The 57,671-nt window shown below is 54.5% G+C and carries 53 protein-coding genes and 1 pseudogene (1 of these 54 running past the window's edge); 16 read left to right on the top strand and 38 right to left on the bottom strand.

Annotated features, from left to right (window positions below):
- Positions 1–369 carry the end of a DeoR/GlpR family transcriptional regulator gene (locus tag E2L00_RS18110; RefSeq protein WP_167614185.1) on the top strand. Its footprint begins 390 nt before the window's first position, so the window shows 369 of its 759 coding nt (coding positions 391–759); its start codon lies off the left edge, out of view; the stop codon is at positions 367–369.
- Positions 370–452: 83 nt separating this feature from the next.
- Here the strand turns inward: E2L00_RS18110 and glgP are convergent, their stop codons facing one another.
- From glgP to asd, 6 genes are all read right to left on the bottom strand, one after another.
- Complete coding sequence (gene glgP, locus E2L00_RS18105) at positions 453–2,900, bottom strand: glycogen phosphorylase (RefSeq protein ID WP_167614183.1); 2,448 nt, start codon at positions 2,898–2,900, stop codon at positions 453–455.
- 19 nt (positions 2,901–2,919) lie between these two features.
- Complete coding sequence (glgA, locus tag E2L00_RS18100; RefSeq protein WP_167614181.1) at positions 2,920–4,353, bottom strand: glycogen synthase GlgA; 1,434 nt, start codon at positions 4,351–4,353, stop codon at positions 2,920–2,922.
- Positions 4,354–4,460: 107 nt separating this feature from the next.
- A complete protein-coding gene (gene glgC, locus E2L00_RS18095) occupies positions 4,461–5,744 on the bottom strand; it encodes a glucose-1-phosphate adenylyltransferase (RefSeq protein WP_167614179.1) in 1,284 nt (427 codons plus the stop codon).
- 14 nt (positions 5,745–5,758) lie between these two features.
- Positions 5,759–7,741 (bottom strand): glycogen debranching protein GlgX, encoded by a 1,983-nt coding sequence (gene glgX / locus E2L00_RS18090; RefSeq protein ID WP_167614177.1) that lies wholly within the window; start codon positions 7,739–7,741, stop codon positions 5,759–5,761.
- Positions 7,738–9,924 carry a 1,4-alpha-glucan branching enzyme gene (glgB, locus tag E2L00_RS18085; RefSeq protein ID WP_167614175.1) on the bottom strand — a complete coding sequence of 729 codons (2,187 nt, stop codon included), beginning with the start codon at positions 9,922–9,924 and terminating at the stop codon, positions 7,738–7,740. Before glgB ends, glgX begins: the two co-directional genes overlap by 4 nt.
- 259 nt (positions 9,925–10,183) lie before the next feature.
- Complete coding sequence (asd, locus tag E2L00_RS18080; RefSeq protein ID WP_167614173.1) at positions 10,184–11,290, bottom strand: aspartate-semialdehyde dehydrogenase; 1,107 nt, start codon at positions 11,288–11,290, stop codon at positions 10,184–10,186.
- Between the two features lie 166 nt (positions 11,291–11,456).
- On the opposite strand from asd, the gene E2L00_RS18075 reads away from it, so the two are divergent.
- A complete protein-coding gene (locus E2L00_RS18075; protein WP_167614171.1) occupies positions 11,457–12,050 on the top strand; it encodes a YhgN family NAAT transporter in 594 nt (197 codons plus the stop codon).
- 41 nt (positions 12,051–12,091) lie between these two features.
- Here the strand turns inward: E2L00_RS18075 and gntU are convergent, their stop codons facing one another.
- The 5 genes from gntU to E2L00_RS18050 form a co-directional block, all read right to left on the bottom strand.
- The gene (gntU, locus tag E2L00_RS18070) at positions 12,092–13,432 is read right to left on the bottom strand and encodes a gluconate transporter (protein WP_167614169.1); all 1,341 of its coding nucleotides are present in this window, start codon (positions 13,430–13,432) and stop codon (positions 12,092–12,094) included.
- Positions 13,429–13,962: a gluconokinase gene (gntK, locus tag E2L00_RS18065; protein WP_167614167.1), complete on the bottom strand. Its 534-nt coding sequence runs from the start codon at positions 13,960–13,962 to the stop codon at positions 13,429–13,431. Before gntK ends, gntU begins: the two co-directional genes overlap by 4 nt.
- A 168-nt stretch (positions 13,963–14,130) precedes the next feature.
- Positions 14,131–15,126 (bottom strand): gluconate operon transcriptional repressor GntR, encoded by a 996-nt coding sequence (gene gntR / locus E2L00_RS18060; protein WP_167614166.1) that lies wholly within the window; start codon positions 15,124–15,126, stop codon positions 14,131–14,133.
- 95 nt (positions 15,127–15,221) lie between these two features.
- Complete coding sequence (locus E2L00_RS18055; RefSeq protein ID WP_167614164.1) at positions 15,222–15,917, bottom strand: pirin family protein; 696 nt, start codon at positions 15,915–15,917, stop codon at positions 15,222–15,224.
- A gap of 123 nt (positions 15,918–16,040) precedes the next feature.
- The gene (locus tag E2L00_RS18050) at positions 16,041–17,078 is read right to left on the bottom strand and encodes an oxidoreductase (RefSeq protein ID WP_167614163.1); all 1,038 of its coding nucleotides are present in this window, start codon (positions 17,076–17,078) and stop codon (positions 16,041–16,043) included.
- Between the two features lie 442 nt (positions 17,079–17,520).
- Here E2L00_RS18050 and yhhY point away from each other — a divergent pair, with 442 nt between their 5' ends.
- A complete protein-coding gene (yhhY, locus tag E2L00_RS18045; protein ID WP_167614161.1) occupies positions 17,521–18,018 on the top strand; it encodes an N-acetyltransferase in 498 nt (165 codons plus the stop codon).
- 29 nt (positions 18,019–18,047) lie between these two features.
- On the opposite strand, the gene ggt is transcribed toward yhhY, so the two are convergent.
- Positions 18,048–19,850 carry a gamma-glutamyltransferase gene (gene ggt / locus E2L00_RS18040; RefSeq protein ID WP_167614159.1) on the bottom strand — a complete coding sequence of 601 codons (1,803 nt, stop codon included), beginning with the start codon at positions 19,848–19,850 and terminating at the stop codon, positions 18,048–18,050.
- A 123-nt stretch (positions 19,851–19,973) separates the two neighbouring features.
- Between ggt and E2L00_RS18035 the strand changes: the two genes are divergently transcribed.
- Positions 19,974–20,420, top strand: coding sequence for a DUF2756 family protein (locus E2L00_RS18035; protein ID WP_167614157.1), 447 nt, complete (start codon positions 19,974–19,976; stop codon positions 20,418–20,420).
- Here E2L00_RS18035 and ugpQ read toward each other — a convergent pair.
- The 12 genes from ugpQ to livK form a co-directional block, all read right to left on the bottom strand.
- On the bottom strand, positions 20,407–21,150 hold the full coding sequence (gene ugpQ, locus E2L00_RS18030) for a glycerophosphodiester phosphodiesterase (protein ID WP_167614155.1): 744 nt from the start codon (positions 21,148–21,150) through the stop codon (positions 20,407–20,409). The two genes, E2L00_RS18035 and ugpQ, sit on opposite strands and share 14 nt — an antisense overlap.
- A complete protein-coding gene (locus E2L00_RS18025) occupies positions 21,147–22,217 on the bottom strand; it encodes a sn-glycerol-3-phosphate import ATP-binding protein UgpC (RefSeq protein ID WP_167614153.1) in 1,071 nt (356 codons plus the stop codon). Before E2L00_RS18025 ends, ugpQ begins: the two co-directional genes overlap by 4 nt.
- A 3-nt stretch (positions 22,218–22,220) precedes the next feature.
- Positions 22,221–23,066 (bottom strand): sn-glycerol-3-phosphate ABC transporter permease UgpE, encoded by an 846-nt coding sequence (gene ugpE / locus E2L00_RS18020; RefSeq protein ID WP_167614152.1) that lies wholly within the window; start codon positions 23,064–23,066, stop codon positions 22,221–22,223.
- On the bottom strand, positions 23,063–23,950 hold the full coding sequence (gene ugpA, locus E2L00_RS18015) for a sn-glycerol-3-phosphate ABC transporter permease UgpA (protein ID WP_167614151.1): 888 nt from the start codon (positions 23,948–23,950) through the stop codon (positions 23,063–23,065). Before ugpA ends, ugpE begins: the two co-directional genes overlap by 4 nt.
- A 141-nt stretch (positions 23,951–24,091) precedes the next feature.
- Positions 24,092–25,423, bottom strand: coding sequence for a sn-glycerol-3-phosphate ABC transporter substrate-binding protein UgpB (gene ugpB / locus E2L00_RS18010; RefSeq protein ID WP_167614149.1), 1,332 nt, complete (start codon positions 25,421–25,423; stop codon positions 24,092–24,094).
- Between the two features lie 140 nt (positions 25,424–25,563).
- Positions 25,564–25,935 (bottom strand): type II toxin-antitoxin system death-on-curing family toxin, encoded by a 372-nt coding sequence (locus E2L00_RS18005; protein ID WP_167614147.1) that lies wholly within the window; start codon positions 25,933–25,935, stop codon positions 25,564–25,566.
- Positions 25,932–26,153, bottom strand: coding sequence for a type II toxin-antitoxin system Phd/YefM family antitoxin (locus E2L00_RS18000; protein ID WP_167614145.1), 222 nt, complete (start codon positions 26,151–26,153; stop codon positions 25,932–25,934). The genes E2L00_RS18005 and E2L00_RS18000 overlap by 4 nt, the downstream gene beginning before the upstream one ends.
- A 102-nt stretch (positions 26,154–26,255) precedes the next feature.
- Entirely contained in the window at positions 26,256–26,969 is a 714-nt protein-coding gene (livF, locus tag E2L00_RS17995) for a high-affinity branched-chain amino acid ABC transporter ATP-binding protein LivF (protein WP_167614143.1), read from the bottom strand.
- Positions 26,970–27,737, bottom strand: coding sequence for a high-affinity branched-chain amino acid ABC transporter ATP-binding protein LivG (gene livG, locus E2L00_RS17990; protein WP_167614141.1), 768 nt, complete (start codon positions 27,735–27,737; stop codon positions 26,970–26,972).
- A complete protein-coding gene (locus E2L00_RS17985; protein WP_167614139.1) occupies positions 27,734–29,020 on the bottom strand; it encodes a high-affinity branched-chain amino acid ABC transporter permease LivM in 1,287 nt (428 codons plus the stop codon). The genes livG and E2L00_RS17985 overlap by 4 nt, the downstream gene beginning before the upstream one ends.
- Complete coding sequence (gene livH, locus E2L00_RS17980) at positions 29,017–29,943, bottom strand: high-affinity branched-chain amino acid ABC transporter permease LivH (protein WP_167614137.1); 927 nt, start codon at positions 29,941–29,943, stop codon at positions 29,017–29,019. Before livH ends, E2L00_RS17985 begins: the two co-directional genes overlap by 4 nt.
- Positions 29,944–30,008: 65 nt before the next feature.
- Complete coding sequence (livK, locus tag E2L00_RS17975) at positions 30,009–31,118, bottom strand: high-affinity branched-chain amino acid ABC transporter substrate-binding protein LivK (protein WP_167614135.1); 1,110 nt, start codon at positions 31,116–31,118, stop codon at positions 30,009–30,011.
- Positions 31,119–31,540: 422 nt separating this feature from the next.
- Here livK and panM point away from each other — a divergent pair, with 422 nt between their 5' ends.
- Positions 31,541–31,921 carry an aspartate 1-decarboxylase autocleavage activator PanM gene (gene panM, locus E2L00_RS17970; RefSeq protein WP_167614133.1) on the top strand — a complete coding sequence of 127 codons (381 nt, stop codon included), beginning with the start codon at positions 31,541–31,543 and terminating at the stop codon, positions 31,919–31,921.
- Between the two features lie 38 nt (positions 31,922–31,959).
- Here panM and E2L00_RS17965 read toward each other — a convergent pair whose 3' ends face one another.
- From E2L00_RS17965 to ftsY, 5 genes are all read right to left on the bottom strand, one after another.
- Positions 31,960–33,063, bottom strand: a complete 1,104-nt coding sequence (locus E2L00_RS17965; RefSeq protein WP_167614131.1) for a branched-chain amino acid ABC transporter substrate-binding protein — start codon at positions 33,061–33,063, stop codon at positions 31,960–31,962.
- A 329-nt stretch (positions 33,064–33,392) separates the two neighbouring features.
- Entirely contained in the window at positions 33,393–34,247 is an 855-nt protein-coding gene (gene rpoH, locus E2L00_RS17960; RefSeq protein ID WP_167614129.1) for an RNA polymerase sigma factor RpoH, read from the bottom strand.
- A gap of 274 nt (positions 34,248–34,521) precedes the next feature.
- Positions 34,522–35,592 carry a permease-like cell division protein FtsX gene (gene ftsX / locus E2L00_RS17955; protein WP_201279486.1) on the bottom strand — a complete coding sequence of 357 codons (1,071 nt, stop codon included), beginning with the start codon at positions 35,590–35,592 and terminating at the stop codon, positions 34,522–34,524.
- A complete protein-coding gene (ftsE, locus tag E2L00_RS17950) occupies positions 35,570–36,238 on the bottom strand; it encodes a cell division ATP-binding protein FtsE (protein ID WP_167614125.1) in 669 nt (222 codons plus the stop codon). Before ftsE ends, ftsX begins: the two co-directional genes overlap by 23 nt.
- A 2-nt stretch (positions 36,239–36,240) precedes the next feature.
- Positions 36,241–37,776 carry a signal recognition particle-docking protein FtsY gene (gene ftsY, locus E2L00_RS17945; protein WP_167614122.1) on the bottom strand — a complete coding sequence of 512 codons (1,536 nt, stop codon included), beginning with the start codon at positions 37,774–37,776 and terminating at the stop codon, positions 36,241–36,243.
- A gap of 194 nt (positions 37,777–37,970) precedes the next feature.
- On the opposite strand from ftsY, the gene rsmD reads away from it, so the two are divergent.
- Positions 37,971–38,546, top strand: coding sequence for a 16S rRNA (guanine(966)-N(2))-methyltransferase (gene rsmD, locus E2L00_RS17940; protein ID WP_167614120.1), 576 nt, complete (start codon positions 37,971–37,973; stop codon positions 38,544–38,546).
- A gap of 11 nt (positions 38,547–38,557) precedes the next feature.
- A complete protein-coding gene (locus tag E2L00_RS17935; RefSeq protein ID WP_167614118.1) occupies positions 38,558–38,827 on the top strand; it encodes a DUF1145 family protein in 270 nt (89 codons plus the stop codon).
- Here the strand turns inward: E2L00_RS17935 and E2L00_RS17930 are convergent.
- The gene (locus tag E2L00_RS17930) at positions 38,821–39,186 is read right to left on the bottom strand and encodes a DUF2500 domain-containing protein (RefSeq protein WP_167614116.1); all 366 of its coding nucleotides are present in this window, start codon (positions 39,184–39,186) and stop codon (positions 38,821–38,823) included. The genes E2L00_RS17935 and E2L00_RS17930 overlap by 7 nt on opposite strands.
- Before the next feature lie 142 nt (positions 39,187–39,328).
- Here E2L00_RS17930 and E2L00_RS17925 point away from each other — a divergent pair, with 142 nt between their 5' ends.
- Positions 39,329–39,955 carry a lysoplasmalogenase gene (locus E2L00_RS17925; RefSeq protein ID WP_167614114.1) on the top strand — a complete coding sequence of 209 codons (627 nt, stop codon included), beginning with the start codon at positions 39,329–39,331 and terminating at the stop codon, positions 39,953–39,955.
- An 83-nt stretch (positions 39,956–40,038) separates the two neighbouring features.
- Positions 40,039–42,240: a Zn(II)/Cd(II)/Pb(II) translocating P-type ATPase ZntA gene (gene zntA / locus E2L00_RS17920; RefSeq protein WP_167614112.1), complete on the top strand. Its 2,202-nt coding sequence runs from the start codon at positions 40,039–40,041 to the stop codon at positions 42,238–42,240.
- Between the two features lie 51 nt (positions 42,241–42,291).
- Here zntA and E2L00_RS17915 read toward each other — a convergent pair whose 3' ends face one another.
- From E2L00_RS17915 to tusA, 4 genes are all read right to left on the bottom strand, one after another.
- Positions 42,292–43,578: a TRAP transporter large permease gene (locus E2L00_RS17915; RefSeq protein ID WP_167614110.1), complete on the bottom strand. Its 1,287-nt coding sequence runs from the start codon at positions 43,576–43,578 to the stop codon at positions 42,292–42,294.
- 18 nt (positions 43,579–43,596) lie between these two features.
- Positions 43,597–44,106 carry a TRAP transporter small permease gene (locus E2L00_RS17910; RefSeq protein ID WP_167614108.1) on the bottom strand — a complete coding sequence of 170 codons (510 nt, stop codon included), beginning with the start codon at positions 44,104–44,106 and terminating at the stop codon, positions 43,597–43,599.
- 31 nt (positions 44,107–44,137) lie between these two features.
- Positions 44,138–45,121 (bottom strand): TRAP transporter substrate-binding protein, encoded by a 984-nt coding sequence (locus tag E2L00_RS17905; RefSeq protein ID WP_167614106.1) that lies wholly within the window; start codon positions 45,119–45,121, stop codon positions 44,138–44,140.
- Positions 45,122–45,316: 195 nt separating this feature from the next.
- A complete protein-coding gene (gene tusA / locus E2L00_RS17900; protein ID WP_167614105.1) occupies positions 45,317–45,562 on the bottom strand; it encodes a sulfurtransferase TusA in 246 nt (81 codons plus the stop codon).
- Between the two features lie 260 nt (positions 45,563–45,822).
- Here tusA and E2L00_RS17895 point away from each other — a divergent pair, with 260 nt between their 5' ends.
- A complete protein-coding gene (locus E2L00_RS17895) occupies positions 45,823–46,488 on the top strand; it encodes a 7-cyano-7-deazaguanine/7-aminomethyl-7-deazaguanine transporter (protein WP_167614104.1) in 666 nt (221 codons plus the stop codon).
- Between the two features lie 72 nt (positions 46,489–46,560).
- Entirely contained in the window at positions 46,561–47,118 is a 558-nt protein-coding gene (locus tag E2L00_RS17890) for a DcrB family lipoprotein (protein ID WP_167614102.1), read from the top strand.
- Positions 47,119–47,154: 36 nt separating this feature from the next.
- Here the strand turns inward: E2L00_RS17890 and E2L00_RS17885 are convergent.
- Positions 47,155–47,375 (bottom strand): annotated as a pseudogene (locus E2L00_RS17885) (MFS transporter); the annotation flags it as partial.
- A 141-nt stretch (positions 47,376–47,516) separates the two neighbouring features.
- On the opposite strand from E2L00_RS17885, the gene E2L00_RS17880 reads away from it, so the two are divergent.
- The 3 genes from E2L00_RS17880 (at position 47,517) to E2L00_RS17870 (ending at position 50,785) form a co-directional block, all read left to right on the top strand.
- A complete protein-coding gene (locus E2L00_RS17880; protein ID WP_167614100.1) occupies positions 47,517–48,566 on the top strand; it encodes an AI-2E family transporter in 1,050 nt (349 codons plus the stop codon).
- A gap of 99 nt (positions 48,567–48,665) precedes the next feature.
- Positions 48,666–50,063, top strand: coding sequence for a M24 family metallopeptidase (locus E2L00_RS17875; RefSeq protein WP_338031944.1), 1,398 nt, complete (start codon positions 48,666–48,668; stop codon positions 50,061–50,063).
- Positions 50,060–50,785, top strand: a complete 726-nt coding sequence (locus E2L00_RS17870) for a substrate-binding domain-containing protein (RefSeq protein ID WP_167614098.1) — start codon at positions 50,060–50,062, stop codon at positions 50,783–50,785. The genes E2L00_RS17875 and E2L00_RS17870 overlap by 4 nt, the downstream gene beginning before the upstream one ends.
- On the opposite strand, the gene E2L00_RS17865 is transcribed toward E2L00_RS17870, so the two are convergent.
- The 3 genes from E2L00_RS17865 to E2L00_RS17855 are packed head-to-tail and all read right to left on the bottom strand — an operon-like array spanning position 50,769 to position 53,564.
- A complete protein-coding gene (locus E2L00_RS17865; protein ID WP_167614096.1) occupies positions 50,769–51,521 on the bottom strand; it encodes an ABC transporter ATP-binding protein in 753 nt (250 codons plus the stop codon). The genes E2L00_RS17870 and E2L00_RS17865 overlap by 17 nt on opposite strands.
- On the bottom strand, positions 51,518–52,522 hold the full coding sequence (locus tag E2L00_RS17860) for a FecCD family ABC transporter permease (RefSeq protein WP_167614094.1): 1,005 nt from the start codon (positions 52,520–52,522) through the stop codon (positions 51,518–51,520). The genes E2L00_RS17865 and E2L00_RS17860 overlap by 4 nt, the downstream gene beginning before the upstream one ends.
- Positions 52,509–53,564 carry an ABC transporter substrate-binding protein gene (locus tag E2L00_RS17855; protein ID WP_167614092.1) on the bottom strand — a complete coding sequence of 352 codons (1,056 nt, stop codon included), beginning with the start codon at positions 53,562–53,564 and terminating at the stop codon, positions 52,509–52,511. Before E2L00_RS17855 ends, E2L00_RS17860 begins: the two co-directional genes overlap by 14 nt.
- Before the next feature lie 416 nt (positions 53,565–53,980).
- On the opposite strand from E2L00_RS17855, the gene E2L00_RS17850 reads away from it, so the two are divergent.
- Both E2L00_RS17850 and E2L00_RS17845 read left to right on the top strand, forming a co-directional pair.
- Positions 53,981–56,413: a membrane-bound PQQ-dependent dehydrogenase, glucose/quinate/shikimate family gene (locus tag E2L00_RS17850; protein WP_236127777.1), complete on the top strand. Its 2,433-nt coding sequence runs from the start codon at positions 53,981–53,983 to the stop codon at positions 56,411–56,413.
- Positions 56,414–57,219: 806 nt separating this feature from the next.
- A partial coding sequence (locus E2L00_RS17845) for a PTS transporter subunit EIIB (protein ID WP_167614088.1) occupies positions 57,220–57,671 on the top strand: 452 nt, incomplete at its 3' end.

Genomic DNA, 57,671 nt, shown 5'->3' with positions numbered 1-57,671 from the left:
GTAAAAGAAGACTTTCGTATCATTCTGGCGGGCGGCGAACTGCGCAGCCGCGACGGCGGAATTATCGGTGAAGCAACGCTCGACTTTATCTCTCAGTTCCGCCTGGATTTCGGCATTCTGGGAATAAGCGGCATCGACGGTGACGGTTCCCTGCTGGAATTTGACTATCACGAGGTGCGTACCAAGCGCGCAATCATTGATAACTCCCGCTGCGTGATGCTGGTCGTCGATCACTCTAAATTTGGCCGCAACGCGATGGTTAATCTGGGCAGTATTAGCCTGGTCGATCAGGTTTACACCGACGTAATGCCGCCTGCGGGCGTGATGCAGGTGATTACGGATAATAACGTGCTGCTGGAACTGTGCTGATTCAGACCCTCTCCCTGGCGGGGAGAGGGGAAGGTTCAACCAGGTTCCCTCTCCCCGTCAGGGAGAGGGTTAAGCCGTAAAACCTACAGCCGCACCGGTTTAATATGCCAAATCTCGTCGGCGTATTCCTGAATCGTCCTGTCGGATGAGAAGTACCCCATATTGGCGATATTGTGCATCGTGCGGATCGTCCACTCTTCCGGCTGGCAGTACAGCTCGTCCACCTTATCCTGGCAATCCACGTAGCTGCGATAATCCGCCAGCACCTGATAATGGTCGCCAAAGTTAATCAGTGAATCCAGCAGGTCCCGGTAGCGGGTTGGCTCACCCGGACTGAACGTGCCGGTTCCGATTTGCGTCAGCACCTGGTGCAGCTCTTCATCTTTCTCGTAATATTCGCGCGGCTTATAGCCGTTGCGCCGCAGCGCTTCAACCTCTTCCGCCGTATTACCAAAGATGAAAATATTATCCGCCCCTACGTGCTCCAGCATTTCGACATTTGCGCCGTCGAGCGTGCCGATGGTCAGCGCACCGTTCAGGCCAAACTTCATGTTACTGGTGCCGGAAGCTTCTGTTCCGGCAAGAGAAATTTGCTCGGAGAGATCCGCCGCCGGAATAATGATCTGCGCAAGGCTCACGCTGTAATTCGGGATAAATACCACCTTCAGCAGATCTTTCACCACCGGGTCGTTGTTAATGACTGCCGCCACATCGTTAATAAGGTGGATGATGTGTTTCGCCATGTAATACGCCGATGCGGCTTTACCGGCGAAGATATTCACGCGCGGCACCCACCCGGCCGTTGGGTCCGCCTTGATGCGGTTATAACGCGTGATGACATGCAGCACGTTCATTAGCTGGCGTTTATATTCATGGATGCGTTTGATCTGCACGTCGAACAGCGCGTTCGGGTTCACCACCACGTTGAGCTGCTGGCCGATATATTCCGCCAGCCTTTTCTTATTGGCGAGCTTCGCTTTACGCACGGCCTGATGCACCGTCGGGTAATCAATGTGCTGCTTCAAATCGTTAAGCTGGCTAAGATCGGTGCGCCAGGTGCGGCCGATATTTTCGTCCAGCACGTCTGAAAGCGGCGGATTCGCCAGCGCCAGCCAACGTCTTGGCGTCACACCGTTGGTTTTGTTACAGAAACGCATCGGGAAGATGGTAGCGAAATCCGCAAACAGCGATTGCACCATCAGATTTGAATGCAGTTCAGAAACGCCGTTCACCTTGTGGCTCACCACCACCGCAAGCCAGGCCATGCGCACGCGGCGTCCGTTTGATTCGTCGATAATTGAAGTGCGTCCCAGCAGGCCCGTATCGCTGGGATACTGCTCCTGAAGCGTTTTCAGAAAGTAGTCGTTAATTTCGAAAATGATTTGCAGATGGCGCGGCAGAATTTTACCGAGCATATCTACCGGCCAGGTTTCCAGCGCTTCGCTCATCAACGTGTGGTTGGTGTACGAGAACACCTGGCAGGTTACCTCAAATGCCCCTTCCCAACTGAATTTATGCTCGTCCATTAACAAACGCATCAGTTCAGGGATAGACAGCACCGGATGGGTGTCATTGAGGTGAATCGCGACTTTATCCGCCAGATTGGCGTAGGTTTTGTGTAGCTGATAGTGACTGTTGAGAATGTCCTGCACCGTCGCCGAGACCAGAAAATATTCCTGGCGCAGACGTAACTCGCGGCCGGAATAGGTAGAGTCATCCGGATAAAGCACGCGCGATACATTTTCTGAATGATTCTTATCTTCTACCGCGGCGAAGTAGTCGCCCTGGTTGAATTTACCGAGGTTGATTTCGTTACTTGCCTGCGCATTCCACAGGCGCAGCGTGTTGGTCGCGTCGGTATCGTAACCGGGGATAATCTGGTCATAGGCAACCGCAAGGATCTCTTCGGTTTCCACCCAGCGGGTTTTCTTGCCCTCCAGCTGAACGCGCCCGCCGAAACGCACTTTATAACGTGTGTTGTGACGTCTGAATTCCCACGGATGGCCGTATTCCAGCCAGTAATCAGGAGATTCTTTCTGACGGCCATCAACGATGTTTTGCTTAAACATGCCGTAGTCGTAGCGGATACCGTAGCCGCGCCCCGGTAAACCGAGCGTTGCCAGTGAATCAAGAAAGCAGGCGGCAAGGCGGCCAAGGCCGCCGTTACCAAGGCCGGGGTCGTTCTCCTCGTCAATCAGCTCTTCAAGATCGAGCCCCATCTCTTCAAGGGCGTTTTGCACATCCTCATAAATGCCCAGCGAAAGCAGAGCATTAGAAAGCGTACGGCCAATCAGAAATTCCATTGACAGGTAGTAAACCTGGCGAACCTCTTGCGAAAGTTGAGCGCGATTAGAACGCAGCCAGCGTTCGACCAGACGGTCACGCACGGCAAACAACGTGGCGTTAAGCCACTCGTGTTTGTTGGCGATGGCAGGGTCTTTCCCCACCGTAAACATCAGCTTATAGGCAATCGAGTGTTTCAACGCCTCGATGCTAAGCGTGGGTGATGCATAGGAAAAGGGTGCGTTCATATGGGTGATTCCTGGATGATTACATCAAGCGTTGATAAAGGTCGCGGTAAGATTGTGCCGCCACCTGCCAGCTAAAATCCATACCCATGGCCTGACGCTGGACAAATCGCCACAGCGACGGGCGGGACCACAACACGAAGGCACGCCGAATCGCTCTTAACAGCGACCAGGCATTGCTGTCTTCAAAGACGAACCCGCTGGCGATACCGTCCGCCAGGTTTTCCAGCGAACTGTCTGAAACGGTATCCGCAAGCCCACCTGTCCGCCGCACCAGCGGTAAGGTGCCGTACTTCAAACCGTACAATTGCGTTAAGCCACAAGGCTCAAACCGGCTGGGCACCAGAATCACGTCCGCCCCGCCCATAATGCGATGAGAAAAGGCTTCGTGATAACCGATCTGTACGCCAACCTGGCCTGGGTGTTCTGCCGCCGCCGCCAGGAAGCCTTCCTGCATAACCGCATCGCCCGCGCCTAACAAGGCCAACTGGCCGCCCTGCTCCAGCAGACCCGGCAGCGCTTCGAGCACCAGATCCAGCCCTTTCTGGCTGGTTAAACGGCTCACCACCGCAAAAAGCGGCGCTTTGTCGTTGACCTTCAGCCCCATCGCAATTTGCAACTGGCGCTTGTTCTCGGCCTTTTCTTCCAGCGTGTCGCGGTTATAGCGCGCGGCAAGCAGCAGGTCGTGGGCCGGGTCCCAGATTTTTTCATCCACGCCGTTCAGTATGCCGGACAGCCGACCTTCACGGTGGCGCTGACGCAGCAGCCCTTCCATGCCGTAGGCAAACTGCGGCTCGGTGATTTCCCGCGCGTAGGTTGGGCTGACCGCCGTTATATGATCGGCATAATAAAGGCCCGCTTTCAAATACGAAATTTGTCCGTTAAATTCCAGCCCGTTCACATCAAAAAACGACCAGGGCAGGCCAATATCATTCATATGATGGGCGTAAAACAGTCCCTGATAGGCCAGGTTATGAACGGTGAACACCGACTTTGCGGGGTTGCCGCGCGCGTGCAAATAGGCTGGCGCAAGGCCCGCATGCCAGTCATGCGCATGCACGATATCCGGATGCCAGAAGGGATCCAGGCCGCAGGCCATCTCGCAGGCAACCCACCCGAGCAGCGCAAAACGCTGCACGTTATCGGGATAGGCGAACTGGTTAGTGTCGTGGTAAGGGCTTCCTGGTCTGTCGTATAAATGAGGAGCGTCGATCAGGTAAATCCCGACGCCGCTGAAATGGCCGTATAACAAAGAGATATGACCCGCAAAGGTATCGCGGTGGGCAACCACCTGCACATCAGCAATACCACGACGGATATCCGGGAAAGCAGGCAGCAAAACGCGTGTCTCCACGCCCCCAGCTATCTGGGCTGCGGGTAGCGCGCCGATAACATCAGCAAGCCCACCAGTTTTTAAGAGTGGGAATATTTCAGAACATACATGTAAGACCTGCATTATCGCTCCCGTATAGCAAGTCGCGGCGCTGTTTTTAGTCAGGTACAGCGCCGAACGATAAAATGACAGCGCGCGGCATGCGCCGCGCGTGGGTCAATCCTTCACTTCTAACCTTGCAGTTTGGCCAGCATGTCCCGGGTTACCAGCACAATGCCTTCTTCCGAGCGGTAGAAACGACGCCCGTCTTCTTCCGCGTTTTCGCCAATCACCATCCCTTCCGGGATGACACACGCCCTGTCGATAACGCAGCGGCGCAGACGGCACGAACGCCCAACTTTCACATCCGGCAGCAGAACTGACGAATCGATATTACAAAACGAGTTAATACGCACTCGCGGGAACAACACCGACTGCACCACCACCGACCCGGAAATAATGCACCCGCCGGAAACCAGCGAGTTCAGCGTCATGCCGTGGCTGCCCGAGCGGTCCTGCACAAATTTCGCCGGCGGCAGAGGTTCCATATGGGTACGGATCGGCCATTCCTGATCGTACATATCCAGCTCCGGCGTCACCGAGGCGAGGTCGAGGTTGGCTTTCCAGTAGGCTTCCAGCGTCCCCACGTCGCGCCAGTACGGCTCTGCGTTCGGATCTGACTGCACGCAGGAAAGCGGGAATGGATGCGCAAACGCCTCGCCGGATTTCATCACGTTGGGAATGATGTCTTTACCAAAGTCGTGGCTGGAACTGTCGTCGACATCGTCGGCTTCAAGCAGCTCGTAGAGGTAATCGGCATCAAAAACATAAATCCCCATGCTGGCTAACGCTTTGCTGTCGTCACCCGGCATGGACGGCGGATTGGCTGGCTTTTCGACGAATTCGATTATCTTGTCTTCTTCGTCTACGGCCATCACGCCAAACGCCGTCGCTTCGTGCAGCGGCACCGGCATACAGGCTACCGTACAGCGCGCGCCCTTCTCGACATGATCGATGAGCATGCGCGAGTAGTCCTGCTTGTAGATATGATCTCCGGCCAGAATCACCACGTACTCGGCGTTATAGCGTCGGATGATGTCAAGATTCTGGGTTACCGCATCTGCCGTACCGCGATACCAGTTTTCACCGTGCACGCGCTGCTGTGCGGGCAACAGGTCAACAAACTCGTTCATCTCTTCGCTGAAAAAGGACCAGCCGCGCTGGATATGCTGCACCAGCGTGTGGGACTGATACTGGGTAATCACGCCGATACGGCGGATCCCGGAGTTAATACAGTTGGATAAAGCAAAATCAATAATGCGGAACTTGCCGCCAAAGTGTACAGCGGGCTTCGCACGCGTCGAGGTTAAATCTTTTAATCGGGTACCGCGGCCACCTGCCAGAATCAGAGCAACAGATTTATTCGGTAGCTGTCTTGCCAACATCAGAGGATCGTTCTTCTCAAACCTAACCATGACTGACTCCTTTTTCATGACTTCTGGAATACGCAGACTCCGTGCGCAGGCCCATGCCATACAGCCATCACCACCGGGTTGTCCTCACCGGCAAAAGGAGGAATGGCTCGCCACTCCCCTTCAGGTAATACGATATCTGCTACTTCTTCGGTGGCATTTACCGTAATAAGCCAACGTTCGCTGAGCTGGATCTGTAAACGATGGATCCCGCTTTGCCATTCGTCGGCACTCAGAGGTTGAGCCTCTTTATTTAACCAACGCACATTGTCATCTTCTTCCTCCCACCAGCTATTGCGGGTTAATGCCGGAATCGTCTGGCGCAGATGAACCAATGCCGCGGTAAAAGTCGTCAAGCCTTCGTTACCGTGTTCCCAGTCAAGCCACGTCAGGGCGTTGTCCTGACAGTAAGCGTTATTATTACCGTGCTGGCTGTGGCCGTGTTCGTCACCGGCAAGCAGCATCGGCGTGCCCTGGGAGAGCAATAAGGTTGTCAGCAACGCGTGCACGCTGTCGCGCCGCCGCTCTTTAATAATCAGGCTGGCTTCCAGCCCTTCAAACCCGTAGTTGTTGCAGTAGTTATTGTTCGTCCCGTCACGGTTGTCTTCACCGTTGGCTTCGTTGTGCTTGTGATTAAAGCTCACGCAGTCACGCAGGGTAAAACCATCGTGGGCGGTAATTAAATTTATGCTGGTTGATGGACGACGATCGCCACGCCGGTAGACGTCGCTCGAACCGGCAAACCGGCAGGCGAATCCACCCAACGATAAATCTTGCCGTAACCAGAAGCGGCGCATGCCGTCGCGAAAATGGTCGTTCCATTCAGCAAACAGCGGCGGATAATTACCTACCTGATACCCTCCCGCGCCAATATCCCAGGGTTCCGCAATCAGCTTGATCTTTGACAGAACGGGATCGTTTTTGATTGCTTCAAACAGCGGCGCATCCTGGCGAAACACGGGGGTTCTGCCCATCACCGACGCCAGATCGAAGCGAAAGCCGTCAACATGGCAGCTATCCACCCAATAACGAAGGCAGTCCACCATCTGCGCAACCACGCCAGGCCGGCTTAAATTCAGCGTATTACCGCAGCCCGTCCAGTTGTGGTAATCGCCGTTGTCCATTAACCAATAATAGCTACGGTTATCGATTCCGCGCAGGGAGAAGGTCGGGCCGTCCAGATCCAGCTCCGCGCTGTGGTTGAGCACGATATCAAGGATCACTTCGATACCTGCTTTATGCAGCGCTTTTATCACGCCGCGCAGCTCGTCAGCGGCCTTCAGCGGATCGCCGCCGGTCGCGTAATAGCCTTCTGCTGCGTAGAACGCCCGCGGGTTGTAGCCCCAGTAATTGCTTAACCCAAGATGAGCGACTCGCGGCTCGGTCACAAAATGCGCCACCGGCAGCAATTCCAGGGCGGTAATGCCCAGGCGTTTGAAATAAGCGATCATCACCGGATGACCAAGCGCGGCGTAGGTGCCTCGCAGTTCCGCCGGAATGCCCGGGTGGTGCAGCGTCAGGCCGCGAACGTGGGCTTCATAGATAACGGTATTGCCCCACGGCGTGCGCGGATGCTCGTCGTCTTCCCAGTCGAATTTATCCTTCACCACCACGCACTTCGCCATTTCGCCGGCGTCGTCCTGCATATCAGGCTCGTCATGCCCGCCGTGGAAATGCGGATGATCGTTCAGGCCGCCCACCACCACGCGAGCACAGGGATCGAGTAGTAATTTCGCCGGATTAAAGCGGTGCCCGTTATGCGGTTCCCACGGCCCGTGAACACGGTAGCCATAGTGCAGGCCGGGTTTAGCGCCGGGCAGATAGCCATGCCAGATGTCGCCGGTGCGCATCGGCAAATCGTAACGCTGCTCATGGCCGTGCTCGTCAAAAACGCACAGTTCAACTTTGTGAGCATGGGCGGAAAACAGGGTGAAATTCACCCCCTTTCCGTCGTAGCTCGAACCGTACGGCGTCGAATTTCCGGCAGTGAGTAGCGTCATTCACCCTCCCGAACCAGCCAGATGGTCGAGAGCGGCGGCAGCGTTAAGCTCAATGAATGGTCACGCCCGTGGCTTGGGATCTCATCGCTTTGCACCACGCCGCTGTTGCCGGTATTGCTGCCGTGATAGTGCATGGAGTCGGTATTCAGCTCTTCGCGCCAGCGGCCCGGCTGGTTGATGCCAAAGCGATAGTTATAGCGCGGCACCGGGGTAAAGTTGCTGGCGACAATCAGCTCGTTGCCGTTCGCATCCCGGCGCACGAAGATAAATACCGAGTTGACTTTATCCTCCACCACCAGCCACTCAAAGCCGTAGGCGTCAAAATCCAACTCGTGCAGCGCCGCATGATGGCGATAGATATGATTCAAATCGCGAACCAGGCGTTTTACGCCGTGGTGCCAGTTGTCATCCCCTTCCAGCAGATGCCAGTCCAGGCTGCTGTCGTGATTCCACTCACGCCCCTGAGCGAACTCGTTGCCCATAAATAACAGCTTCTTGCCCGGGAAGGCCCACATCCAGCCGTAGTAGGCGCGCAGGTTAGCAAACTTCTGCCAGGCATCGCCCGGCATCCTGTCGAGAATAGATTTCTTGCCGTGAACGACCTCATCGTGCGAAAGCGGCAACACAAAGTTTTCGGTGCTGTTATAGAGCATGCCGAAGGTCATTTTGTCGTGATGGTACTGGCGATGCACCGGATCGAGCTTCATGTAGTCGAGCGTGTCGTGCATCCAGCCCAGGTTCCACTTAAACCAGAAGCCCAGCCCGCCCATCGCCGAAGGGCGCGACACGCCAGCAAAATCGGTCGACTCTTCCGCCATCGTTACCGCGCCAGGCGTTTGCTCGCCAATAACGCGGTTGGTATTGCGCAGGAATTCGATGGCCTCTAAATTTTCGCGTCCGCCCTTGTCATTGGGTATCCACTCCCCCGGCTGGCGGCTGTAGTCGCGATAGATCATCGACGCCACCGCATCCACGCGCAGGCCGTCAATGCCAAAGCGCTCAATCCAGTACAGCGCATTACCGACCAGATAGTTGCTGACTTCACGACGCCCGTAGTTATAAATCAGCGTATTCCAGTCCTGATGGTAGCCTTCACGCGGGTCGCCGTGTTCATAGAGCGAGGTGCCGTCAAATTTTACAAGCCCCGCTTCATCCGTCGGGAAGTGGCCGGGCACCCAGTCGAGCAGCACGTTCAGCCCCGCTGCGTGTGCCGCATTGATGAAATAAAGGAAATCTTCACGCGTGCCGAAACGGCGCGTGGGCGCATACAAGCCTTGCGGCTGGTAGCCCCAGCTACCGTCAAACGGATGCTCGTTAATCGGCAGCAGTTCGAGATGGGTAAAGCCCATCTCTTTGACGTAGGGCACCAGCTGGTCCGCCAGTTCGCGGTAGCTGAGCCAGAAATTATTGTCGGCGTGGCGACGCCATGAGCCGAGGTGCACTTCGTAAATGGAAATGGGCTGGTCAAAACCGTTGGCTTTCTGTCGCGCCGGGCTAAGCGTGGTTTTCTCAGGCAGGCCGCAAATCAGCGAGGCGGTTTCCGGGCGCATCTGGGATTCAAAAGCGTACGGATCGGCCTTGAGCCGCAGATTCCCTTCGGTGTCGATCAGTTCAAATTTATAGAGCTGGCCGGGGTGCGCGCCGGGAATAAACAACTCCCAGATACCGCTTTCACGGCGCAGGCGCATCGGGTGGCGGCGACCGTCCCAAAAGTTAAACTGCCCCACCACAGAAACGCGGCGAGCGTTGGGCGCCCAAACGGAGAAACGCGTACCGGTCACGCTGTCCATGGTATCAGCATGGGCGCCCAGGGTTTCGTAAGGGCGAAGATGCGTACCTTCAGAGAGCAGCCAGCTATCCAGCTCCTGAATCAGCGGGCCAAACCGATATGGGTCGTCAATCAGGTTTTCCTGGCCGTGCCAGATAACGGCCAGCTGATAACGAAAAAGATTTTTACGCCGCGGGATAAGCCCGCAGAAGAATCCACGCGAGTCGAGGCATTCGAGCTTGCCGACTTTGCGCCCGGTTTTTGGTTCGATAACCCAGACTTCGGTTGCGTCTGGCAACAACGCGCGGACTTCCAGTCCTGCTTCTGTTTTGTGCATCCCAAGCAGGGAAAAGGGGTCAGCAAAATGACCCGCAATCAGCGCATTTATCACGTCTTTTTCTGGAAGAACAGACATGGCATTCGTCCTGTTTATTGTATGTGCCACCGGACCCAACGCAACGCTTAGGCGCTGGCGTAACACTTATCATTGACCAAAAGGACAGCGTAAAAAAACTTCCTGTAAGCTGTTCCGCCCAACTAACCGTCACGACGATTTTTACCGTCCTGAATTAAGCATAGCCAACGTGCTGTTTTACTCCTGGGAATTACTGCGAATACACCATGTATGACGCGAAAAAAAGGGGCCGCAATGCCCCTTTAGTATGAAAGTGTAATTATGCGAGCAGCCGCAACATTCTGCGCAACGGTTCCGCCGCGCCCCATAAGAGCTGGTCACCGACGGTGAAGGCAGAGAGATATTCCGGCCCCATATTCAGCTTACGCAAACGGCCTACAGGCGTGGTCAGCGTGCCGGTCACCGCAGCAGGAGTCAGCTCGCGCATGGTTATCTCGCGATCGTTTGGCACCACTTTCGCCCAGTCGTTATGCGCGCTAAGCATCGCTTCGATGGTTGGGATTGAAACGTCTTTTTTCAATTTAATGGTGAAAGCCTGGCTATGGCAGCGCAGCGCACCGACACGCACGCACAGCCCATCAACGGGGATAGCGGTGCTGGTATTAAGGATTTTGTTGGTTTCCGCCTGCCCTTTCCACTCTTCGCGGCTCTGGCCGTTATCAAGCTGTTTGTCGATCCACGGAATCAGACTGCCCGCCAGCGGTACGCCAAAGTTGTCCACCGGCAGCGTGCCGCTGCGGCCAAGGTCGGTCACTTTACGTTCGATATCGAGGATGGCGGAGGCCGGATCGGCCAGTTCACCGGCAACATGATTATGCAGTTGGCCCATCTGACTTAGCAGTTCGCGCATGTGACGCGCGCCGCCGCCGGATGCCGCCTGATAAGTCGCAACGGAAACCCAGTCAACCAGATCGTTGGCAAACAGGCCGCCCAGGGACATCAGCATCAGGCTGACGGTGCAGTTACCGCCAACAAAGGTTTTCACGCCTTTGTTCAGGCCGTCCTGGATAACGTGCTGGTTTACCGGGTCGAGAATAATAATCGCCTCGTCCTTCATGCGCAGCGAAGATGCAGCGTCAATCCAGTAGCCCTGCCAGCCGCTTTCACGAAGCTTTGGGTAGATTTCATTGGTATAATCGCCACCCTGGCAAGTAATGATGATGTCCAGTGCCTTCAGCGCTTCCAGATCGTAGGCGTCCTGAAGCGTACCGCCAGGTTGGCCTGCGAAAGACGGGGCGGCAAGGCCCAACTGGGAAGTTGAGAAGAAAACGGGACGAATGGCGTCAAAATCACGCTCTTCTACCATGCGCTGCATGAGTACAGAGCCGACCATACCGCGCCAGCCAATAAAACCTACATTTTTCATAGCGACTTATCCGTGCTGAAGTGTTTGCGTTGTGTGCAGTAATTGCAACTGCCATCCACCTTACAAAATGCAGCCAAAGTCGCAAGTGAAATTAATCAATGATATCCGCTGCATCAGAAACAAAGCTTATTAGCGGTAAAACTTGGGCGTTTTTCGGGGAAAATAGATGAACGAAATTATATCCGCAGCGGTTCTGCTGATCCTGATTATGGATCCGCTGGGCAACCTGCCGATTTTTATGTCAGTGCTCAAACATACGGAGCCAAAGCGCCGCCGGAAAATTATGATCCGCGAGCTGCTTATCGCGCTATTATTGATGCTGATTTTCCTGTTTGCCGGGGAAAAAATTCTCGCTTTCCTTAACCTGCGTGCGGAAACCGTGTCGATTTCAGGCGGGATTATCCTTTTCCTGATCGCGATTAAAATGATTTTCCCCAGCCAGGAAGGAAGCACCACCGGCCTGCCTGCGGGCGAAGAACCCTTTATCGTACCGCTGGCAATTCCGCTGGTCGCCGGACCGTCGCTGCTGGCAACGCTAATGCTGCTTTCACATCAGTATCCAAACCAGATGGGGCATTTAGTGGCCGCGCTGATGCTGGCCTGGGGCGGCACGGTCGCTATTCTGCTGCAATCGTCGCTGTTCCTGCGCCTGTTGGGGGAAAAAGGCGTCAACGCGCTGGAGCGTTTAATGGGCCTGGTGCTGATTATGATTTCCACCCAAATGTTCCTGGATGGCATTCGGACGTGGATGCAGGGCTGATAGTTTTCCCCTTCTCCTTGCAGGGAAGGGGAACATTAAACTCAGGACAGCAGCGTAAACGCTATCATCCCGACAATCGCCCCGGTGGTGCCGAGGATAGTTTCCATCATCGTCCAGGTTTTCAGGGTTTGTCCTTCTGTCGCGCCGGTAAATTTGCCGAACAGCCAGAAGCCCGCGTCATTTACGTGGCTGACGACGATAGAGCCGCCCGCAATGCAGATAGACAAAGCAGCCATCTGCGCGCCGTTGTAGTTCAGCTGTTCAATGACCGGCATCACCAGGCCAACGGCGGTCAGACAGGCAACCGTAGCGGACCCCTGAATAATACGCACGGCCGCCGCCAGCACAAAACAGGTTACCGCAATCGGCAGACCCAGGCCTGTCAACGCTTCACCCAATGCCGGGCCAACGCCGGAATCCACCAGCACCTGCTTGAACACGCCACCGGCACCGATGACCAGCAGGATAATGCCCGCAGGCTGCAGCGCGTGGCCGCAGATTTCCATGACTTTTTCTTTCGGCATGCCGCGACGGATAGCCAGGCCGTAAGTCGCCACCAGGCAGGCCACCAGAATCGCCGTGAACGGGTGCCCGATAAACTCCAGCCACTGGTACAGCGTCGATCCTTGCGCAACAAAGCGAGCGGCGATAGTTTTCAGGCCAACCAGCACCAGCGGCAGCAGGATCAGCGACAGGCTAAAGCCGAACGACGGCAGTTTGCCCTCGCCTAAATGCGGCTCGGTAATGTCGTCAGGAATGTGTAGCTCAACGTACTTGCTGATGAAGTTACCGAACAGCGGACCGGCGACTATCATGCCGGGGATAGCCGCGCACAGGCCAATAAGAATCATCCAGCCGAAGTCCGCGTGCATCTGCGAGGCCAGCAGCATTGGCGCGGGCCCCGGCAGCAGAAAGGCTGCGGCCGCAGCAACGCCTGCGAACAAAGGAATAACAAGCTTAACGAGGTTGGTTCCCGTGTGGCGCGCCATAGAGAACGCAACGCTTATCAGCAGCACAATCGCCACTTCAAAGAACAGCGGCAGGGCACAAATTAAACCTGCCAGGCCAATCGCATAATGGGCACGACTATGGCCAAAGGACTTGAGCATTTTGACCGCAATCTGGTCAACCGCGCCCGTCTCATGAAGGATTTTGCCGAACATTGCGCCCAGCGCGACGACGATTGCCAGGAAGCCCAGCGTACCGCCCATCCCTTTTTCCATGGTTGCCGCGATTTTGTCGAGCGGCATGCCGGAAAACAGCCCTGCACCAATAGAAACCACCATCAAAGCAACGAAGGCGTGCATACGCGCCTTCATGACCAAAAACAGCAGCAGTAAAACCGATCCTACTGCTGTTAAAACAAGCGTTAATGTACTCACTGCGCACTGCCTTTATTGATTAAAGCGATTGTGCTGGCGACAACCTCTTCCAGCGACTGGTCGATATCAACGACCAGCACATCTTTTTCTTCTGCCTGCGGCGCTTCTAACGTCTCAAACTGAGTCACTAACATTTGCGGTTTGAAGAAGTGGCCTTTACGCGCTTTCAGACGGCTTTCAATGACTTCAAAATCCCCTTTCAGATAGATGAAAGAAAGGTTTGGGTTACCGTCACGCAGCTGGTCGCGATAGATCTTCTTCAGCGAAGAACAGACGATCAAAGAGACTTTGTTGGTGCGTTGCATCGCGAATGCGGCATCGTTTAGCGCCTGCAGCCAGGGCTTGCGGTCTTCGTCGTTTAACGGCTCACCGGAAGCCATTTTTGTGATGTTGCTGCGCGGATGCAGAAAATCGCCGTCCAGAAAAGCGGCCTTCAACCGGTAGGCGACTTCACCGGCAACAACGGACTTGCCGCTGCCGGAAACGCCCATCAGGACATAGATATGGTGGTCATGGTTCGTAGTGCTCATAGCGTGGCTCCGACTGACACAATGATTACGTAATTATCAGCCACCGCGCTCGCCTTCGTTGTTACGGGTAACTGTTATCGGTAACATTGTCAGGAGCAGTTGGGCAATAAGCAATAACCATTCCGTTAAAAAGCGTATAAGTGTGAACTACGTCAACTTTTAGCGCTGCTAGATTGAGCCGCCCGGCGAGAGCGTAAAGCCCAGATCGAGCAGCTGCGGGGACACCTCTTCGCCGCGAATTCTCGCCAGCAAACGCTCTGCGCCAATGCGGCCCATGCGTTCACGCGGCGTCAGGACGCTCGCCAGCCGTGGCTCCATCACCTGGCCAATATCGTGGCCGTGGAAACCGGCGATTGCCATATCGTGGGGAATGCTTAACCCCTGCCGCTGACATTCAAATGCGGCGCCGATGGCTAAGTCATCGTTGGTACAGAAGATGCTGTCAAGCTGCGGATATTCCCGTCGCGCCTGGCGGAACAGCTCAATACCGGTGGAATAAGAAGAGGATTGTTCGACCATCACGCTATAGGGAACCAGGCCGGCATCGCGCATCGCCTGCTCGTAACCACGCTGCTTGATAACCGTACGTTCATCAAGACGCGCGCCGAGATAGGCCACATGGCGGTGGCCGCGGGCTATAATCGCCGCCGTCATCTGGCGCGCCGCTTCAAAGTTATCGAAACCAACGGCAATATCAAGGCACGGCGAAACGCTGTCCATGAGTTCCACAACCGGGATACCGGCCACTTCGATCATTTTAAGCGTGCGTGGGGTGTGGGTGCGTTCGGTGAGAATAAGACCATCAATATTCCAGGAAAGCATCGATTCCAGACGTTCTTCTTCCAGCTCCGGTTTATAACCGTAGTGGGCAAGCATGGTCTGATAGCCGTAAGCATCAATCACGTTTTCGATGCCGCGCAGCACTTCCGCGAACACCTGGTTGGTAAGCGAAGGCAGCAAAACGCCGATGGCGCGGCTGGTGGAATTAGAAAGAATATCGGGAGCCCGGTTTGGGATGTAGCCCAGATCGTCCAGCGCGGCGGCAATTTTTACCTGTAGCGCGGCAGATACCTGGTCGGGATTGCGCAGAAAACGGCTCACCGTCATTTTAGTGATCCCTACGCGATCGGCAACGTCCTGTAATACCGGTCTTTTCTTTTTCATGGTCCGTGCCAGCCTCTCCAATATTGACAGGCAAGTTTAGCACGACCCGAACACAACCTTCCCCTGTTTCAGGAGAAGGTTGTGACGGATAACTATCAGACCGATGGCAAATCGAACAGCAGTATTTCGCTTGCTTCGTTGGCGTGAACGGAAATGGCTTGCTCATCCCACACGGCAATGGCATCGCTGGTTTTTGCCTGCGTGCCGTTGATAGAGACATCGCCTTTCACTACCTGAATCCAGATGCGGCGATCTGCCGGGATCTGATAAACAGACTGCTCGTCTTTCGCCAATGCCCAGCGCGAGAGTTCCATATCCTGATAGACCTTCAGAGAGCCGGCTCGTGCATCTGGTGAAAGCACCAGCTGGCGGCCCTGCGGCGCATCAAAACGACGCTGGTCATAGCGCGGCGTGATGCCGGTTTTTTCTGGAATGATCCAGATCTGGTACAGACGCAGGCGTTCGGTTTCGCTTGGGTTGTACTCAGAATGAGTGATGCCCGTGCCGGCGCTCATAATCTGGAATTCCCCTGCCGGGACTTTCTCTTCGTTACCCATGCTGTCCCGGTGCGCTACCGCGCCTTCCAGCACATAAGTCAGAATTTCCATGTCCTTGTGCGGGTGCGTACCAAAGCCTTCACCAGCTTCCACTACGTCTTCATTAATAACGCGCAGTGCCGAGAAGCCCATAAAGTTGGCATCGTAATAGTTGGCAAAAGAGAAGGTATGCCAGCTATCCAGCCAACCGTGATTGGCATGCCCTCGTTCTTCGGCTTTTCTTAAGTAGATCATTTCACTTCTCCTCAATACGTTTGATGGAGTAAGTGTGGACCCGTTCAGGGCACGATCATAGTGGGTGAAGTTTGACGCCTCTGTTCAAAAATTATGAACAAGTCTACGGCGTCAGTTTAGCTATCAGGCCAGCGTCACCGTTGAAGGCGAAGCCTGTTCGAAACCACGTTCGAGGATTTCAAGGTTGGTGAATGCTTCAGTTTCACTGACAAAATTCGGCCTGCCGTTGACGATGGTTGCGTACAGCGCGTCGTACACGCGGCCATAATCGCCCTGCTCCGGTTTCATCTCTTCGCGCACCGTTTCTCCGGCGTCATTCACATACTCAAGTACGCCGACGCTGCTGTCTGCGGCGAAGCCTGGCTCGCCCGGCATGATATTCGCCTTCAGGCTGGTTTCCTGCTGGTCGATACCGTATTTAACGAACGAGCCTTTGGTGCCGTGAACGATAAATTTCGGATAGTCGATTTTTACCAGGTGGCTGGTTTTGACGATGGCTTTCATATCGCCGTAGAACAACTGCGCTTCGAAGGTATCGTCCGGATTGGCTTTGTTACGCACGCTGCGGATGTCGTACGCCACGTGGTCCGGGCGGCCAAACAGCGAAATAATCTGATCCATGGTATGGACGCCAAGGCCGTAGAACGCGCCGTCGGCGGGCAGACCCGGTTTGGTTTCCGCTTCCGGGCGGTACATATCAAAGTGGCTTTCCACCTCAACAATCCTCCCCAGCTTGCCGCTTTCAACGGCTTTTTTCATCGTCAGGAAGCAGGAGTCAAACCGGCGATTCTGATAAGGCGAGACGGTTAACCCTTTAGCGCGCGCCAGCTCAAAAAGTTCTTTTGCTTCGGCAAGCGTTGGGGTAAATGGCTTTTCCACCAGCACGTTTTTACCGGCCTCCAGCGCGCGTTTCGCATACTCGAAATGGCTATCCGCATGCGTACAGACCACCACCAGTTTGACCTGCGGGTCGTAAAGCGCTTCATCTAACCGGCTGGTAAAACGGATATGGCTGTACTGAGGCTGCCGCTCGATTTCCGGCTTTTCGTGACGGCGATAGATAGAGGCGACGTGAAATTTGTCTTTGCGAAACAGCACGTAAGGAAGATGGTAGCGGGTGGTGCTTTTGCCAAAACCAATAAAAGCGCAGTGAAGGGTCATTGCTTCGTCCTTTTTGACTTTGAGTTCCTTTAACCTTACTTCAGTCTGCGGCAGATGGCACTTCGTTTATCCGCCCTACAACGGCATGATAAAACCCATTTTAGGCAAATTAGTTGAAGTTGTAGCAAGGCGGCCAGGGAGCGAGTCCCGATGAGCTTACTTATGTAAGTGATTCGGGTGAGGGAGTGCAGCCAACGCAGCTACAGCTTCAAATAAGAAGTCTAAAAAAAAGCCAGCACCCGGCTGGCTAAGTAATACTGGAAGCAATGTGAGCAATGTCGTGCTTTCAGGTTGTCTCCGTAAGGGTCCTCCCTGAACGCACGGCAATAATAATCATTATCATTCGCACTTGTAAAGCGAAATTTCAAAAAATGTGCGGTTGACATCATATTGAAAGTCAATGATGTTTAAAGGGTTTATGTAACTCATTGAGGATAAAAGGATGAAAGCAATCGTAGTGCGTCACGCCGAAATCGAAGATTCAGAAGCCCTGAAGCAGATTTATGCTCAACCGGCGGTATACCGTGACACGCTACAGCTTCCTCATCCTCCGCTACATACGTGGAACGATCGCGTGACGGCCCCGAAACCGGGTAGCCGCAATCTGGTGGCATGCATCGACGATAAGGTCGTCGGGCAGTTAACGCTGCTGGTGGAACAAACGCCGCGCCGCAGCCATGTCGCCACCTTTGGCATGGGCGTGGACAGCCATTATCAGGGCAGAGGCGTGGCGACAGCCTTACTGCGGGAGATGGTTGACCTGTGTGATAACTGGCTGAGGATCGACCGCATCGAGCTGACGGTATTTGTCGATAACGCGCCAGCGCTGGCGGTATACCGCAAGTTTGGCTTTGAGCAGGAAGGCGTTGGTAAAAATTTCGCCCTGCGCGACGGGAAGTATATCGACGCGTATTTTATGGCGCGTTTTAAACCTGGGTAATTTTTTGGCCCTCAGACGAGGGCCAAATTTTAATAACCCGCCGTTAAATCATCCACCGTGCGCGGATCGGAAGCGCCGTACAGCACGCCATCCGGGGCGATCATAATGCTCTGCGTGCTGCCCATCGCCTCTTTCACCGCAACATGTTGCCCTTTATCTTTTAGCAATTTAAGCGTATCCGGGCTAAAGCCTTTTTCAACTCTGAGCTCATCCGGCAGCCACTGGTGATGGAAACGCGGGGCATTGGTCGCTTCGGCAACGTTCATTCCGAAGTCAATGCTGTTAACCACCATTTGCAGCACGGTGGTGATAATTCGGCTGCCGCCCGGACTGCCCGTCACCAGCCAGGTTTTGCCATCTTTCACCACGATAGTGGGCGACATAGAAGAGAGCGGGCGTTTATGCGGCCCAACTGCGTTAGCATCGCCGCCCACCAGCCCGTAGACGTTCGGCACGCCCGGTTTAGCGGAGAAATCGTCCATTTCGTTATTCATCAGAATACCGGTATTACCCGCCACGATGCCCGTACCGAAGATGGTGTTCAGCGTATAGGTCACCGCCACGGCGTTGCCGTCTTTATCCACCACCGAGAAATGCGTGGTCTGGTTGCTTTCATACGGCGCGAGCTGTCCCGGCTTGATTTCGCTCGACGGAAGCGCTTTGTTGAGATCGATTTTCTCAGCCAGTGATTTGGCGTAGGCCTTGCTGGTCAGCGCCTGCCACGGGACTTTGACAAAATCCGGGTCGCCCAGATATTCCGAGCGGTCGGCATAGGCATATTTCTCCGCCTCCGCCATCAGCTGCATGGCGTCCGCGCTGCCGAAGCCGTATTTAGCGAGGTCGAAGTTCTCCAGGATATTGAGGATCTGTACGATGTGGATACCGCCTGAGGATGGCGGCGGCATGGAAAACACTTCATAACCGCGATACTGGCCGCTGATGGGCGTACGCTCAACCGCTTTATAATTCGCCAGATCCGCTTTGCTTATCAGCCCGCCGTTGTTAGCCATTTCTTCGGCAATCCGATCGGCAATGGGGCCTTTATAAAAAGCGTCCGGCCCGTTTTCAGCAATCATTTCCAGGCTTTTGGCGAGATTGGTTTGCACCAGCTTATCGCCTTTTTGCAGCGGATTGCCGTCGGCTTTCCAGAAAATCGCTTTGCTGTTTTCGTGGTTGGGGAGCACTTCTGCGCCGTACTGCTTCAGGTCGTCGGCCAGCGCATCGTTAACCGTAATGCCGTCCCGTGCCAGCCTGATGGCGGGCTGAATAACTTTATTGAGCGGCATCGTGCCGTATTTTTGCAGCGCAAGGCTGAAGCCCGCCACCGTCCCGGGCGTACCCGAGGCAAGATGTGAGGTGAGGGATTTTTTGCTGTCGGCGTTTCCTTTTTCATCAAGGAACATATCGCGGGTTGCTTTTTCCGGCGCCATTTCGCGGAAGTCGATGGCGGTGGTCTGGCCATCTTTCGTGCGCAGCATCATAAAACCGCCGCCGCCGAGGTTACCGGCCTGCGGATGCGTGACCGCCAGCGCGTAGCCTACCGCAACGGCCGCATCCACCGCGTTGCCGCCCTGCCTGAGAATATTGACACCCACCTGCGTCGCCAGCTCATCAACAGAGGCGACCATTCCGTGCTGCGCGCGAACCGGATGATAGACGTCCGCCTCAACGCCGTAAGAAACGGGAGCGGCGGCTGGCGCAGCAACCGGCGTAGCGACCGGCGTGGCAACCGGCGGCGGCGCCGCACCGGCACTAAAGCACAGCGCTATCATCAGCGCAGGCATGGCAAACCAGCGCCTTATTTTCCAGTGACTCGTTTTCCACTGCTTCATGATGATTTCTCCAGGCTTTTCAGGGCTAATCCCCAGATAAGCCTGGTCTATAAATCCTAAATAATCTTCGCGTTTGTGGAAAACGAGTAAACTTAGAAGATCCCCCAAATGGAGGAGGTGAAGATGAAGAAATTATTGCTTCTGACGGCCCTGGCGCCTCTTTTCAGTTTCGCACAGCCGCTCAACACAATGAATAACCCGAATCTGCCGGATTATCAGAACCCGAGCCAGCAGCGCATGCAGGTACAAATGCAGACGCAGCAGACGCAACAAAAAGGGATGCTGAACCAGCAGTTACAAACCCAGACGCGCGTTCAGCAACAGCATCTGGAATCGCAGATAAACAACAATACGCAGCAGCAACTGCGCGTCAGGCAGACGCTTCCTGATGACCTGGACGCAGGCACACAGCAGATGCTGCCGAATACCAACGGAGGGATGCTCAGCGGCGGCGAGCGAGCGGCGCAACAGGAGCACATGCTACAGCCGAAAACCAACGGCAGCATGCTCAATCCTGGCAGTACCACCACCCCACAGCCCACTATTCCGCTGAAGACTATCGGGCCTTAAAGTCCGGACCGATGATATCGATTCTGTCGGTACAGATGGCGTCCACTCCCCAGCGCAGCAGCTTTTCCGCGCGCTGGGGAGTATTCACCGTATAAACCAGAATACGTAATCCCGCCGCCTTTAACGCCTGCACCCGTGTTTCATCTAACAGCTTATGATTTAAATGAATCGACACGCAGCCAAGCCGTTCGGTTAGCTCGCGCCAGTCGTCACGCCATTTATCCAGCAGCAAGCCACGCGGCAGTTCCGGGGCGGCAATCTGTGCGGCTTCGAGCGCTGTAATGGCGAAAGAGGAAAGCAGCGGCGCAGCCTGCCCCTGCCATAGCTCACGAGCCGCCAGCGCAACGGCTTTACCGGTTTGAGTTTCCGTGCCGGTCGTCGGTTTGATTTCGATGTTGGCCATCATGCCGTGCTGTTTGCAGCGCTCCGCCACCTGTGAAAGCAGCGGCAGCTTTTCACCTTTAAATCTGCTGCCAAACCAGCTTCCGGCATCGACATCAAGCAGCTTATCCCAGGGCAGGTCTCCCGCCACGCCCCAGCCGTTGCTGGTACGCTCAAGCGTATCGTCGTGCAGCAGAAAAATTTGCCCGTCTTTCGTGAGCTTGGCGTCAAACTCAATCATGGTGTGGCCGTAGTGCGCGCCCATGTCGATGGCGGCGAGGGTGTTTTCCGGTGCCAGCTTACCGCCGCCACGGTGGGCGACAATGTGGGGATAAGGCCAGTTACTCATAAACGTTGTCCATTTTCTGCGTCAAAGCAATGCAGATGTTCCTCCGGCAAGTGCAGCCATAGCGTGCTGCCCGGCTGCGGCCTTTGCTGGTGAGAGAGACGCACAACCAGTTTTTGCGCCCCCCAGCGGCCGTGTGCCAGATTATCTGCGCCGAGCATCTCCAGCGTGTCCACGACAAGCGGAATGCCTCCTGCGGCCTGTGAGCTTAGCGCAATATGTTCCGGGCGGATACCCAGCGTTACCGCACGTTCACGCAGATGGGAATAAACGCCGCCCAGCGGCAGGAGCGGGCCATCGTCTGGCGCGAAACGCGTACCGTCAGCGCTGATATTCCCTGTCAGAAGATTCATAGCTGGCGAGCCGATAAAACTTGCCACAAAGCGGCTTGCAGGACGTTCGTAAACCTCGACCGGCGTCCCAATCTGCTCGACAATACCTTTATTCATCACCATCACACGCTGTGCCAGCGTCATCGCCTCAACCTGATCGTGAGTGACATAGAGGCTGGTAGTTTTCAGCCGACGGTGAAGCTGTTGCAGCTCAAGACGCATCTGCACGCGCAGCTTAGCGTCTAGATTGGAGAGCGGCTCGTCAAACAGGAATACCGCCGGATCGCGCACGATAGCGCGTCCCATCGCCACCCGCTGGCGCTGCCCGCCGGAAAGCTCGCGCGGTCTGCGTTTTAACAGGCCATCCAGTTCCAGAATGCGCGCCGCTTCGGTGACTTTCTGCTGGATATGGCCTTTGCCCATGCCGCGAATTTTCAGCCCCCAGGCCATGTTCTCTTCCACGCTCATGTGCGGATAGAGCGCATAGTTCTGGAACACCATGGCGATGCCGCGCTCTTTCGGTTCCAGGTTGGTGACGCGCTGGCGGTCAATCCAGATATCGCCGCTGGTCACGCGCTCAAGCCCGGCGACCATGCGTAACAGCGTGGATTTGCCGCAGCCGGACGGACCGACCATTACGATAAATTCGCCGTCCGCCACGTCGACCGTCAGCGGCTGGATAACCTGGGTTTTGCCGTCCCAGCTCTTGCTTACTGCCTGTAATTTCAATCCTGCCATGGGTTATTTCTCACTATCAACCAGACCACGCACAAACGCGCGCTGCATCGCTAAAACGATGATTACCGGAGGGATAAGGGTCAGCAACATGGCCGCCATCACCTGGTTCCACTGGGTGGTGCCTTCGCCGGAGGACATCATCCCTTTGATGCCCGCCACGGCGGTGCCGAGATCCGCATCGCTGATAATCAGCAGCGGCCACAGGTACTGGTTCCAGCCATAGATAAAGGTGATAACGAACAGCGCCGCCAGATTGGTTTTCGACAGCGGCAGCACGATGTCGCGGAAGAAACGCATCGGCGATGCGCCATCGATACGGGCGGCTTCCAGCAGTTCGTCCGGCAGCGTCATAAAGAACTGGCGGAACAGGAACGTGGCGGTTGCCGAGGCCATCAGCGGCAAAGTCAGCCCCGCGTAGCTGTCGAGCATTTTCAGGTTGGCGATGACTTCCACCGTCGGGAAAATGCGCACTTCAACCGGCAGCATCAGGGTAATAAAAATCATCCAGAAAAAGAGGTTACGCAGCGGGAAGCGGAACCAGACGATGGCGAAGGCGGAAAGTATCGACACGGCGATTTTGCCTATCGTGATGCCCAGCGCCATAACAAAACTGTTGAACAGCATCAGGCCAAACGGCGCGCTGTTGGCGCCCACGCCGTGTATCCAGATGTTGGCCATGTTTTCCAGCAGATGGCCGCCGGGGATCAGCGTCATCGGCGTCTGGAATACGGCGTTGTTGTCCAGCGTCGCGGCGACAAACGCGACATACAGCGGGAATAAAATCACGATAATGCCGAGGATTAGCATAGTGTGGCTGAAGATCGTCAGCCCGCGACGGTTCTCAATCATTGATAGCGCACCTTACGTTCCACGAAACGGAACTGGATGACCGTCAGGACAATAACCAGCAGCATCAGCACCACGGATTGTGCGGCCGACGCGGAGAGATCCAGCCCGGCGAATCCTTCACGATAGATTTTGTAGATAAGCGTCGTGGTGGCCTGCACCGGACCGCCGCCCGTGGCGGCATCAATAACCGGAAAGGTATCAAAGAATGCGTACACCAGATTAACGACCAGCAGGAAGAAGCTCACTGGCGCAATCAGCGGCAGCGATAGTTTGAAGAAGCGCCGCACCGGCCCGGCACCGTCGATAGCCGCAGCCTCAACCAGCGAGCGGGGAATAGATTGCAGGGCCGCGAAGAAGAACAGAAAGTTGTAGCTGATCTGCTTCCACACTGAGGCAAATACCACCAGAAACATGGCCTGGCCGCTGTTTTGCGCGTGGTTCCAGTGATAGCCGAACTGCTCCAGCACATGGGTAAGCAAGCCGCGTCCCGGATTAAACAGGAAGATCCACAGCACTGCCGCAATCGCCGGGGCGACGGCATAAGGCAGCAGCATCAGCGTCTGGTATAAGCGGCTGCCGCGCACGACGTAATCCACCAGCGCGGCAAAAAACAACGACACCAGTAGCCCGCTGCCCGCGACCAGCCCGCTGAAAATCAGCGTGGTATAGAAAGCATCCAGATAGTAAGCGTCGTGGAAAAGCTGGGTGAAGTTATCCAGCCCGACAAAGGTGCTGGAAAGCCCAAAGGGATCGACGCTTTGCAGCGAATACCACAGCGCTTCGCCCGCAGGCCAGATGAAAAAGATAATGGTGATAACCAACTGCGGCAGAACTAACGCGTAAGGAAGCCAGCCTGAGCGGAACACCGGACGAGATGAAGACATAGGCAACTCTTGTAAACGCTAAAGGTGGATGGCGCTTGCCCTTATCCACCCTACGTCACGAAAAACCAGGTCGGATAAGTGCCGCGCCATCGTTAGCCATGTTAAACGTAGGTCGGATAAGCGAAGCACCATCCGACGCAATCAGGACTTAGTCGACTGCTCAAAACGACGCAGAAGCTGATTCCCGCGCTCAACCGCGCTATCTAAAGCCTGCTGAGGCGTTTTCTTGCCGGTCCACACGGACTCCAGCTCTTCGTCCACAATGGTGCGGATCTGCGGCATATTGCCCAGGCGCAGGCCTTTGGTGAACGGCAACGGCGGCTTGTTCAGCATCTGCCGGGTGGCGATATCAGCCCCTGGATTTTTCTCATAGAAGCCCTGCTCGCGGGTCAGGTCGTAAGCGGCTTTGGTGATCGGCAGGTAGCCGGTTTTCTGGTGCCATTCAGCGGCAATTTCCGGCTGGGCGAGGAATTGCATAAATTCGGCAACGCCTTTGTAAGTCGCGGCGTCTTTGCCCTGCATGACCCACAGGCTGGCGCCGCCGATAATGGCGTTCTGCGGCGCGTTCGGCACGTCTGCGTCGTAAGGCATCATGCCTACGCCGTAGTTGAATTTGGCGTACTGGCGGATATCGGCCAGCGACCCGGAAGAAGCCGTGGTAATTGCGCAGTCACCGTTGTAGAACTTCTCGGTGGATTCATCTTTGCGGCCAAAGTAGCTGAAATCGCCTTTCTTATTCAGCGCTTCCAGCAGGGCGATATGCTTGACCTGCTCTGGCTTATTGAATTCAAGAACCGCATCGGTGCCGTCAAAACCATTATTTTTGGTAGCAACCGGCAGGCCGTGCCAGGCGCTGAAGTTTTCAATCTGGATCCAGCCCTGCCAGCCGCTGGCGTAGCCGCACTTCATGCCCGCAGCTTTAAGTTTAGCGGTGTACTCCGCCAGGTCCTGCCAGGTTTTTGGCGGCTGGTCCGGGTTAAGCCCGGCTTTTTTAAAGGCGTCTTTGTTGTAATACAGCACCGGCGTGGAGCTGTTAAACGGCTGGGAGAGCAAATGCCCGGTTTTAGCATCGGTGTAATAACCGGAAACCGTCGGCACAAACTGTGATTCATCAAATTTAATGCCGGCATCATTAAATACTTCATATACCGGCTTAATGGCTTTTGAGGCCATCATGGTCGCCGTACCGACTTCGTAAACCTGAAGAATTGCCGGCGCGTTACCGGAGCGGAAAGCCGCAATGCCCGCTGCCAGGCTCTGTTCGTAGTTACCTTTATAAACCGGGACAATTTTGTAATCAGGATGCGTTTCGTTGAAGCGGCCTGCCAGAGAATCCACTTCCTTGCCCAGCTCTCCTTCCATCGAGTGCCAGAAAGGAATAGAGGTTGCGGCGATGGCGTTGCTGCTGAGCGCACATCCGGGCACCAGGCAAAGAGCCAGATAAAGGGCTTTACGTCGTAACGATGCGGTCATGTTTTGTCTCTCTTGTTATGAAGTTAAAAACGCGGAAACGCGCGTTTTTGTTCGCATCACAACATGACATGCGCGTATGACAGAAAAATAACCGGGAGATGACAGAACGGTGACGGAGAGATAAAGGAAAGATGACCAACTTACGCCAGGCGCAGTTGATTTGAAATATCTTCGGCAGAAAGTCGGCCTGTAGCTGCGTTTACCGTTAGATCAACAAATTTACCGCTGGCAGGCAGATTAATTCCGTTTCGCCGCAGGAAAAGCAAAGTAATAAACAGCGCCGTGCGCTTATTACCTTCATTAAAAATATGGCCGCGGGAAATAGCTAATAAATGCATTGCCGCCAGTAAATAAATATCATCCACACCTTCATAGATATGCTTGTTTAATAGTCGGTAAAGCAGTGCTTCTGCCCTCCCGCGATCGGGCATACCAGGGACGCCAGGAGTGGCCTGTAAAATCCTGTCATGAAAGTGAATTATCTCGTCCGCTGAGATAAATTGTACGGTCATTTATCTGCCAGTGCCCTTATCTCGTCACCATGAACATGCATGATGGCGGTGAATTCTGCATCCATTTTTGCCTCCTGATAACGCCCAAACTCTTCAGCACTGATGATCACTGCTGACTTATGACCACGGCGAGTAATAGTTACCGGTTGGCCTTCAGCCGCTAAATCCAATGCCGCCGCGAGGTTCTGACGTGCTTCACTGTAATTCATGGTGGTCATGATCTACTCCTTTACGTACAGAAATACTGTACACGTATGAAGTACAGCTAATGAAATAACCATAAAAAAGGAGCCCGCAGGCTCCTTTACAAGTCAGGGCAATTACCCGCCGAGATAAGCGCTACGCACCGCTTCGTTAGCCAGCAGTGCATCACCGGTGTCTTCCAGCACCACGTGGCCGTTTTCCAGCACGTAGCCGCGGTCGGCAAGCTTCAGCGCTTGGTTGGCGTTCTGCTCGACGAGGAAGATGGTCATGCCTTCACTACGCAGTTGTTCGATAGTGTCGAAAATCTGCTGGATGATAATAGGTGCGAGGCCAAGAGACGGCTCATCAAGCAGCAACAGGCGAGGCTGGCTCATCAGCGCGCGGCCAATCGCCAGCATCTGCTGCTCCCCGCCGGACATAGTGCCCGCCCGCTGGATACGGCGTTCATGCAGACGCGGGAACAGATCGTAAACACGCTTGATACGCGCGTGATACTGGTCTTTGTCTGCGAAAAAACCGCCCATCGCCAGATTCTCTTCTACCGTCATACGCGAAAACACGCGACGGCCTTCCGGCACTATCGCTACCGCTTCACGCATGATGCGCGCCGTGTGCCAGTCGGTAATATCTTTGCCATCAAAGGTAATTTTACCGCTGCTCGCACGCGGATCGCCGCATAACGTCCCCAGCAGCGTCGTTTTACCGGCGCCGTTCGCGCCAATCAGAGTGACAATCTCGCCCTGATTGATATGTAGACTGACCTCGTGAAGCGCCTGAATCTTGCCGTAGTGGGCGCTTACCTGGTCAAAAGACAACATGATATTTTCCATTTACGCCTCGCCCAAATAAGCACGGATTACGTCAGGGTTATTACGGATTTGCTCCGGCGTGCCGTTTGCAAGCGGCGTTCCCTGGTTAACGACGTAAATCCTGTCAGAAATGCCCATCACCAGCTTCATATCGTGCTCAATCAGCAGCACGGTGGTGTTGTGATGGTTACGGAGCTCCATAATCAGCTCATCAAGCTCGTGTGTTTCCTTTGGATTAAGGCCAGCGGCAGGCTCATCAAGCATCAGGATTTCCGGCTGCGTTACCATGCAGCGGGCAATCTCCAGCCGACGCTGATCGCCATAAGCAAGGTTGCTTGCCTGGCGGTTTGCCTGCTCAAGCAGGCCGATACGCTCAAGCCAGGTGGCGGCACGGTCCAGCGCTTCACTTTGTGCGCGACGGAAGCCCGGCGTTTTCAGCAGCCCCGAGAACACGCCGGTTTTGAGCTGCATATGCTGAGCCACCAGCAGGTTTTCAATCACCGTCATTTCACGGAACAGGCGCACGTGCTGGAAAGTGCGCACTACGCCCATACGCGCAATTTGCTGGCCCGGCAGGCCTTCAAGATGCTGGTCGCGTAGCATGATGCTGCCGCCGGTCGGTTTGTAGAAGCCCGTCAGGCAGTTGAAAACGGTGGTTTTACCGGCGCCGTTCGGGCCGATGAGCGAGACGATTTCCTGAGGATACAGCTCCAGGGTGACATTATTGACGGCGAGCAGGCCGCCGAAACGCATCATCAGGCCGTCTACGGATAACAATGGCTGTCTCATGCCTGCTCTCCTTTCACTTGTTCCACCTGCTCTTTCTTCAGCTTCAGTTGCGGACGCGTCATCGGCAACAGGCCTTGCGGACGCCAGATCATCATCAGCACCATCAGGCCACCGAGCACCAGCATGCTGTATTCGTTAAGGTCACGCATCAGCTCACGCGAGACCACCAGCAGCACGGCTGCGAGGATCACGGCAAACTGCGAGCCCATCCCGCCGAGCACTACAATCGCCAGCACAAACGCGGATTCCGCGAAGGTGAACGATTCCGGGCTCACGAAACCCTGGCGCGCGGCAAACAGCGTACCGGCAAAGCCGGCAAACGCGGCGCTGATAGTGAAAGCGGTCAGCTTGATGCGCGTTGGGTTCAGGCCCAGCGAACGGCAGGCGATTTCATCTTCACGCAGCGCTTCCCACGCACGGCCCAGCGGCATACGCAGCAGGCGGTTAATCACGAACAGCGACAGCACCACCAGCAGGAGCGCGACGAGGTAGAGGAAGATAATGCGATCGCCGGGGTTATAGGCGATGTTAAAGAAGTTGCTGAACGTATCCCAGCCGCCTTCACGCGCGCTACGGCTGAATTCCAGGCCGAACAGCGTTGGTTTCGGGATCTGGCTGATGCCGTTCGGACCGCCGGTGATTTCAGTGTTGTTCAGCAGCAGGATACGGACGATTTCGCCGAAGCCGAGCGTCACAATCGCCAGGTAATCGCCGCGCAGGCGCAGCACCGGGAAGCCGAGCAGGAAGCCCGCGGCGGCAGACACCAGGCCGGCAATCGGCAGGCAGGTCCAGAATCCCAGGCCGTAATAATGGTTAAGCAGCGCGAAGGTATAGGCGCCGATGGCATAGAAGCCGCCGTAACCCAGCACCAGCAGGCCGGACAGGCCGACCACCACGTTCAGACCAAGGCCGAGGATGATGTAGATCATCGTCAGCGTAGCGATATCCACCGTCCCGCGTGACACCATAAACGGCCACGCCACGGCGAGGATCAGCAGAGCAAACAGGAAGATTTTTTGTTTCGGCGTTGAGCCATCCAGCGCGGGCAGCACAAACTTCGGCCCGGAGACTTTCTTCAGGCCTTTCTGGAACGCAGGGCGCAACAACTGGAATACAAACACAACCGCAGTGCCGATCCAGACCCATTCCCAGCGTACGGAATCAGCGCTGTTTACGACAAGCTTCGTGCCGTCCAGGCTGAGCTGCACACCCATAAACACGGCGGCCAGCACGAAGAACATCGCTGCCGAAAGCGCAGAAAAGACAATATGCATCGGTTTCATACTTTTTCGACCTCCGGACGGCCCAGGATGCCGGTAGGCATCACCAGCAGCACCACGATCAGCAGGGCAAAGGAGACAACGTCTTTATATTCGGTGCTCAGATACGCTGAGGTCAGCGCTTCGGCAACGCCCAGAATCAGCCCGCCAATCATCGCGCCAGGAATACTGCCGATACCGCCGAGAACCGCCGCGGTAAAGGCTTTCATACCCGCCATAAAGCCGATGTAAGGGTTGATTACGCCGTAGAACTGGCCGAGCAACACGCCAGCAACGGCGGCCATCGCCGCACCAATCACGAAGGTCAGGGAGATAACGCGATCGGTGTTGATGCCCAGCAGGCTCGCCATTTTCAGATCTTCTGCGCAGGCGCGGCAGGCGCGTCCCATGCGGGAATATCGGATAAACAACGTCAGCGCCAGCATCGCAAGGAAGGTCACGACCCAGATAACAAGCTGCATAGTAGTGATGGTGGCGGTGAAGTTTTCACTCGCACCGATAACCCACTGGCCGTTAAACAGGCTTGGCAAGGCGATATCACGGGAACCTTCCGTCAGGCTGACATAGTTCTGCAGGAAGATAGACATACCGATGGCGGAGATAAGGGCAATCAGACGCTTGGAGTTACGCACCGGCTTATAGGCCACGCGTTCGATGCTCCAGCCATAGGCGCTGGCAATGATAATCGCGCCGATGAATCCGGCCCCAACCAGCATCCAGCCTGCGTCGATTCCCAGCATCATCAGTGCCGCGATGATCATAAACGAGACGTAGCTGCCAATCATATACACTTCGCCGTGGGCGAAGTTGATCATGCCGATAATGCCGTACACCATGGTATAGCCGATGGCGATCAGCGCGTAGGTGCTGCCCAGCGTGACGCCGTTAAACATCTGCTGCAGGAAATAGAGAAACTGCTCGGACATAACTTAACCTTTTTTATGCCTTCCGGGTTTTGCGCCCGGAAGGTGGGATGACTAATGTAGCCGCTTTATTTCGCCACGGAGGACGAGCCATCGGCGTGCCACTGGAAGACACCAAACTCAAATCCCTTCAAATCGCCTTTTGCATCCCAGTTCAGCGGCCCAATCACGGTTTTTGCACCGTTTGCTTTCAAATCTTTAACCAGATCCGCAGGTTCTGCGCTGCCGCTGCGTTCAAGCGCGGTTGCCAGAGACTGCACGGCTGCATAGGTGATCCACACATACGGGCCGCTTGGGTCTTTCTTCTGCGCTTTGAGCGCAGCAACGATAGCTTTGTTCGCCGGGTCCTGGTCATAGCGTTTTGGCATGGTGACAAGCATGCCTTCGCCCGCCGGACCTGCAATATTAGACAGCGATGCGTTACCCACGCCTTCTGGCCCCATAAACTGGGTTTTCAGGCCTACAGCCCGCGCCTGGCGCAGGATCTGCCCCATTTCCGGGTAGTAACCGCCGTAGTAAACAAAATCGATATTTTCTTTTTGCAGGCGCGCAACCAGCGTGGAGAAATCTTTATCGCCCGCGGTGATGCCGTCAAAGAAGACGATATTGGCGCCCGCTTTTTTCAGGCCGTCCTGCACCGAACGCGCCAGGCCTTCGCCGTACTGCTGTTTGTCATGGATGATGGCGATACGCTGCGGTTTAACGTGCTCAAGAATGTATTTGGAAGCCGTTGGTCCCTGGGATGAATCCAGACCCGCGGTACGCATGATCATCTCGTAGCCACGGCTGGTCAGCTCCGGGTTTGTCGCGCCGGGGGTAATCATCAGAATGCCTTCGTCTTCGTAGATATCAGACGCAGGCTGAGTGGAAGAGGAGCACAGGTGGCCAATCACATAGCGCACGCCGTCGTTAACAATTTTGTTGGCAACCGCAACGGCCTGTTTTGGATCGCATGCATCGTCATATTCAACCGCGACCAGCTTATCGCCTTTGATACCGCCTTTGGCGTTGATGTCTTTGATAGCCTGACGCGCGCCGTTGAACTCCATATCACCCCATTGTGCGACCGGGCCAGACATTGCCCCAACAACGGCGACTTTAATATCTGCAGCGGTTGCCGCGTGAGACACCGCCAAAGCAACTATCCCGGCGAGTAATGTCTTCGCGTTCATTTTCATCCGTTTCAATCCCCATTTCTTTCGTGATTCTGTGGTCTTATGCTGGCTAATAAATATCCAGAGCTTTTTATAATCAATTCCGATTTTTATCATTGCCTTGAAGGGCTTAGCGGCAGAATTTACAATTTTTCCAGCTAAAAGCTCTATTTTTCAGGCGATTAAGCAGAGATATTATTCTGTATTTGAGCTGAGTGAAACAAAAAAAAGCGCTGCTTTCAGCATAAAATAGCGGCACAAAGAGCGGAATAATTCGCTATGTTTTAGGGTTTTATACTGAGCAAATTTCAATCTGACGTGATTCAAACTGCTTAATGTTTGCCACATAATGCAATCGGCTACACGGGGGCTGAAAAAAGATAAAGCGTCTGGCGCAAATAAATTGGTTACAATCGGGGTTTTCCCGCTTTTTGGTTAGCTCGCATATGAAACTCACCATCATTCGTCTGTTTGAGTGTAGTGCTCAGGATAAGATCGATCTCGCTAAGATCTGGCCAGAATATTCCAGCGCTTCGCTTAAGCTCAGTGATAATCATCGGATTTACGCAGCAAAGTTTAATGACCGCCTGCTGGGCGCGGTGCGCGTTACGCTCACGGGAACTCAGGGCGCGCTGGACTCGTTGCGGGTGCGTGAAATCACGCGTCGGCGCGGCGTAGGGCAATATCTATTAGCCGAAGTGCTGCGCGATAACCCGGCGGTTACCGACTGGTGGATGGCCGACGTCGGGGTAGAAGACCGCGGCGTAATGGCTGCTTTTATGCAGGCTGTAGGGTTCAAAGCCCAGACGGGCGGGTGGGAAAAATAACCATTCCCTCTCCGTGGGAGAGGGAAGAATTATAAAGCTTACTTCGCGTCGGTCGCTGTACCGTCGGCATGCCAGGTGAACACGCCGAATTCAAAGCCTTTCAGATCGCCCTTCTCATCCCAGGACAGCGGCCCCATTACCGTTTCCACCGTACTCGCCTTCAGGTAAGTAGCAATTTCCGCCGGATCTTCTGATTTATTCAAACCTGCCGCCAGCGATTGCAGCGCAGCATAGGTAGTCCATACGAATGCGCCGCTAGGATCCTGTTTCTTCGCTTTGATAGCATCCACGATTGGTTTGTTAGCAGGGACCTGATCGTAGTTCTTCGGCTTGGTTACCAGCATGCCTTCGGCAGAATCACCGGCAATGTTAGACAGGGAAACGTTCGCAACGCCTTCCGGTCCCATGAACTTCGTTTTCAGACCTGCGGCACGAGACTGACGCAGAATCTGACCCATTTCCGGGTGGTAGCCGCCGTAGTAAACGAAATCGATATTCTCTTTCTTCAGGCGCGCCACCAGCGTGGAGAAGTCTTTCTCGCCTGCGGTGATACCGTCAAAGAACACCACATTTGCGCCGCCTTTTTTCAGGTTATCCTGCACCGAACGCGCCAGGCCTTCGCCGTATTGCTGCTTGTCGTGAATAATCGCAATATTTTTCGGTTTTACGTGCTCAAGGATGTACTTCGCGGCGGTTGGGCCCTGATCGGAATCCAGACCGGTAGTACGCAGAGTCAGTTTATAACCACGCGCGGTCAGCTCCGGTGCGGTTGCCGCAGGCGTAATCATCAGCACGCCTTCGTCTTCGTAGATATCAGACGCAGGCTGAGTGGAAGAGGAGCACAGGTGGCCGATAACGTATTTAATGCCGTCGTTAATTACTTTGTTGGCGACCGCAACCGCTTGTTTCGGGTCACAGGCGTCGTCATATTTGGTAATGACCAGCTTATCGCCTTTGATACCGCCTTTCGCATTAATATCGGCAACCGCCTGCTCTGCACCGGTAAATTCCTGGTCGCCATACTGCGCAACCGGACCAGACATGGCGCCCACTACCGCGACTTTAATATCCTTTGCAAATGCCGCATTGCTCATCGCCAGTGCGATACAGCCAGCCAGTAAAGCTTTGCCCTTCATTTTCATCCTGAGAATCCCCATTCTTGTTGTGAGTGGTATTTGTTGTATTGTTTTGGCTCTGTTTTATTTTTGATGTGGAGATAACCGCGCAGGCCTCCGCCGCACTCCGTGCTAAAAACATACCCGATTTTGCGTTTTTTGGAATAACAATTTTGCCACGTTTCGAATGTGGGATATGACAGGCACAAAAAAATGCCCGGAAAGAGGATGCTGCACGACCTAAAGCTTGAAATCGAGGGAATACTTACGCATAAAAAACTGCACCTTACTTAGTTGGGTATCCAACTTTTGGGGTGCAGTTCAGAAAGGCGGTTTTTTATCAGACTGGAAAAACGTTAGGCTTCGATGGCCATACGCAGTTTTTTCATCGCATTCTTTTCTAGCTGACGAACACGTTCTGCGGAGACGCCGTAGCGATCTGCCAGCTCCTGCAACGTGCTTTTGTTGTCTTCGTCAAGCCAGCGCGCGCGGATAATATCCTGGCTGCGCTCGTCAAGGCCCAACATAGCATCGCTGAGTTTATCCGCAGCGTGGGATTCCCAGTTATCGTCTTCAATGCCGTCAGCAAAGTTAGACGATTTATCCTGCAGGAACAGCACCGGCGCCATTGGCGCGCTGTCGGCATCGTCATCGTTGCCCATGTCAAAGGTCATGTCCTGCGCCGCCATGCGGGATTCCATCTCTCGCACGTCTTTGCTGGTAACACCAAGTTCATTGGCGACCATTTCCACTTCGTCCTGATTAAACCATCCCAGACGTTGTTTAGTTTTACGCAGATTAAAGAACAGCTTACGCTGCGCTTTAGTGGTTGCCACCTTCACAATACGCCAGTTACGCAGCACGTACTCGTGAATTTCAGCCTTGATCCAGTGCACGGCAAAGGAGACCAGACGGACGCCGACCTCCGGGTTGAAGCGGCGCACCGCTTTCATCAGGCCGATATTACCTTCCTGAATCAGGTCAGCCTGCGGCAGACCATAGCCCGAATAATTACGAGCGATGTGAACAACAAAGCGCAGGTGAGACAGGATCAGCCTTTTCGCTGATTCCAGGCAGCCCTGGTAATGCAGCTTTTCAGCCAGCTCCTTCTCTTCCTCGGCCGTTAACATCGGCCAGGCGTTAGCGGCCCGGATATAAGATTCCAGGTTACCAACAGGGGCTAAAGCTAAATTTTGCATTTCTTTGGTCATTCAAACCCTCTCTTAGAGACTAACGTACAGGTTGCCACAACGATTTTTCATCAGGCAAAAGCACTGACTTCACGTCAACGCGCCAAACCGTACCATCCACACTACTCTCAGACAGTGATCTTATCCACAAGTTCAATGTATGGCTGTGTATAAATTACACACAAAATGTGACAGTACTATTAACACGGCAGGAGAAACGTCGAACCGAAGATGGGACTCTGTCCCCTGCTAACGGAAGATCCGTGAGCCGGGGACAAAGTATATCAAAAAAATTTTATTCTGGGGTAAAGCGACGTAAATGTTGCACGGTAGCAATCCAGGCGGCCGTCCAGCCTATCATTGCCGACACCAGCAGCAGCAGCAGACATTCTTCAAAACCCAGGCCCGAAATATCGAACTTTGTGCCGAATACCTGCGCCACTTCCGTTACCGCAGACGACAGCCGCAGCACCAGAATTTCTGAAAGAATAAGCGATAAAAACGCGCCGGTGAATCCCAGCAGCGCGCCGCCGTACAGGAATGGACGCAGGATAAACCCATCCGTTGCGCCAATCAGTTTCTGCACGTTAATGGTATCCCGGCGGGCAAAAATGCTCAGCCTTACGCTGTTACCGATCACCAGGAAAACGGCGGCAACCATCAAAATACCGATCAGGGCGGATACTCGCCCGACCAGGCCCGTCAAGGCGGCAAGGCGCGCGAACCAGCTATCATCCATGCGTACTTCGTCCACGCCGTTAATCCGCGCCACGCGGTCACGCAGCGTATTCAGATGATCCGTACTCTGAAAATCCAGTTTTGGGTTCACCACCGCCACAGCAGGCAGCGGATTTTCTTCGAGCATATCCAGCGCGCCACCAAAGCCCGACCAGTTACGGAACTCGCCAAGGGCTTCATCGCGCGATAGATAATTAACTTTATCCACGCCCTCTTCGGCCTGAATAGCGCCAACCACCTGCTGCGCTGCGTTATCATCCAGCGCTTTATCAAGGTAAACGGTGATTTGTGGCGAAGGATAATACTGCGTCGCGGCCTGATTAACGTTTTTGTAAACCATATAGCATACGCTCGGTAGCGTAAGCGAAATGGCAATAACCATTAGGGTAAGAAAAGTGGCAAGAGGCTTGCTCTTAAGATCCTGGACCGCGCCTTCCCAGGCGTAGCGGAACTGTTCGTTCACGCCACCCTTGAGCGACCGGGCTTTCGATTGCGGCCCTTTGCCGCCTTTTTTCACCGGGCGGCCTGAATCCGCGTGCCTGTTCAGCTTGTTGATTTTATCCAGCTGATTACTGAAGCGCTTGATGGGATTGAGCGCGTTGCGTTTATTCACCTGCCAGGCCTCCATGCAAATGGCCATCGCTTAACGTCAACATACGATAGTTACGACGGGAGATAAGACCAAGATCGTGCGTCGCCATCAGAACCGTTACCCCAACGCGGTTAAACTCTTCAAACAGGCGCAAGATGCCTTCCGAAAGCGCATCGTCCAGGTTACCTGTCGGTTCATCTGCCAGCAATACGGCCGGTTTATTGACCACCGCACGGGCGATGCCCACGCGCTGCTGTTCGCCGCCGGAGAGTTGAATAGGAAAGTTCTTCGCTTTGTCCAGCAGCCCGACCTTATCCAGCGCGGCGCTTACGCGGCGGCGAATATCCTCACCGCTGGCGCCGGCAATAATCAGCGGAATCGCCACGTTGTCGTAGACCGTTCTGTCCATCAACAGATGGTGATCCTGGAAGATCATGCCGATCTGGCGCCGCAGGAACGGCACCTCCCGGCTCTTCAGACGGCTGATATCGTGGCCGCTGAAGAAAATTTTTCCGGCGCTGGGCCGTTCAATACCGCAGATAAGCTTGAGCAGGGTACTTTTCCCCGCGCCAGAGTGGCCGGTCAGAAAGGCCATCTCGCCGGGCTGCATATGGAAGGTGACGCCCTGCAGCGCTTGCCTTCCACCGAGATAGGCTTTACTGACGTGTTCGAAGCGAATCATTGTTAATCCTCTCGGGCAAAAAGTGCCTCAATAAAATCGTCCGCTTTAAACGGACGTAAATCCTCAATTCTTTCGCCGACGCCAATGTAGCGAATCGGAATGCCAAACCGATCGGCCACGGAGAAAATCACGCCGCCTTTGGCTGTGCCGTCCAGCTTGGTCAGGGTAATGCCCGTCAGCCCTACGGCTTCATGGAACAGTTTCGCCTGGCTTACCGCATTTTGTCCGGTGCTGGCATCAATAGTGAGCATAATCTCATGCGGGGCGTCTTCGTCCAGCTTTTTCATCACGCGGACGATTTTCTTCAGCTCTTCCATCAGGTGCGCTTTATTCTGCAGGCGACCTGCGGTATCGGCCAACAGCACATCGACGCCGCGCGCTTTAGCCGCCTGAATCGCATCGAAAATAACGGAAGCGGAGTCCGCCCCGGTATGCTGAGCGACAACGGGAATATTGTTGCGCTGCCCCCATACCTGCAACTGCTCGACCGCTGCCGCGCGGAAGGTATCGCCCGCCGCCAGCATCACCGATTTGCCTTCCTGCTGGAACTGACGCGCCAGTTTGCCGATGGTGGTGGTTTTACCCACGCCGTTTACACCAACCATCAGGATGACAAACGGCGTCTTGCCTTCAACGTTGAGCGGCTCATCGACTTTCGCCAGGATTTCGCCCATTTCGTCTTTCAGCAGACCGTAAAGCGCTTCAGCATCGCGCAATGCCTTACGGCTCGCGCCTTCAGTCAGGTTGCTGATGATTTTACGGGTGGTTTCAACGCCAACGTCGGCAATCAGCAATTGCTCTTCGAGCTCTTCAAACAGATCGTCGTCGATTTTCTTGCCGCGGAACAGACTGATAAATCCGGAACCGAGATTCTCTTTAGTTTTCAGCAAGCTGCGCTTGAGACGCGCGAAGAAACCTTCTTTGGTTGGCTTCTCCTGCTCCTGCTGCTCCTGATTTTCTTCTGCCGCTTGCGCGGTATCGGCTTCTACCGGCGCTTCTTCGGCGGGCGCATACTCAACGTGAGCGGCGACGATTTCTTCGATTTCAGCAACGGTTTCTTCGCCAGCAAGCTCTTGTTCTGCCTGCCATTCATCGGCTTCCGGCTCGTTTTCAGCTATCTCTTCCGGCAGCGGCAGCTCTTCATGTTCGACTGCGGCCTGCGGCTGGGCAACGGGCTCTGGCTCATGCAGGATTTCCGGCTCAACGGCTTCTGGTTCGATAACAGCTTCTGGCTCGGCAACCGCCTCAGGCGCTTCACGTTCAGCCAGCTTTTCGCTGACTTCTACAACATCCTGCGCGAAGCTTTCAGTTGCCTGCGGAGAAGGAACAGCTGGCTCATCGCTCGCTTCTGGCTGTGCGATTTCTTCAACCGCCTGTGGCTGTGCTGGCTCGACGATTTGCTCAGCGTTCTGCTCAGCAAGGTCTGCGGCAACCGGTTGTTCTGCTACTGCTTTTTGTTCTGTTTCTTGTTCCGGTTCCTGCTCTTTCTGACCAAAGCCCAACCAGGAAAAAAAGCCACGTTTTTTCTCTTTCGCCATTTGCGAATATACTCCTCGCTGTTGATTCATGGCACAGGCCCGGAAGTGCTTATTGCGGGCGCTGAAAATGATCGTCGATTGAATATGTTAGTCTATCACTTTCCCACAGCTAGCGGCACTCCGACGGAATAAGGTTTCCCCTTATCCCTCGCGCCGCTAGAATAGTCGGCAAAAATCGCAGCGCAGTGAGTCTCATGAAGAAATCCCAATCCAAAGGCACAGGCCAGATCCGTATTATTGGAGGCCTTTGGCGTGGCCGTAAGCTTCCCGTTCCCGACAGCCCGGGCCTGCGTCCAACCACCGACCGGGTACGCGAAACCTTATTCAACTGGCTGGCCCCGTCAATAGTAGATGCCTGCGTGCTGGACTGTTTCGCAGGCAGCGGTGCGCTGGGGCTCGAAGCGCTATCCCGTTATGCCGCAAGTGCTACGCTTCTGGAGATGGATCGCAATGTCTCGCAGCAATTGCAGAAGAATCTCGTCACGCTTAAAGCGGCAAACGGCATCGTCGTCAACGCCAATACGCTAAATTACCTGGCGCAGCCGGGCAAACCCCATACCGTTGTGTTTATCGATCCGCCGTTCCGTAAAGGGCTGCTGGAAGAAACGATTACCCTGCTCGAGCTTAACGGCTGGCTGGCGACAGACGCGCTGATCTACGTCGAAAGCGAAGTGGAAAACAGCATGCCGCCAGTACCCGCAAGCTGGACATTACACCGTGAAAAAGTGGCCGGCCAGGTCGCCTGTCGCCTCTATCATCGCGAAGCATAAGGAGATACATCATGTTGATTAATCTGGGCAGGCTGTTGATGCTGTGCGTGTGGGCCTTTTTGTTGCTGAATATTTTCCATCCCTTCCCGCGCCCGCTAAATATTTTCGTCAACGTAGCGCTGATTTTTATGGCAATTATGCACGCGATGCAGCTGGCGCTGCTGAAATCGACCCAGCCGAAAGACGGCCCGCCGCTAAGCCGCGTTCAGCAGCTTAAAATCTTCGTTTTTGGGGTTTTTGAACTGCTGGCCTGGCAGAAGAACCTGCGCAAAGGTCAGTAAGAAGCTTCAGGGATGAAGGCGATAAAGCGCGTCCCTTTGTACTGTAATGTGCCTTTATCCCCAACGCTGACCTCATGATACTGCGCGGCAGTTACGCGCATTTTCATTTCCATTCCGCCTGTCTGCGGGCGAAACCACACTTCATAGCGCATCAAATCGCCAGCCGGAGTCACATCGCGCTGGCGTGAGCGTCTGTCGTTGGCCGGCTTTTCGCGCTTGGTCGCGACAATCACGCTTTTTTGACTCAGCGGCGCAGCGTCGTTTTCGGCACTCTGGCGGCGCTGCTGCATAAAGCGAAATGACGCGGCCACCACGATTAAAACGATGACGGCAATAAAGAAAACGGGTGGCTTACTCATGGATTTATCTCGGTTTGTCAGGCGCTTTTAAGAATACCTCTCATCTCCGGGCATTGTCATCCGGCGGCTTTGACCACTAGACTGAAATAAGAAGCACAGTCTGCTGTGTGCGATACGTCGATTATTAAAAAAGGGACACGCCATGCTCTGGTCTTTCATTGCCGTATTTTTTTCCGGGTGGCTCTACGTTGATGCTTCCTATCGGGGCCCAATCTGGCAACGCTGGGTATTTAAACCGGTCACGCTGTTACTGCTGCTTCTGCTGGCCTGGCAGGCGCCGATGTTTGAGGCTACCGGCTATCTGATCCTCGCCGGTTTGCTGGCGACGCTTGCGGGCGATGCGCTAACGCTTCTGTCGACACAGCGTATGCTGTACGCCATTGGCGCCTTCTTTCTGTCGCATTTGCTCTATACCCTTTATTTCGCCAGCCGGATGACGTTCTCCTTTTTCTGGCCGTTGCCCCTCGCCCTGCTGATTGTGGGTGCGCTGCTGGTGGCAATCATCTGGACGCGGCTGGAAACCTTCCGCTGGCCGATCATGACCTTTATCGGTATGACGCTGGTAATGGTGTGGCTGGCAGGCGAGCTGTATTTCTTCCGCCCAACCAGCGCCAGCCTCTCTGGCTTTATCGGCGCGACGCTTCTGCTGCTGGGCAACATTGTCTGGCTGGGCAGCCACTACCGCCGCCGTTTCACCGCTGACAGCGCCATCGCCGCCGCCTGCTATTTTGCCGGGCATTTTATGATTGTCCAGTCGCTGTATATCTGACCCGCATATTCCCTCTTGACTCTGGAGTAAGCTCCAGAGTGTAACATCGGTAATGAGAACATTATCATTACCCAGGAGGGCGCATGAGCAACGCCAGCAAAACCCCGCAGTTTGCAAAGGTAAAATTCAGTCCGCTACCAGCCGAAGCGCCCTCCTGCTGCGATGAAGTGCGGTGTTCCACGCGAGCCGATGCCGACATCCTTCCGATAAACGGCGAACGCTATAGCTGGAAGGTCGCGGGCATGGACTGCGCCGCCTGCGCGCGGAAGGTCGAAAATTCGGTAAAGCAAATCCCGGACATACAGCAGGTACAGGTTCTGTTTGCGACAGAAAAACTGCTCGTTACCGCACCACGCGACGTTCGTCAGGAAGTTGAAAAAGCGGTAACAGCCGCCGGCTATACACTTCGCGACAGCGCCGCACCGGCAGCTGTCGCCAGTTCTGGCTGGCGCGAAAACTTACCGCTCATCACTCTGCTAGCCATGATGGCAATCAGTTGGGGGCTGGAACGGTTCAACCATCCGTTCGGTAATATGGCATTTATCGCTACTACGCTGGTCGGCCTGTGGCCCGTTGCCCGTCAGGCCGTGCGCCTGATCCGCAGCGGTAACTGGTTCGCCATTGAAACGCTGATGAGCGTCGCCGCAGCTGGCGCGCTTTTTATCGGCGCGACGGCCGAAGCCGCCATGGTGCTGGTGTTGTTTCTGCTTGGTGAACGTCTTGAATCCTTTGCGGCAAGCCGTGCCAGAAGTGGAGTGAGCGCTTTGATGGCGCTCAGGCCGGAAGTCGCAACGCGCATACGCAACGGCGAAAGAGAAAGCATCGCGCTAAGCGAGCTTCGGCCGGGCGATATAATTGAAGTCTCCGCTGGAGGCCGGTTACCGGCGGATGGCCGCCTGCTCAACAAAACCGCCAGCTTCGACGAAAGCGCGTTAACCGGCGAATCGGTGCCGGTGGAACGCAGCCAAAACGAGAAGGTCCCGGCGGGCAGCACCAGCATCGACAGGCTTGTTCAGCTTGAAGTCATTTCTGAGCCGGGCGACAGCGCCATCGACCGCATTTTGCGTTTAATTGAAGACGCTGAAGAAAGCCGGGCGCCGATAGAACGCTTTATTGACCGTTTCAGCCGCATCTACACGCCGGCCATTATGGCGATAGCGCTGCTTGCCGCAGTCATCCCGCCGCTGTTGTTCGGGCAAAGCTGGAATGAATGGATCTACAAAGGGCTGGCGCTGCTGCTGATTGGCTGTCCTTGCGCATTAGTTATCTCAACGCCGGCGGCGATAACCTCGGGCCTTGCCGCCGCCGCTCGCCGTGGCGCATTAATAAAAGGCGGCGCGGCGCTGGAACGTCTCGGGCAGATCCAGCAGATAGCGTTCGATAAAACCGGCACGCTGACCGCAGGAAAACCACAGGTTACCGCAATTGAAGCGGTTGCTTCGCTGAGCGAGAACGACCTGCTGACGCTGGCTGCCGCCGTTGAACAAGGCTCGTCGCATCCGCTTGCGCAGGCTATTGTTCGCGAAGCGCAACGGCGGGAGCTTACCCTGCCGGCAACGGAATCGCACCGCGCGCTGGCGGGCGTTGGCGTGGAGGCCATCATTGATGGCGAAACGCTGCTGCTTAGCTCGCCCGGAAATCTTCCTGCCTCCGTGCTAAATACAACCTGGCAACGGCGTATTACACGGCTTGAAGCGGAAGGCCAGACGGTGATTGTCGCTGTCGGCCAAAGTCAATTGCTGGGCATTATTGCCATGCGCGACACGCTGCGCAGCGATGCCAGAGAGGCGATTGCGGCCCTGAATAATATCGGGATACAAAGCGTAATGCTGACCGGCGATAATCCGCGCGCTGCCGCAGCTATCGCCGGTGAACTGGGTATGGATTATCGTGCCAGCCTGCTGCCCGCCGATAAAGTCAAAGCGGTCAACGAGATAAACGCCCGACAGCCGTTGGCAATGGTCGGGGACGGCATCAACGACGCCCCGGCCATGAAAGCCGCAACCATCGGCATTGCCATGGGCAGCGGAACCGACGTTGCTCTGGAAACCGCGGATGCGGCGCTGACGCACAACCGCCTGACAGAGCTTGCGGGCATGGTTAATCTCGCGCGGGCAACGCATAGTAATATCCGGCAGAACATCACGATAGCGCTGGGCCTGAAAGGAATATTTCTGGTCACAACGCTGCTGGGGATTACCGGCCTGTGGCTGGCGGTGCTCGCCGATTCGGGAGCCACGGCTCTGGTCACGGCGAATGCGTTGCGTTTGCTGCGTAAGCGATAGCCATGCGAAAAGTCAGGCGGGTAAGGTTGCTTACCCGCCCTGCCAGCCACTTTAGTTCATTCCCAGGACATGCGGCAGCCACAGCGAAACCCACGGAATATAGGTCACCATTGCCAGCACCGCCAGCAACATAAAATAGAACGGCAGCATAGCCCGCACTACCACTTCTATCTTCTGCTTGCTGACCGCGCTGGCGACAAACAGCACCGAACCAACCGGCGGCGTGATCAGGCCGATTCCCAGATTCACCATCATGATCATCCCAAAATGCACCGGATCGATGCCCAGCGAGTTGGTCACCGGCAGCAATACGGGCGTCAGGATTAAAATGATCGGCGCCATGTCCATCAGCGTGCCGATTAGCAACAGCATCACGTTCAGGTACATCAGAATCACGTACTTGTTATCTGACAGCGACGTAAAGAATTCGGTGATGCGCGCAGGAAGCTGCATGTAGGTCATTACTGCGCCAAATGCCGCCGCAAAACCAATCAAAATCATAACGATAGAGACAGTTTTCACGGTGCGGAACATCAGCTTCGGCAGCTCGTTCCATTTGTAATCGCGGTAGATAAACATGGTGACGAAAAACGCCCACACGCAGGCAACCGCCGCCGATTCCGTTGCGGTAAAGACGCCGGACAAGATGCCGCCGAGGATTATCACCACCGTCATCAGGCCCCATAGCGCATCAAAGAAGATTTTCAGCGCCTGCTTAAAGGGAATACGTTCCCCTTTTGGATAGCCGCGTTTATGCGCAAAGCCCAGGCATAACACCATCAGGCTGCCGCCCAGCAATAATCCCGGCAGCACGCCCGCAATAAACAGCGTAGCGATGGAAACCGAACCGCCCGCCGCCAGCGAGTAAATCACCGAATTATGGCTTGGCGGGATCAAAATCGCCTGCACCGATCCGCTCGCCGTGACCGCCGCCGCGTATTCGCGTGGATAGCCTTTCCTCTCCATTTCCGGGATCATCACGCTGCCGATCGATGCGGTATCCGCCACTGACGAGCCCGAAATCGCACCAAAGAAAGTAGAAGCCACAATGTTCACCAGCGACAGGCCGCCGCGAATAAAGCCGACAAATATGTAAGCAAAATTCACCAGACGCCGCGCAATGCCGCCTTCCGCCATGATTGCCCCCGCCAGGATAAAGAACGGGATCGCAAGCAGGGTGAACTTATTCACCCCGCTGGTGATTTGAATCATGATCGCCTCAAGCGGCAAATCAATCCACAGCGCACCGACAATGGCGCTGAGCCCAACGGCAAACGCCACCGGCATACCCACGGCCAGCAGCACGGCGAGCGTGGCTAATAAAACAAATGCGTCCATGTTGGGATCCCCTGGCCGTTAACCGTGATTACCAAGCAGCACCACCGGACGGTTCTCCTGAGAACCAAACAGCAATCGCTCGATAACAAACAAAATCAGCAACACCGCGCCAATCGGCAACGGCAGGTAGGTTTGCCCCGACGTCAGGACGGGAAATTCCGCCACAGGTTGCTCCCAAAGGTCCGCGCACAGGAAGTAGCTGTAGTAAAACATCATGCCTGAAATCAGCAGCATCAGCAGATCGACAAGGCGTGCGCAGAGCGTCTGCAGCGCCTGCGGCAGCCGGTCCGTTAGCATATTTACCGCAATGTGGGAACCGGCGCGGTAGCTCACCGCCGCGCCGATAAACGTAAACGTCACCATGCAGATAATAGCCACCGGTTCCGGCCAGGACTCCCCGCGGTTGAGCACATAGCGTGAGAAAATCCCAATTGGAATAATGACGGTCATGATAAGCAAAGAGAAACCGGCGACGATCATCGCCGCCAGGTAGATTTTATCCATCCAGTTCGAGAAGCTTTGGGACATATGCCCTCCACGAAAATATAAGCTTTTGGGATTACTGGACGTCAGCGATAGCCTTCATCAGGTCCTGATGCTTCTCGCCATACTCTTTGCGCACCGGCTCGGTCGCTTTCACAAACCAGGCCTTGTCGATTTCGTGGAACTGCACGCCGCCCGCCTTCATTTTTTCCAGCGCCTGTTTGTTATAGGTATTCCACAGCTCGCGCTGCTCCATCTGCGCTTCGCGGGCAAGCTTGAGGATTTTTTGCTGGTTATCGGCGCTCAGTTTGTCCCACTTCACTTTGGAGTAGAGCAGCATTTCCGGGGTAATGAAGTGGCCGCTCAGGGTGTAGTTTTTGGCGACCGGCATGTAGTTATGGGCGATAAACGTTGGCGGATTGTTTTCCGCGCCGTCGATAACCCCGGTTTGCATCCCGCTGTACACTTCGCTCACGCCCATCGCCACGGAGTTGGCTCCCATATCCTTAAGCGTGGCAAGCGCAACCGGGCTACCCTGCACGCGGATCTTCATGCCGTGTAAATCCTCCGGCTTCAATACCGGATTTTTGGTAATCAGGTTACGCGTGCCGGAATCCATCCAGCCAAGGAACACCAGGCGGGATTTCGGGTTAGACGTGAGCTTGTCGCCGATCTCTTTCCCCAGTTCGCCGTCGATCACTTTATGCATATGATCTTCGTCGCGGAAAATGTACGGCAGGGTAAAGACTTCAACATCTGGCAGGATGGCGGCAACCGGTGCCATGGAGACGCGAATCATGTCGATGGCGCCCAACTGCGCCTGTTCAATCATCTGCTTTTCATCGCCGAGCACGCCGCTTGGGAAGACTTTTATTTCCAGATCCCCGTTGGTTTGTTGCTTAAGCTTTTCACCCATATGTTGAACCGCCACCACGTTCGGGTAGCCTTCGGGATGTACATCGGCGGCTTTAATAACTTGCGCATAACCTGCCTGCGCAAACAGCAGTGACGCGGTAGACAGGCACAGGCCGGCAAAAGCAGGCATAAAGGTCTTCTTCATCGTGTCGCTCCAGCAATAGAGAGGTAGGGTAGGTAAGAAGTAAAACAATGTTTTATTTTGTCGCTTAGAAATTAGCCTGGATGAAGAAAAGCGGTGGTGAAGCAGTTCACAAAAGCGGCAAAAAATGAAATTGGGGTTCAGAAGGGATGCAAAGCGGGTTCAGAAGCCCTGTGCAAAGCACGCAGGGCAGACGAATTACTGGCCTTTACGCAGCAGATAGCGATATGGCAAAGATTCTGCCTGCAAGGCTATCAGCTCATGTTCCATAAAGCGGCAAAAACCGGGAATATCACGCGTGGTGGCCGGATCGTCGGCGATAATCAACAGCGTCTCGCCAGGCTGCATATTGCGCACGGTTTTGCGCACCATCATTACCGGCTCGGGGCAGCGCAGGCCTGAGGCGTCAAGGGTGTGGTCCGGGTTGGCGAATAAATCGGTCATAGCGGTCTCGAATTTAAAAAACCGCGCTAGTTTACGCCCGGTAAAATATCGTGCAAGCGACGTGAACGATTGCGCTAAAATTAACCGTTGCAATGCGGGACTAAAGCAGTATCATCGCCGCCTTCCAGCTGCCGCCGGGACGAGCGTTGAACACGTTTCGCCCTCACCCAGCCCTCTCCTCGGGAGAAGGAAAATAAAGCGCTCGCGCTGGAAAATCGATTATTGGGTTCCCTCACCCCATTTATTAAAAAGGCTATAATATGACGCAGTTCCAAACTCAACGGCGTATGAAAGCGCTGTTCTGGCTATCGCTATTCCATTTGCTGGTGATCACCTCCAGCAACTATCTGGTGCAGCTCCCGGTTTCGGTCTTTGGCTTCCACACAACCTGGGGCGCGTTCAGCTTCCCGTTTATCTTCCTGGCAACCGATCTGACGGTGCGGATTTTCGGCGCTCCGCTCGCGCGTCGCATTATCTTCGTGGTAATGATCCCGGCTCTGGTGATTTCTTACGCTATTTCGGCCCTGTTTTATATGGGCAACTGGCAAGGATTTGAGGCGCTGACGCACTTCAATCTGTTTGTCGCCCGCATTGCCACCGCAAGCTTTATGGCTTACGCGCTGGGGCAGATTCTTGATGTACACGTGTTTAACCGCCTTCGTCAGAGCAAACGCTGGTGGCTTGCGCCAGCGGCCTCCATGCTTTTCGGCAACGTCAGCGATACGCTCTCCTTCTTCTTTATCGCTTTCTGGCGCAGCCCGGATGCGTTTATGGCGCAGCACTGGGTAGAGATCGCCATCGTCGATTACTGTTTTAAGATTTTGATAAGCCTGCTTTTCTTCCTGCCGATGTATGGCGTACTGCTCAACATGATGATAAAACGCCTGGCGGACAAATCTGAAATTTCGGGGTTACAGCCCGGTTGACCGCGCTTGAATTATCTTGTGCTAAGATGCTGAGATTGGCCTCAACGGCTTATTAACGTAAAGGATGAAGTCATGCGTAACCTGGTTAAATATGTCGGTATCGGCCTGCTGGTCTTTGGGCTTGCCGCCTGCGACAACAACGATACCAAAACCCCAGCCGAAGGGGCTGCAGCAGAAGGCAACGCCAACGCTCAGCCGGTTAGCCTGCTTGATGGCAAGGTGAGTTTCGCTCTGCCGCCGGATATGACGGATCAAAGCGGTAAAGTGGGCACGCAGACGAATAACATGCATGTCTACTCCGACGCTACCGGCCAGAAAGCGGTTATCGTGATTGTCGGCGACAACACTACCGATGATTTAGAAGCGCTGGCGAAACGTCTGGAAGATCAGCAGCGCGCGCGTGACCCGCAGCTTCAGGTGGTGACCAATAAGTCTATCGAGCTCAAAGGCCACAACCTGCAACAGCTCGACACTATTATCTCGGCAAAAGGCCAGACCGCGTACTCGTCGGTTGTTCTGAGCAAAGTGGATGATAAATTGCTGACCATGCAGATTACCCTGCCTGCGGACAACCAGCAGCAGGCGCAGGCTGCCGCTGAGAACATCATCAATACCCTCATCATTAAGTAATTACTCTGATGCGGGCGTCACGGCCTCCGGTTGCTCAGCCGGGGGCCGTTTTTTTAGCTGCCACGCCAGAATCAGTGCGATAAACATCAGCCCTGCCCAAAAAGCGCTAAAGCCCGTGACGTATGGACATAACCCGGCAACACCGCCAGCGGCAGGCCGATGGTCAGGTAGCTTGCGAAGTTAAACATCACGACGGAAACGATTTGCAGATTGAGGCGCAAACCGCCTGTCGCGGATTGAGGAGCGAGGTCAGGCATCTTATTCACTTAAGAAACAGCGGGTGTCTGGTATAAACAGGACCTGTCGCGGATTTCAGCTATTGACTTTCCAGCAGCCCGCTGAATAAGAAGCAAACAAAGCACTACACTATGAAGATCGATAACAGAAAGGAATTCTCCATGCCGCCCCTCGAATCCGATAAAGTCGGGCTACACATTCTCCTGAAGCTCTCTGCCCTGGTAATTATTCTGGCCGGGATCCACGCAGCGGCGGACATTATCGTGCCGCTCCTGATGGCGCTGTTTTTCGCCATCGTACTCAACCCGCTCGTTACCTGGTTTATTCGTCGCGGCGTGAGCCGTCCGCTGGCCATTTCTATCGTGGTCTTCGCGATGCTGATTATGCTGACCCTGCTGATTGGCGTGCTGGCGGCGTCGATGAATGAGTTTCTGGCTATGCTGCCGAAGTACAACAAGATGCTGATGCAGAAGGTTCTGGAGTTCGAAAGGTCAATCCCGCTGGTACACCTGAGGCTTTCGCCCGAACGCATGCTGCAACGTCTGGACTCCGAAAAGGTGATGGCTTTCGCCACCACGTTAATGACCGGCCTTTCCGGCGCAATGGCGAGCATTTTACTGTTAGTGATGACCGTCGTCTTTATGCTGTTCGAGGTGCGCCACGTTCCGTACAAGCTGCGTTTCGCGCTTTCTAATCCACAGGTTCATATCGCTGGCCTGCACCGGGCGCTGAAAGGCGTCACGCACTACCTGGCGCTGAAGACGCTGATAAGCCTGTGGACGGGCGCCATCATCTGGGCCGGGCTTGTGCTGATGGGCGTGCAGTTTGCGTTGATGTGGGGCGTGCTGGGCTTTCTGCTGAACTATATCCCTAATATCGGCTCGGTGCTTTCCGCTATTCCGCCGATGATTCAGGCGTTCCTGTTTAACGGCACTTACGAAATGATCATGGTCGGCGCGCTGTTCCTCGCCGTGCATATGGTGCTGGGGAATATCGTCGAGCCGCGCATGATGGGACGTGGGCTGGGAATGTCGACGTTCGTGGTGTTCCTCTCGTTGCTGTTCTGGGGATGGCTGCTCGGCCCGGTCGGCATGCTGCTCTCGGTTCCGCTTACCAGCGTGTGCAAGATTCTGATGGAAACCACCAAAGGCGGAGCGAAGCTGGCGATTCTGCTTGGTCCAGGGCGGCCCAAGAGCCGTTTACCGGGCTGATTCATACGCAGCGCGGCAAAAGATGTTAGTTTTATCGCCAATGGCGCAGGATTAATTCATCCTGCGCCTTCTTCGCAACGGTTTAAGGAGAAACATCCAGTGTCCCATCCTTCATACAACCTGGCCGCTGTTAAATCCCCGGAAATCTACCTTAACCTTCCGAGCGTAGCGTTAAGTGACCAGACTCTTCAGGAGCGGCGCAGCAAAATTCTTCAACGAATGGTGCAGCAGCAGCTTGATACGCTCATCGTTTACGCCGACAAAGAGCACGGCGGCAACTTTGAATACCTGACCGGTTTTATCCCCCGCTTTGAAGAAGGGCTGCTGGTGCTGCATAAAAGCGGTGAAGCCGTATTAGTGCTGGGCAATGAAAACCTGAAACTCGCCCGGTATTCACGCCTTGCTGCGGGTGTGGTTCACGCCCCGTGGTTTTCGCTGCCGAACCAACCGATGGATATCTCATCTTCCCTGCATGAAGTGCTAAAAAAAGCCGGACTGAAAGATCAACACCGCGTGGGGATCGTCGGCTGGAAGCTATTTACCGGTGCGTATGACGACAACCAGCGCCTGTTCGATATTCCAGCCTTTATCTATCAGGCCATCCAGGCGGCGCTGCCGACGGATGCGCTGCTTTTGAATGCGACAGCTATTTTTATCGGCCCGCAGTCCGGTGCCAGAACAATCAATAACGCCAATGAAATAGCCCATTATGAATATGGCGCTAACCTCGCCTCGGGCGCGGCGTTAACCGCATTAAATGCGATTGAGTTGGGTAAAACAGAGAAAGCCATCGCGGCGCTGCTGGCCGCTGAAGGACAGGCAAACAATGTCGTCACCATAGCGGCAACCGGCGAGCGCTTCGAATATGCCAACCTCTATCCGTCAGACAAAGAGATACGGTTGGGAGATAAATTCTCGCTAACCGTGAGCTATAAAGGCGGCTTAACCAGCCGCGCAGCATACGTTGTGCATAACGCGAACGAGCTGAATCCCGCGGTGAAGGATTATCTTGAAGTGGTCGCTATTCCTTACTTCAACGCGGTGGTGAACTGGCTGGAATTTATCCGCGTCGGCGTGAAAGGCCATGAAATCTATGACCTGATTGAACAGGTTTTACCGAAGGCGAAATACAACTGGCATCTCAATCCCGGTCATTTAGTGGCCGATGAAGAGTGGCTTTGCTCTCCGGTGTATCCCGCATCTGATATCCCGCTCGCAAGCGGCATGCTGCTGCAAATCGACATCATCCCCTCAAGAAAAGGCTACGCGGGGGCCAGCATTGAAGACACCATTGCGCTGGCGGATGAACCGCTTCGCCTGGAACTGGCCGCTGCGTACCCTGAGTTGTGGCAGAGGATCGCCGCCCGTCGGGCGTATATCCGCGACGAATTGCACATTCATCTTCACGAAGATGTGCTGCCGCTGTCTAATACCGTGGGCTATTTACGGCCCTATCTGCTGGATAAGACAACGGCGCTTACCGGGAAAACCCAATGACTTCTACTTTATCCGTGCTGGCGGCCGGTAGCCTGCGCCTGGCTTTCACCCCTCTCTTGCAGCGCTTCACTCAGGCCACGGGCATTGACGTCGAAGTAACATACGGCCCTGCGGGAATATTGAGAGAACGCATTGAAGCAGGGGAAGCGTGCGCGCTCTTTGCTTCCGCCAATCGCGCGCATCCTCAGGCTTTACTGGCAAATAACAAAGCATTCAGCACCCATACTTTTACATGGAACCGGCTCGGCCTGACCACCCGGAACGAGGGTGGCTGGCTGGATTTACTCCGCGATCCAACCGCGCGCATCGGAACCTCAACGCCCGGCTGCGACCCATGCGGGGATTATACCTGGGCGCTGTTCGATAAGCTTGACAAGCTTGAGCCAGGCCTTGGTGAGCATCTAAGAAAACGAGCGGTTCAACTGGTCGGCGGTAAGGATACCCTCAGCGTGCCAAAAGGTGAGCTGGCCAGCGCATGGATTATTCGCCAGGGGCTGGCGGACGTGTGTGTTGGTTATGCCCACTATAGTCTGGCGCTGGCGGACCAGCCGGATGTGCGCAGTATTGCCATTCCCGAAGAGCACAACATTCTTTGCGAGTATCAACTGGCCGCCATGCGCCAGACGAAAGAGATCGGATCGCTGGTCGATTTTATTCTCGCCAGCGAGGGGCAGAAATGCCTGGCCACAGCAGGCTTTTTGCCGGCTACTTATCGATCGTAAAGTGTGGAACCAGATAGGTGGCGGAGGAATCCGCCATGCTGATTTTGCGTAGCGCTAAACCATAGGCACGATACATATTCTCTTCCGACAAAATGCGCCCGGTGGCGCCCGCCAGCCATTTTCCTCCAGGGAGCAGCAGCAACGTGTGTGTCGCCACCTGCTGAGCATGGACGGGATCGTGTGTGCTGAACACAATGCAGCGGTTCTGCCGATGGGCAAGATCGCTGATAAGCTGCAGGACAACCTGCTGGTTGGCTAAGTCCAGCGCCGAGCAAGGCTCATCCAGCAGCAGAGTCTGGCTGGCGGTCACCAGCGCTCTGGCAATCATCACCAGCTGCTGCTGCCCTCCGGAAAGCGACGTAAAAGTCTGCGTGGCAAGGTGGCCGATGTTGAGCTGTTCCAGCGCTTCTGTTATCCGTTTACCGTCTTTGCGCCCGGGCAGGGAAAACAGCCCAACATGACGCGCCCGTCCCATCAACACGACGTCACGCACGGTATAGGGAAACGGCAGATGGGAATGCTGCGCCACAATACCCACGCCGCCCTCGCTCTTAAATCCTCCAGCTAAAGGCTTTAAAACGCCGCTTAGCGTGTCGAGTAATGTACTTTTCCCCAGGCCATTACGCCCCAGCACGGCCCAGATTTCTCCACGCTGACAGCGGAAGGTTAACGGTTCGAAGAGCGGCGCTTTATGGCCATACTGGAGCTGCTGGATATGTAGCGTGGCGGATGTCATCGACGGACCTTGCGGCTGGAGCGGATCAGAAGGAGAGTAAACAGCGGCGCGCCGAGCAGTGCGGTGATAATACCCAGCGGTATTTCTGCCTGTGTCAGAGTGCGGGCGATATCATCGACGGCAATCATAAAACAGCCGCCGAGCCAGAATGACGCGGGCAGCAGACGACGGTGATCCACTCCCACCAGCAGACGAGCCAGATGGGGAATAACCAGCCCAACCCAGGCAATGCTGCCGCTCACGGCTACCTGGGCTGCGACCAGAAACGCACAGCAGACTAAAACAGTACGCCTTAATGGCACCACCCTGACGCCAAGCGCTTTGGCATCTTTATCATTCAGCGACAGCAAATTAATGCGCCAGCGCAGCTGGAACAACACCGCCGCAGCAATCGCTACGGGAATAACCAGCATCAGCACTTTTTGCCAGTTAGCCGTCGCGAAGCTGCCCAGCAGCCAGAACACGATATTAGGCAGCGTCTCTTCGGTATCGGCCTGGTACTGAATAAGGCTTACCAGGGCGGCGAAAAAACCGCTCAAAATAATGCCCGAGAGGATAAGAATCAGCGCGTTTTCCCGTCCCTGCAGCGCCGCAATGGCATAAACCAATATCAACGCAATGAGGCCAAAAAGAAACGTCGAGCCCATCATCAGCACGGGATGCAGGCCCAGCAGAATCGCCAGCGCACCGCCAAATGCAGAGCCAGAAGTCACGCCAATAATATGCGGGTCGACCAGCGGATTATGAAACACCCCTTGTAACGTGGCGCCGCATAATCCCAGCGCCCCACCCGCCAGCAGCGCAATCAGCACGCGTGGAAGCCTTACCGACCAGACTATCTGGCTGACCATGCCATCAGGATGGGAAAAATGGATTAACTGATGGAAAATATCGCTCAATGTCAGAGGATAATGGCCCAGACACAATGAGCCGACGCCCAGCAGCAGCGCTGAGAGTACCAGCGCCGGTTGCGACAATACGCTGGCCTTACTGCTTAGCATCGGCCTGCCAGTTCACGCGATAGAAACGCTGATAGTAATCCTGCGCCTGAGCGTCTACATCCACATTTTTGTAGGCGTCAGGATAGAGTTTTTTCGCCATCCACAGCTCGCCAATAGCCAGCGCTTCCGGCATCGGATAACCCCATGCTTTGGCATATTCCGGCATTAACCAGACGCGATGATTTTTAACCGCATCAATACCTTGCCAGCCAGGATCGTTTTGAATTTGCGTGGCAACCTGCGGATAGCGATCCTGCACAAAAATCACCTGCGGGTTCCACTGTAATACCTGCTCCAGCGAAACCTGGCGCGCACCCTTCACGCTGGCGGCCGCCACGTTTAGCGCCCCGGCGTGCTTCATCATCAGGCCGGTATATTTGCCCGATCCATAAGTCGTCAAATCCGGGTTCGCCATATAGACACGTATTTTTTTCGCATCCGGGATATCGCGCACCGGCGCATTGAATTTTTCACGGGCGTCGAAGACATACTTGATGAGCGTTTCCCCCTGCGCCTTACGGTCGACCACGTCAGCAATTAAGCGAATGCCCTGTTTTAATCCTTCGTTGTAAGACTGCTCCTCGTCCTTCATCGTTGGGTTCATTTTATTCTGCTGCCCGACGGCATCCTTGCGCAATGAAATCGCCACCACAGGAATACCCGCGTTTTGAATCTGCTGGATCATCTCCGCCGGAGCGTAGTTAGCAACAAATACCACCTGAGGATGGAGAGCCAGCAAACTTTCAATATTCACCTGCGTCAAATCGCCCGGCTGCGGGAGTGAATTAATAGCGGGCATAAAGCGTGCAAAGGCGGGGCCAAGCTGTTTTTTCCAGCTCTTAAGCACGCCAACGATATCTTTGCCCGCATCGAGCTGAACCAGAAGGTTTAACGTCTGGTGCTGCAGGACGACAACCCGATCAACACGATCGGGCAAAGTAACCTGGCGCCCTAACTGATCGGTAATAACACGATCGGCATGGGCAGAAAAAGCGATGAAAAAAGTAGCGAAAACAAGGAACAAGCGACGAACGTTTTGCATAGGTATGCCAGCATCTGAGGTAATTTCAATATATAAATAATTATATAACGAAGTTGGCGGCGATCCTAACTCCTTGTTTCGCAGGCATCAGAGGCGCTGACAACTTCATCTCCAGCGGCGATCGCAGATTTGCCACCATCACCCGCGCCTGCTTCGATTTTTTGCCCGGGGCACGCCTTAAACATCGGTCTATGCTGGTGTTTTACTGGCGAAGTATCCGGTTTAAACGGGGGCGACTACAGTCCCATTGTTATGACATTTGAGCAAGCTGCACAGCGCACCGGATAAGAACATACCAACGATGGTTATAATTAGTTTGCTATGTTCTATAGGGTACTTTGACATTTTATGGCTTAAGGAAACGTGATTTGAACAATTCAAAGAAAATTTCCAGACTCTCGATCTGGAACATTTTGTTGGCTGTTGCGCTGCTGCTCTTCGGCATAGCAATGGCCGTCGGTGGCGGCTGGCTGGCAGCGCTGGGCGGAAACTGGTATTACCTGCTGGCGGGTATTGGCTGTGTGATAACCGGTATACTTATTTTTATGAAACGAACCAGCGCGGTTTACTGGTTCGCACTGGTCTTTATCGGGACCCTCATCTGGACGATACAAGAATCAGGCCTTGATTACTGGGGCTGGGTTCCACGTTTTGACATTATGCTGCTGCTCGGCATTGTCTTCGCGTTCCAGCTTCCATCGCTTTCTCCCGGTATCAACCGCAGACTTTCTCTTTCACTGGCCAGCGTCTTTATCCTGGCTTTTGTTGTGGCTGCGGCGCTACCGTTCACGCCGCTGAACACCACTTCTGCGAGCAACGTGCCAGAGGCAGGAAAAGACACATTCATCACGGATACCGGCAACGGTAAGGCTTCAAATCCCAGCGCCGGCGACTGGTACACGTATGGCGGTTCACTGGCATCGCAGCGTTTCGCCCGGGCGGATCAAATCACCCCTGAAAACGTTAAAGATCTCAAGCTGGCGTGGCAGTTTCGTACCGGTGACCTGCCAAAAACACGCTGGGGAGCAGAAAACACGCCTATTAAAGTTGGCGACACCCTGTATACCTGTACGCCACACAATCAGGTTTTCGCTCTGGATGCCGCGACGGGTAAAGAAAAATGGCATTTCGATCCAAAAGTCAGTGATAAAGCCATTCCTTATACGGCAGCCTGCCGCGGCCTGACCTGGTATGATTCTCAGACCAATGGCCATGTGAGCACCGGACAGAACAGCGTCGCCGCTTCGTCGGTTCCGGCATCAGCGTCGCAGGATGATGGCGACTGCAAGCAGCGTATTATCCTTGGCACGCTGGATGCACGCATTATCGAACTCAATGCCAGCACGGGTGAAGTGTGCCGTACCTTTGGGAACCAGGGAACGGTTAATCTTGCCGAGGACATGGGCGAGACTTATCAGGGGTATGTGGCTATCAACTCTGCGCCGGTGGTCATCCGTGATACGCTGGTTGTAGGACATCAAACCATCGACGGACAGCGCGCATTCGGACCTCCGGGCGTCATCAAGGCCTACGATGTTCGTACCGGTAAGCTTAAATGGGCCTGGGATGCCGCCAATCCTGATACCACCACGCCGAAACACGGCCCGGATGCTTATAAAAGAGGTTCGCCGGATGTCTGGACATCGTTTACCGGCGACGACAAATTTGGCCTGGTTTATCTGCCTGTTGCGAACGCTTCAGGGGATTATTTCAGCGGTTCCCGTTCAGCCGGGGAAAATAAATATGCCGTCTCGATGACAGCGCTTAACGTTGAAACCGGTATGCCGGTCTGGTCTTTCCAGACGGCACATCATGATGTCTGGGATTACGATCAAGGTTCGCAACCGACCCTGGTTGATTATCCGGGAAAGGAAGGGCAGAAAATCCCGGCCATCATTGTGCCAACCAAACAGGGTGAAATTTATGTGTTAGATCGGCGTAGCGGAAAATCGCTGTTTGGTGTCGAAGAACGTCCTGTACCTGGCGGCGGCGTTGAACCGGGAGCACGAGCGCCAACGCAGCCTTATTCATTGTTCCATCACCTGAGTAAACCGGATCTCACTCCGCAGGATATGTGGGGACTGACTCCCATCGACCAGATGGTTTGTCGTATTCAGTTTCAGCAGGCCGGTTATAAAGGGCAGTATACGCCGCCGGAAGAAGCTCGACACACCATTGAATATCCGGGTTATAACGGTGGTTCTGACTGGGGAAGCGTTGCGGTCGATCCTGAACGCGGCATCATAATCGCTAACTATAACGATATGCCTAACCTGAATATCCTTGTACCCCGCGCTAAAGCTGACGCGCTGGGCTGGAAACCTCGTGATGAAATAACGTCGCATCCGCACGATGAAGGTCATGCTGAAGGCGCCGGTGACCCGCAGATTGGCGTGCCTTACGCTGTAGACGTTAATGCCGGCTGGCGCCTGCCATTTACCGGCATGCTGTGTAAGGAACCTCCGTACGGCGGCATTCGGGCTATTGATATGCGCGACGGGCGTACTATCTGGGATCGTCCATTAGGTACAGCACGACGTAACGGTCCGTTTGGATTGCCTACCGGCCTGCCGATTAATATAGGTACGCCAAACAACGGTGGCTCAGTAGTAACGTCAACCGGCCTTATATTTATCGCGGCGGCAACGGATGATTTAATCCGCGCGATAGATATCAAAACTGGCAAAACTGTCTGGAGCATACCGCTTCCGGCCGGTGGCCAGGCTAATCCGATGATTTATACGCAGAATGGTCGTGAGTATGTGGTTATTGTTGCTGCTGGTCATCATTTTATGGAAACCCCTGCGGGAGATTACATAATGGCTTACGCTCTGCCTGATAAACATTAAAAGCAGTTAATCCTGCTAGCTCTGGCATAGGCTGACATTTTTATGCTTTTAAAACGTCTGATGCGGTGCATCAGACGTTTTGTATTACAACGACAGGGTAGCCGCTGAACGTTGTAGCGATCTTATCCGGCAATAGTAAAACAGGGCCTGCGACGGCCATCGCCTTGAACAATTTGAAAGTCAGAACCTCGCTTAAGGCTGTGTCCATTGTTCCGCTGACGCCTCCTGTATAAAGTACGCTTTTTATCTGCATCTCCTGTCAGGCAAAGATTGCTGATTAGCACCTCGATTTATTATCGCCGTTTAACGCCGGCTTTATCGCGACGGATGAGCGGGGAAACTATGCACGGAAAATATTTCCGAAAAAGCATCCTGTAGGTAAAATTTCACGCAATGAATCGAGCCGCATAATCTTAATTTACGGATGCAGATTAAACGGCCGGCAAGGAAAACGTTTAGGTTAAGGTTCATAAAAAATTGCCCGGTGCCCGTATTGAAAGCACCGTGACAACTGATTGGGGTCACGGCCTGATGACAAAGCATTTATATGTATTACATTTCATTCAAAATCAACCAGTTATTTATTTAACCTATAACTGAAAGCATCATAAATAATTTGCTGCATACGTCACATTATTAATAAATTACAAAATAAACTATTGTAAAAAGCTTCTCCAGGATATTTAAATGTTCAGGAAGAACGACAGGCGTGTAACTGGTAAAGCAGGCAAGACCTGAGATGAGCGATGAATTTAGCCCAATTCATCGCTCATCTCAGGTCTTTTTTTTTGCGTGTGAGGTAGCAAATGGATCCCAAAAAAACAGCCCAACAAATACTCCAGCTAATTGGCGGGTCTGGCAATATTGAGCATATTGAGCACTGCTCTACCCGGCTCCGGCTCAGCCTTTATGACAACAAATTAGTCGATAAATCCGCACTTGAAAAACTACCGGGCGTAATTGGCGTCAGAGTCAATGTGCAGTGCCAAATCATTATCGGCAAAGAAGTCGCAGACGTCTGCAATGCGCTTAAAAAGCTTGTTGCCGGTAAACAGACTACCGGCGATCGGCTCCCCACCAGGAAGAAATGGGGAGCGGTCATTGTCGATTTCGTGATTAGCGTTTTCCAGCCGCTCGTTCCTGCGATTGCCGGAGGCGGGGTCCTGAAATCATTGCTGATTATCCTCGATATGGTGGGATGGTTAAGCAAAGACACTTCCACATATAAAGTGCTGGACAGCATCGGCACCGCGCCGAT

This window comes from Cedecea colo, from assembly GCF_011808225.1.
GTDB lineage: Bacteria > Pseudomonadota > Gammaproteobacteria > Enterobacterales > Enterobacteriaceae > Dryocola > Dryocola colo.
Note: the sequence above shows the minus strand (reverse complement) of the source record. Positions and strands in the feature narration are given on the sequence as shown.

Bases quoted from the DNA above. Each gene is read 5' to 3' on its own strand.
- glgA (WP_167614181.1), bottom strand. From the start codon at position 4,353: ATGCAGGTCTTACATGTATGTTCTGAAATATTCCCACTCTTAAAAACT.
- E2L00_RS18025 (WP_167614153.1), bottom strand. From the start codon at position 22,217: ATGGCAGGATTGAAATTACAGGCAGTAAGCAAGAGCTGGGACGGCAAA.
- E2L00_RS18035 (WP_167614157.1), top strand. From the start codon at position 19,974: ATGAAGAAATTATTGCTTCTGACGGCCCTGGCGCCTCTTTTCAGTTTC.
- yhhY (WP_167614161.1), top strand. From the start codon at position 17,521: ATGAAAGCAATCGTAGTGCGTCACGCCGAAATCGAAGATTCAGAAGCC.
- E2L00_RS18075 (WP_167614171.1), top strand. From the start codon at position 11,457: ATGAACGAAATTATATCCGCAGCGGTTCTGCTGATCCTGATTATGGAT.
- E2L00_RS17985 (WP_167614139.1), bottom strand. From the start codon at position 29,020: ATGAAACCGATGCATATTGTCTTTTCTGCGCTTTCGGCAGCGATGTTC.
- livG (WP_167614141.1), bottom strand. From the start codon at position 27,737: ATGAGACAGCCATTGTTATCCGTAGACGGCCTGATGATGCGTTTCGGC.
- glgX (WP_167614177.1), bottom strand. From the start codon at position 7,741: ATGACGCTACTCACTGCCGGAAATTCGACGCCGTACGGTTCGAGCTAC.
- E2L00_RS17930 (WP_167614116.1), bottom strand. From the start codon at position 39,186: ATGAGTAAGCCACCCGTTTTCTTTATTGCCGTCATCGTTTTAATCGTG.
- gntK (WP_167614167.1), bottom strand. From the start codon at position 13,962: ATGAGCACTACGAACCATGACCACCATATCTATGTCCTGATGGGCGTT.
- E2L00_RS17865 (WP_167614096.1), bottom strand. From the start codon at position 51,521: ATGACATCCGCCACGCTACATATCCAGCAGCTCCAGTATGGCCATAAA.
- zntA (WP_167614112.1), top strand. From the start codon at position 40,039: ATGAGCAACGCCAGCAAAACCCCGCAGTTTGCAAAGGTAAAATTCAGT.
- E2L00_RS18050 (WP_167614163.1), bottom strand. From the start codon at position 17,078: ATGACCCTTCACTGCGCTTTTATTGGTTTTGGCAAAAGCACCACCCGC.
- E2L00_RS17925 (WP_167614114.1), top strand. From the start codon at position 39,329: ATGCTCTGGTCTTTCATTGCCGTATTTTTTTCCGGGTGGCTCTACGTT.
- ftsX (WP_201279486.1), bottom strand. From the start codon at position 35,592: ATGGAGGCCTGGCAGGTGAATAAACGCAACGCGCTCAATCCCATCAAG.
- rpoH (WP_167614129.1), bottom strand. From the start codon at position 34,247: ATGACCAAAGAAATGCAAAATTTAGCTTTAGCCCCTGTTGGTAACCTG.
- gntR (WP_167614166.1), bottom strand. From the start codon at position 15,126: ATGAAAAAGAAAAGACCGGTATTACAGGACGTTGCCGATCGCGTAGGG.
- tusA (WP_167614105.1), bottom strand. From the start codon at position 45,562: ATGACCGATTTATTCGCCAACCCGGACCACACCCTTGACGCCTCAGGC.
- E2L00_RS17880 (WP_167614100.1), top strand. From the start codon at position 47,517: ATGCCGCCCCTCGAATCCGATAAAGTCGGGCTACACATTCTCCTGAAG.
- livF (WP_167614143.1), bottom strand. From the start codon at position 26,969: ATGGAAAATATCATGTTGTCTTTTGACCAGGTAAGCGCCCACTACGGC.
- livH (WP_167614137.1), bottom strand. From the start codon at position 29,943: ATGTCCGAGCAGTTTCTCTATTTCCTGCAGCAGATGTTTAACGGCGTC.
- E2L00_RS17855 (WP_167614092.1), bottom strand. From the start codon at position 53,564: ATGCAAAACGTTCGTCGCTTGTTCCTTGTTTTCGCTACTTTTTTCATC.
- E2L00_RS18055 (WP_167614164.1), bottom strand. From the start codon at position 15,917: ATGATCTACTTAAGAAAAGCCGAAGAACGAGGGCATGCCAATCACGGT.
- ugpA (WP_167614151.1), bottom strand. From the start codon at position 23,950: ATGTCTTCATCTCGTCCGGTGTTCCGCTCAGGCTGGCTTCCTTACGCG.
- ggt (WP_167614159.1), bottom strand. From the start codon at position 19,850: ATGAAGCAGTGGAAAACGAGTCACTGGAAAATAAGGCGCTGGTTTGCC.
- ugpB (WP_167614149.1), bottom strand. From the start codon at position 25,423: ATGACCGCATCGTTACGACGTAAAGCCCTTTATCTGGCTCTTTGCCTG.
- E2L00_RS17890 (WP_167614102.1), top strand. From the start codon at position 46,561: ATGCGTAACCTGGTTAAATATGTCGGTATCGGCCTGCTGGTCTTTGGG.
- glgP (WP_167614183.1), bottom strand. From the start codon at position 2,900: ATGAACGCACCCTTTTCCTATGCATCACCCACGCTTAGCATCGAGGCG.
- E2L00_RS17905 (WP_167614106.1), bottom strand. From the start codon at position 45,121: ATGAAGAAGACCTTTATGCCTGCTTTTGCCGGCCTGTGCCTGTCTACC.
- E2L00_RS17860 (WP_167614094.1), bottom strand. From the start codon at position 52,522: ATGCTAAGCAGTAAGGCCAGCGTATTGTCGCAACCGGCGCTGGTACTC.
- E2L00_RS17965 (WP_167614131.1), bottom strand. From the start codon at position 33,063: ATGAAAATGAAGGGCAAAGCTTTACTGGCTGGCTGTATCGCACTGGCG.
- E2L00_RS18005 (WP_167614147.1), bottom strand. From the start codon at position 25,935: ATGACCGTACAATTTATCTCAGCGGACGAGATAATTCACTTTCATGAC.
- livK (WP_167614135.1), bottom strand. From the start codon at position 31,118: ATGAAAATGAACGCGAAGACATTACTCGCCGGGATAGTTGCTTTGGCG.
- E2L00_RS18000 (WP_167614145.1), bottom strand. From the start codon at position 26,153: ATGACCACCATGAATTACAGTGAAGCACGTCAGAACCTCGCGGCGGCA.
- glgB (WP_167614175.1), bottom strand. From the start codon at position 9,924: ATGTCTGTTCTTCCAGAAAAAGACGTGATAAATGCGCTGATTGCGGGT.
- ugpE (WP_167614152.1), bottom strand. From the start codon at position 23,066: ATGATTGAGAACCGTCGCGGGCTGACGATCTTCAGCCACACTATGCTA.
- glgC (WP_167614179.1), bottom strand. From the start codon at position 5,744: ATGGTTAGGTTTGAGAAGAACGATCCTCTGATGTTGGCAAGACAGCTA.
- E2L00_RS17895 (WP_167614104.1), top strand. From the start codon at position 45,823: ATGACGCAGTTCCAAACTCAACGGCGTATGAAAGCGCTGTTCTGGCTA.
- E2L00_RS17915 (WP_167614110.1), bottom strand. From the start codon at position 43,578: ATGGACGCATTTGTTTTATTAGCCACGCTCGCCGTGCTGCTGGCCGTG.
- ugpQ (WP_167614155.1), bottom strand. From the start codon at position 21,150: ATGAGTAACTGGCCTTATCCCCACATTGTCGCCCACCGTGGCGGCGGT.
- rsmD (WP_167614120.1), top strand. From the start codon at position 37,971: ATGAAGAAATCCCAATCCAAAGGCACAGGCCAGATCCGTATTATTGGA.
- E2L00_RS17870 (WP_167614098.1), top strand. From the start codon at position 50,060: ATGACTTCTACTTTATCCGTGCTGGCGGCCGGTAGCCTGCGCCTGGCT.
- ftsE (WP_167614125.1), bottom strand. From the start codon at position 36,238: ATGATTCGCTTCGAACACGTCAGTAAAGCCTATCTCGGTGGAAGGCAA.
- E2L00_RS17910 (WP_167614108.1), bottom strand. From the start codon at position 44,106: ATGTCCCAAAGCTTCTCGAACTGGATGGATAAAATCTACCTGGCGGCG.
- panM (WP_167614133.1), top strand. From the start codon at position 31,541: ATGAAACTCACCATCATTCGTCTGTTTGAGTGTAGTGCTCAGGATAAG.
- asd (WP_167614173.1), bottom strand. From the start codon at position 11,290: ATGAAAAATGTAGGTTTTATTGGCTGGCGCGGTATGGTCGGCTCTGTA.
- E2L00_RS17935 (WP_167614118.1), top strand. From the start codon at position 38,558: ATGTTGATTAATCTGGGCAGGCTGTTGATGCTGTGCGTGTGGGCCTTT.
- ftsY (WP_167614122.1), bottom strand. From the start codon at position 37,776: ATGGCGAAAGAGAAAAAACGTGGCTTTTTTTCCTGGTTGGGCTTTGGT.